Origin of the sequence: Glycomyces lechevalierae, assembly GCF_027622945.1 — a bacterium.
GTDB lineage: Bacteria > Actinomycetota > Actinomycetes > Mycobacteriales > Micromonosporaceae > Glycomyces > Glycomyces rutgersensis.
The window spans coordinates 1-56,023 of the sequence record NZ_JAPZVQ010000021.1; the positions used below are offsets into that span (position 1 = coordinate 1).

At 71.5% G+C, this 56,023-nt stretch carries 51 protein-coding genes (1 of these 51 cut by a window edge); 23 read left to right on the top strand and 28 right to left on the bottom strand.

The window, feature by feature from the left end; genetic code table 11:
* The coding region (locus tag O2L01_RS23225) for a hypothetical protein (RefSeq protein WP_270124428.1) at positions 1-195 on the top strand (195 nt) is incomplete at its 5' end.
* Positions 196-204: 9 nt separating this feature from the next.
* On the opposite strand, the gene O2L01_RS23230 is transcribed toward O2L01_RS23225, so the two are convergent.
* Positions 205-1,179: an SMP-30/gluconolactonase/LRE family protein gene (locus O2L01_RS23230; protein ID WP_270124429.1), complete on the bottom strand. Its 975-nt coding sequence runs from the start codon at positions 1,177-1,179 to the stop codon at positions 205-207.
* 111 nt (positions 1,180-1,290) lie between these two features.
* Between O2L01_RS23230 and O2L01_RS23235 the strand changes: the two genes are divergently transcribed.
* Positions 1,291-2,133 carry a helix-turn-helix transcriptional regulator gene (locus tag O2L01_RS23235; protein ID WP_270124430.1) on the top strand — a complete coding sequence of 281 codons (843 nt, stop codon included), beginning with the start codon at positions 1,291-1,293 and terminating at the stop codon, positions 2,131-2,133.
* Between the two features lie 21 nt (positions 2,134-2,154).
* Here the strand turns inward: O2L01_RS23235 and O2L01_RS23240 are convergent, their stop codons facing one another.
* Positions 2,155-2,535: a MerR family transcriptional regulator gene (locus O2L01_RS23240; protein WP_270124431.1), complete on the bottom strand. Its 381-nt coding sequence runs from the start codon at positions 2,533-2,535 to the stop codon at positions 2,155-2,157.
* A gap of 60 nt (positions 2,536-2,595) precedes the next feature.
* On the opposite strand from O2L01_RS23240, the gene O2L01_RS23245 reads away from it, so the two are divergent.
* Positions 2,596-3,363: an alpha/beta fold hydrolase gene (locus O2L01_RS23245; protein WP_270124432.1), complete on the top strand. Its 768-nt coding sequence runs from the start codon at positions 2,596-2,598 to the stop codon at positions 3,361-3,363.
* 113 nt (positions 3,364-3,476) lie between these two features.
* Here O2L01_RS23245 and O2L01_RS23250 read toward each other — a convergent pair whose 3' ends face one another.
* Positions 3,477-6,203: a helix-turn-helix transcriptional regulator gene (locus O2L01_RS23250; RefSeq protein ID WP_270124433.1), complete on the bottom strand. Its 2,727-nt coding sequence runs from the start codon at positions 6,201-6,203 to the stop codon at positions 3,477-3,479.
* A gap of 82 nt (positions 6,204-6,285) precedes the next feature.
* Positions 6,286-6,888 (bottom strand): NADPH-dependent FMN reductase, encoded by a 603-nt coding sequence (locus O2L01_RS23255; RefSeq protein ID WP_270124434.1) that lies wholly within the window; start codon positions 6,886-6,888, stop codon positions 6,286-6,288.
* A 170-nt stretch (positions 6,889-7,058) separates the two neighbouring features.
* On the opposite strand from O2L01_RS23255, the gene O2L01_RS23260 reads away from it, so the two are divergent.
* A complete protein-coding gene (locus O2L01_RS23260; protein ID WP_270124435.1) occupies positions 7,059-8,462 on the top strand; it encodes an MFS transporter in 1,404 nt (467 codons plus the stop codon).
* A 282-nt stretch (positions 8,463-8,744) separates the two neighbouring features.
* Here O2L01_RS23260 and O2L01_RS23265 read toward each other — a convergent pair whose 3' ends face one another.
* Positions 8,745-11,552 (bottom strand): helix-turn-helix transcriptional regulator, encoded by a 2,808-nt coding sequence (locus tag O2L01_RS23265; RefSeq protein ID WP_270124436.1) that lies wholly within the window; start codon positions 11,550-11,552, stop codon positions 8,745-8,747.
* Positions 11,553-11,753: 201 nt separating this feature from the next.
* On the opposite strand from O2L01_RS23265, the gene O2L01_RS23270 reads away from it, so the two are divergent.
* On the top strand, positions 11,754-12,389 hold the full coding sequence (locus tag O2L01_RS23270) for a hypothetical protein (RefSeq protein WP_270124437.1): 636 nt from the start codon (positions 11,754-11,756) through the stop codon (positions 12,387-12,389).
* Positions 12,390-12,733: 344 nt separating this feature from the next.
* Here O2L01_RS23270 and O2L01_RS23275 read toward each other — a convergent pair whose 3' ends face one another.
* From O2L01_RS23275 to O2L01_RS23295, 5 genes are all read right to left on the bottom strand, one after another.
* Complete coding sequence (locus tag O2L01_RS23275) at positions 12,734-13,651, bottom strand: hydroxymethylglutaryl-CoA lyase (protein WP_270124438.1); 918 nt, start codon at positions 13,649-13,651, stop codon at positions 12,734-12,736.
* A 500-nt stretch (positions 13,652-14,151) separates the two neighbouring features.
* Complete coding sequence (locus O2L01_RS23280; protein WP_270124507.1) at positions 14,152-14,739, bottom strand: TetR/AcrR family transcriptional regulator; 588 nt, start codon at positions 14,737-14,739, stop codon at positions 14,152-14,154.
* A gap of 244 nt (positions 14,740-14,983) precedes the next feature.
* Positions 14,984-15,853, bottom strand: coding sequence for a mechanosensitive ion channel family protein (locus tag O2L01_RS23285; protein ID WP_270124439.1), 870 nt, complete (start codon positions 15,851-15,853; stop codon positions 14,984-14,986).
* Positions 15,854-15,952: 99 nt separating this feature from the next.
* Positions 15,953-16,528, bottom strand: coding sequence for a dCTP deaminase (dcd, locus tag O2L01_RS23290; RefSeq protein ID WP_270124440.1), 576 nt, complete (start codon positions 16,526-16,528; stop codon positions 15,953-15,955).
* A 62-nt stretch (positions 16,529-16,590) separates the two neighbouring features.
* On the bottom strand, positions 16,591-18,753 hold the full coding sequence (locus O2L01_RS23295; RefSeq protein ID WP_270124441.1) for a hypothetical protein: 2,163 nt from the start codon (positions 18,751-18,753) through the stop codon (positions 16,591-16,593).
* A gap of 96 nt (positions 18,754-18,849) precedes the next feature.
* Between O2L01_RS23295 and O2L01_RS23300 the strand changes: the two genes are divergently transcribed.
* Positions 18,850-19,545 (top strand): glycosyltransferase family 2 protein, encoded by a 696-nt coding sequence (locus O2L01_RS23300; RefSeq protein ID WP_270124442.1) that lies wholly within the window; start codon positions 18,850-18,852, stop codon positions 19,543-19,545.
* 105 nt (positions 19,546-19,650) lie between these two features.
* The gene (locus O2L01_RS23305; RefSeq protein ID WP_270124443.1) at positions 19,651-20,826 is read left to right on the top strand and encodes an erythromycin esterase family protein; all 1,176 of its coding nucleotides are present in this window, start codon (positions 19,651-19,653) and stop codon (positions 20,824-20,826) included.
* On the opposite strand, the gene O2L01_RS23310 is transcribed toward O2L01_RS23305, so the two are convergent.
* The 4 genes from O2L01_RS23310 to O2L01_RS23325 all read right to left on the bottom strand — a co-directional run bounded on the left by O2L01_RS23310 (position 20,823) and on the right by O2L01_RS23325 (position 24,439).
* The gene (locus O2L01_RS23310; RefSeq protein ID WP_270124444.1) at positions 20,823-21,422 is read right to left on the bottom strand and encodes a LutC/YkgG family protein; all 600 of its coding nucleotides are present in this window, start codon (positions 21,420-21,422) and stop codon (positions 20,823-20,825) included. The two genes, O2L01_RS23305 and O2L01_RS23310, sit on opposite strands and share 4 nt — an antisense overlap.
* Positions 21,419-22,843, bottom strand: coding sequence for a LutB/LldF family L-lactate oxidation iron-sulfur protein (locus tag O2L01_RS23315; protein WP_270124445.1), 1,425 nt, complete (start codon positions 22,841-22,843; stop codon positions 21,419-21,421). The genes O2L01_RS23310 and O2L01_RS23315 overlap by 4 nt, the downstream gene beginning before the upstream one ends.
* Entirely contained in the window at positions 22,840-23,571 is a 732-nt protein-coding gene (locus O2L01_RS23320) for a (Fe-S)-binding protein (protein ID WP_270124446.1), read from the bottom strand. Before O2L01_RS23320 ends, O2L01_RS23315 begins: the two co-directional genes overlap by 4 nt.
* A gap of 85 nt (positions 23,572-23,656) precedes the next feature.
* A complete protein-coding gene (locus O2L01_RS23325; protein ID WP_270124447.1) occupies positions 23,657-24,439 on the bottom strand; it encodes a GntR family transcriptional regulator in 783 nt (260 codons plus the stop codon).
* Between the two features lie 91 nt (positions 24,440-24,530).
* Here O2L01_RS23325 and O2L01_RS23330 point away from each other — a divergent pair, with 91 nt between their 5' ends.
* The 6 genes from O2L01_RS23330 (at position 24,531) to O2L01_RS23355 (ending at position 29,905) form a co-directional block, all read left to right on the top strand.
* Positions 24,531-25,520: an aldo/keto reductase gene (locus O2L01_RS23330; protein ID WP_270124448.1), complete on the top strand. Its 990-nt coding sequence runs from the start codon at positions 24,531-24,533 to the stop codon at positions 25,518-25,520.
* Positions 25,517-26,365: an amidohydrolase family protein gene (locus O2L01_RS23335; RefSeq protein WP_270124449.1), complete on the top strand. Its 849-nt coding sequence runs from the start codon at positions 25,517-25,519 to the stop codon at positions 26,363-26,365. Before O2L01_RS23330 ends, O2L01_RS23335 begins: the two co-directional genes overlap by 4 nt.
* Positions 26,362-27,192 carry a fumarylacetoacetate hydrolase family protein gene (locus O2L01_RS23340; RefSeq protein WP_270124450.1) on the top strand — a complete coding sequence of 277 codons (831 nt, stop codon included), beginning with the start codon at positions 26,362-26,364 and terminating at the stop codon, positions 27,190-27,192. Before O2L01_RS23335 ends, O2L01_RS23340 begins: the two co-directional genes overlap by 4 nt.
* Positions 27,189-28,478, top strand: coding sequence for an enolase C-terminal domain-like protein (locus tag O2L01_RS23345; protein WP_270124451.1), 1,290 nt, complete (start codon positions 27,189-27,191; stop codon positions 28,476-28,478). The genes O2L01_RS23340 and O2L01_RS23345 overlap by 4 nt, the downstream gene beginning before the upstream one ends.
* The gene (locus O2L01_RS23350) at positions 28,478-29,215 is read left to right on the top strand and encodes an SDR family NAD(P)-dependent oxidoreductase (RefSeq protein WP_270124452.1); all 738 of its coding nucleotides are present in this window, start codon (positions 28,478-28,480) and stop codon (positions 29,213-29,215) included. The genes O2L01_RS23345 and O2L01_RS23350 overlap by 1 nt, the downstream gene beginning before the upstream one ends.
* A gap of 243 nt (positions 29,216-29,458) precedes the next feature.
* Entirely contained in the window at positions 29,459-29,905 is a 447-nt protein-coding gene (locus O2L01_RS23355) for a peptidase inhibitor family I36 protein (protein ID WP_270124453.1), read from the top strand.
* Positions 29,906-30,009: 104 nt separating this feature from the next.
* Here O2L01_RS23355 and O2L01_RS23360 read toward each other — a convergent pair whose 3' ends face one another.
* A complete protein-coding gene (locus O2L01_RS23360; protein WP_270124455.1) occupies positions 30,010-31,002 on the bottom strand; it encodes a GlxA family transcriptional regulator in 993 nt (330 codons plus the stop codon).
* Between the two features lie 141 nt (positions 31,003-31,143).
* Between O2L01_RS23360 and O2L01_RS23365 the strand changes: the two genes are divergently transcribed.
* The gene (locus O2L01_RS23365; RefSeq protein WP_270124456.1) at positions 31,144-31,734 is read left to right on the top strand and encodes an isochorismatase family protein; all 591 of its coding nucleotides are present in this window, start codon (positions 31,144-31,146) and stop codon (positions 31,732-31,734) included.
* A 241-nt stretch (positions 31,735-31,975) separates the two neighbouring features.
* Here the strand turns inward: O2L01_RS23365 and O2L01_RS23370 are convergent, their stop codons facing one another.
* Positions 31,976-32,491 carry a hypothetical protein gene (locus tag O2L01_RS23370; protein ID WP_270124457.1) on the bottom strand — a complete coding sequence of 172 codons (516 nt, stop codon included), beginning with the start codon at positions 32,489-32,491 and terminating at the stop codon, positions 31,976-31,978.
* A gap of 101 nt (positions 32,492-32,592) precedes the next feature.
* Between O2L01_RS23370 and O2L01_RS23375 the strand changes: the two genes are divergently transcribed.
* Both O2L01_RS23375 and O2L01_RS23380 read left to right on the top strand, forming a co-directional pair.
* Entirely contained in the window at positions 32,593-33,054 is a 462-nt protein-coding gene (locus O2L01_RS23375) for a nuclear transport factor 2 family protein (protein WP_270124458.1), read from the top strand.
* Positions 33,055-33,178: 124 nt separating this feature from the next.
* Entirely contained in the window at positions 33,179-33,919 is a 741-nt protein-coding gene (locus O2L01_RS23380) for a maleylpyruvate isomerase N-terminal domain-containing protein (protein WP_270124459.1), read from the top strand.
* Between the two features lie 25 nt (positions 33,920-33,944).
* Here O2L01_RS23380 and O2L01_RS23385 read toward each other — a convergent pair whose 3' ends face one another.
* Positions 33,945-34,310 carry a MerR family transcriptional regulator gene (locus tag O2L01_RS23385; RefSeq protein WP_270124460.1) on the bottom strand — a complete coding sequence of 122 codons (366 nt, stop codon included), beginning with the start codon at positions 34,308-34,310 and terminating at the stop codon, positions 33,945-33,947.
* Positions 34,311-34,366: 56 nt separating this feature from the next.
* Between O2L01_RS23385 and O2L01_RS23390 the strand changes: the two genes are divergently transcribed.
* Together O2L01_RS23390 and O2L01_RS23395 are read left to right on the top strand one after the other, a co-directional pair.
* Positions 34,367-35,539, top strand: a complete 1,173-nt coding sequence (locus O2L01_RS23390) for an alkene reductase (RefSeq protein WP_270124461.1) — start codon at positions 34,367-34,369, stop codon at positions 35,537-35,539.
* 255 nt (positions 35,540-35,794) lie between these two features.
* Complete coding sequence (locus O2L01_RS23395) at positions 35,795-36,826, top strand: phosphatase PAP2 family protein (RefSeq protein WP_270124462.1); 1,032 nt, start codon at positions 35,795-35,797, stop codon at positions 36,824-36,826.
* Here the strand turns inward: O2L01_RS23395 and purM are convergent.
* The 3 genes from purM to O2L01_RS23410 form a co-directional block, all read right to left on the bottom strand.
* Positions 36,792-37,913 (bottom strand): phosphoribosylformylglycinamidine cyclo-ligase, encoded by a 1,122-nt coding sequence (gene purM / locus O2L01_RS23400; RefSeq protein WP_374727666.1) that lies wholly within the window; start codon positions 37,911-37,913, stop codon positions 36,792-36,794. The genes O2L01_RS23395 and purM overlap by 35 nt on opposite strands.
* Positions 37,868-39,385: an amidophosphoribosyltransferase gene (purF, locus tag O2L01_RS23405; protein WP_270124464.1), complete on the bottom strand. Its 1,518-nt coding sequence runs from the start codon at positions 39,383-39,385 to the stop codon at positions 37,868-37,870. The genes purM and purF overlap by 46 nt, the downstream gene beginning before the upstream one ends.
* Positions 39,386-39,706: 321 nt before the next feature.
* Positions 39,707-41,644 carry a carboxypeptidase regulatory-like domain-containing protein gene (locus O2L01_RS23410; protein WP_270124465.1) on the bottom strand — a complete coding sequence of 646 codons (1,938 nt, stop codon included), beginning with the start codon at positions 41,642-41,644 and terminating at the stop codon, positions 39,707-39,709.
* 376 nt (positions 41,645-42,020) lie between these two features.
* Here O2L01_RS23410 and O2L01_RS23415 point away from each other — a divergent pair, with 376 nt between their 5' ends.
* Positions 42,021-42,359 carry a sterol carrier family protein gene (locus tag O2L01_RS23415; RefSeq protein WP_344469300.1) on the top strand — a complete coding sequence of 113 codons (339 nt, stop codon included), beginning with the start codon at positions 42,021-42,023 and terminating at the stop codon, positions 42,357-42,359.
* An 84-nt stretch (positions 42,360-42,443) separates the two neighbouring features.
* Here the strand turns inward: O2L01_RS23415 and purL are convergent, their stop codons facing one another.
* From purL to purB, 4 genes are all read right to left on the bottom strand, one after another.
* The gene (purL, locus tag O2L01_RS23420; RefSeq protein ID WP_270124467.1) at positions 42,444-44,720 is read right to left on the bottom strand and encodes a phosphoribosylformylglycinamidine synthase subunit PurL; all 2,277 of its coding nucleotides are present in this window, start codon (positions 44,718-44,720) and stop codon (positions 42,444-42,446) included.
* Positions 44,717-45,415 carry a phosphoribosylformylglycinamidine synthase subunit PurQ gene (gene purQ, locus O2L01_RS23425; protein ID WP_270124468.1) on the bottom strand — a complete coding sequence of 233 codons (699 nt, stop codon included), beginning with the start codon at positions 45,413-45,415 and terminating at the stop codon, positions 44,717-44,719. The genes purL and purQ overlap by 4 nt, the downstream gene beginning before the upstream one ends.
* Positions 45,412-45,657 (bottom strand): phosphoribosylformylglycinamidine synthase subunit PurS, encoded by a 246-nt coding sequence (gene purS / locus O2L01_RS23430; RefSeq protein WP_205324642.1) that lies wholly within the window; start codon positions 45,655-45,657, stop codon positions 45,412-45,414. Before purS ends, purQ begins: the two co-directional genes overlap by 4 nt.
* 107 nt (positions 45,658-45,764) lie before the next feature.
* Entirely contained in the window at positions 45,765-47,183 is a 1,419-nt protein-coding gene (purB, locus tag O2L01_RS23435; RefSeq protein ID WP_270124470.1) for an adenylosuccinate lyase, read from the bottom strand.
* 427 nt (positions 47,184-47,610) lie between these two features.
* On the opposite strand from purB, the gene purD reads away from it, so the two are divergent.
* Positions 47,611-48,831, top strand: coding sequence for a phosphoribosylamine--glycine ligase (purD, locus tag O2L01_RS23440; RefSeq protein WP_270124471.1), 1,221 nt, complete (start codon positions 47,611-47,613; stop codon positions 48,829-48,831).
* A 268-nt stretch (positions 48,832-49,099) separates the two neighbouring features.
* Positions 49,100-50,038 (top strand): hypothetical protein, encoded by a 939-nt coding sequence (locus O2L01_RS23445; protein ID WP_270124473.1) that lies wholly within the window; start codon positions 49,100-49,102, stop codon positions 50,036-50,038.
* A gap of 11 nt (positions 50,039-50,049) precedes the next feature.
* Here the strand turns inward: O2L01_RS23445 and O2L01_RS23450 are convergent, their stop codons facing one another.
* Complete coding sequence (locus O2L01_RS23450) at positions 50,050-51,270, bottom strand: arginine deiminase (protein ID WP_270124474.1); 1,221 nt, start codon at positions 51,268-51,270, stop codon at positions 50,050-50,052.
* A gap of 91 nt (positions 51,271-51,361) precedes the next feature.
* Between O2L01_RS23450 and O2L01_RS23455 the strand changes: the two genes are divergently transcribed.
* Complete coding sequence (locus tag O2L01_RS23455) at positions 51,362-51,823, top strand: hypothetical protein (RefSeq protein ID WP_270124475.1); 462 nt, start codon at positions 51,362-51,364, stop codon at positions 51,821-51,823.
* A gap of 13 nt (positions 51,824-51,836) precedes the next feature.
* Here the strand turns inward: O2L01_RS23455 and O2L01_RS23460 are convergent, their stop codons facing one another.
* The 3 genes from O2L01_RS23460 to O2L01_RS23470 all read right to left on the bottom strand — a co-directional run bounded on the left by O2L01_RS23460 (position 51,837) and on the right by O2L01_RS23470 (position 55,229).
* On the bottom strand, positions 51,837-52,301 hold the full coding sequence (locus tag O2L01_RS23460) for a MarR family winged helix-turn-helix transcriptional regulator (protein ID WP_270124476.1): 465 nt from the start codon (positions 52,299-52,301) through the stop codon (positions 51,837-51,839).
* On the bottom strand, positions 52,288-53,181 hold the full coding sequence (locus O2L01_RS23465; protein ID WP_270124477.1) for an N-acyl homoserine lactonase family protein: 894 nt from the start codon (positions 53,179-53,181) through the stop codon (positions 52,288-52,290). The genes O2L01_RS23460 and O2L01_RS23465 overlap by 14 nt, the downstream gene beginning before the upstream one ends.
* A gap of 110 nt (positions 53,182-53,291) precedes the next feature.
* Positions 53,292-55,229 carry a hypothetical protein gene (locus O2L01_RS23470; protein WP_270124478.1) on the bottom strand — a complete coding sequence of 646 codons (1,938 nt, stop codon included), beginning with the start codon at positions 55,227-55,229 and terminating at the stop codon, positions 53,292-53,294.
* A 188-nt stretch (positions 55,230-55,417) separates the two neighbouring features.
* Between O2L01_RS23470 and O2L01_RS23475 the strand changes: the two genes are divergently transcribed.
* Positions 55,418-56,023: the 5' portion of a hypothetical protein gene (locus O2L01_RS23475; protein ID WP_270124479.1), read on the top strand. It continues 336 nt past the right edge of the window; only the first 606 of its 942 coding nucleotides appear in the window; it begins with the start codon at positions 55,418-55,420; the stop codon falls past the right edge of the window.

Consider the following 56,023-nt stretch of genomic DNA (forward strand, 5'->3'; position numbering starts at 1 on the left):
GGCGCACGGCAGGTGCTGTCGGTCAAGAGCGGCGGGGATCGGCAGCCGGCCGCCTCCTCGAACGCCCACTCCCCGACCGCGGCGTCCGCGACTCAGGTGAGGAACGCGTCTGAGACGTCGGCGGTCGCGGCGTTCATCGCGGCCGTCTCCGTCGGCAGGCGCGCGCCCGCGCGAGCGGCTTACCGGTTGTCGTAAACCCGTGGGTCAGTAGCGGCGAATGGTGAACTCGTCGCTCGTGCCCGCGCCCGAGAGCAGGGCGGACAGGTTCCCGTAGACCGTGTAGACGGCGCATCCGGCCGCCGCCGCGGTGGTCGCCTGTTCGGGCGCGGCCTGCACGGCGAGTTCGTCGGCTTCGTCCAAGTCGCGGTCGAGTCTGAGGCGGTGGACGGCGTTGGCGCCGTCGCCGCCCAGGGTGTTCGTGACCGCGACCAGGGTGCGGCCGTCCCAGGTGAGGCCGTCGACGCCGGTCAGGTCGGCGTCGGTCGCGACGCGTTCGACCGTGTCGGGGTCGTCGACATCGACGGTCCACAGTGACCCGTCGCCGTAGTTGCCGATGACGAGCTTCCCGCCCCGGTACACGATCCCGTTGGCGCCGAAGCCGCCCGGAGCCGCGAGCGCCGGGTCCTCGACCAGGACTGACGCGTCGCCGTCGGGCTCGACCTCGTAGACCAGCCCGGCGAGGGTGTCGGTGACGTACGCGGTGCCGTCGGGCGCGATCGCGACGTCGTTGGCGGCGTGGGCTTCCGCGTCCGGCGCGAGGGCGTCGAGATCGATGTAGTCAACGCGTTCGCCGGTCGCGAGGTCGTAGACGCCGAGCCCGGCGGTGCGCTGCACCGTCTCCGGGGAGGTGCGCTCGCTCATCCCCAGGTCGCCGTCGGTGACGAGGACCAGGCCGCGACGGCGGTCGACGCCGAGGCCGAAGGTCGAGGTCAGGTCGGGGTCGTCGACGAGGGTGGTGGTCGTGCCGTCGGCGTCGACGACCGAGACGGTGCCGTGCCGGACCGAGGAGACGAGGAACGCGCCCCGGCCCGGGTCGTAGGCGATGCCTTCGGGGTGGAGGCCGGCGGCGCGGGCCTCGATCACGTCGGGGAGGTCGGCGTGGGCGGTCGCGGCGGCGGGCGACGCGAGGATCGCCAGTGCGGCGACGGCGGCGGCCAGGATCGGTTGTTGCGGGCGCACTCTCGGCTCCTTCATGATTGGCGGTGGCTCGGCTTCAAGCCTGGCCGGGCCGGAGGGGCGCGGATCGGTGCTCCTGATGCTGGTACTGCGACTGCTAGGAACGGCGGGGCGATGGACGAGGCGCAACGGACGGCGCTGGCGGATTTCCTGCGCAGCAGGCGGGCGCGGCTGCGGCCGGAGGACGTGGGGCTGGCGCCGGGGGCGCGGCGGCGCACGCCGGGACTGCGGCGCGAGGAGGTCGCCGTGCTGTCCAATGTGGGCACTACGTGGTACACGTGGCTGGAGCAGGGCCGGGACATCAACCCGTCGCCCGAGATCCTTGCGGCCCTGGCGCGGGCGCTGCGCCTGGACGAGCCGGGCACCGACTACCTGTTCCGCCTGGCGGGTCAGGTTCCGCCGCGGATGGCCAGCGAGTGCGGCGTGGTCCCCGAAGGGCTGCTGCGGCTCATGCACGCCCAGCACCCGGCGCCGGCGGTCGTGTTCGACGACGCGCTGGAGATCGTGGCGTTCAACGCCGTCGCGGACGCCCTCTACCAGTACTCGGAGTTCGCCCCGGAGGACCGCAGCGGAGTGTGGATGTTCTTCGCGGCCAAGCGGTTCCGGCACGAGACCGTGGACTGGGAGCGGCACGCGCGGCGGCTGCTCGGGGAGTTGCGGGAGGCGTTCGCGCGCGACCCGAAGCCGCGCATCGGCCGCACGCTGGAGCGGTTGCGCTCGGACTTCCCGGAGGCGGCGGTCTGGCTCGACGAGCACGAGGTCGCGCACCGGGGCGCGGGCGTGGAACTGCATGTGCGCCATCCGGAAGCGGGCGAGCTGCACATGGAGCAGATCGTGCTGCACTCGGCGGAGGCGCCGGGCCTGCAGCTCGTCGTCAAGCTGCCGAAGGCGGGCACGGACACGGCGCAGCGGCTCGAGCGCCTGACGGCGGACCGCGCGCTCGCCTCCGCCACCTGATCCTTTGCGCCCTATTGGAAGCTACGGCTTCGGGCGCGGTCCGACCGGGTCGTAAGGGCGTTCGACGACCTCCTCGGTCTGGTCGGCGAGGAGGCCGCGTTTGCGGTTGAGGTCGGCGATCTGCTCGTCGAGGCGTTCGAGGGCGCCGCGCATGACCTCGTGCGAATGGTCGCAGTGGAGCAGGCCGTCCTCGGTCGCGCAGGGGATGAGGTGCCTGATCTCGCGGGTGGACACGCCCGCTTCGAGCAGCTTGCGGATCTGTTCGACCCGTGTCGGGGCGTCCTCGGGGTAGCAGCGGTAGCCGTGCGAGTCCCGTCCGGGGAGCAGCAGCTCCTGCTCTTCGTAGTAGCGCAGCAGCCGGGTGCTGACCCCGGTGCGGCGCGACAGCTCACCGATCAACATAGTGACCTCCGACACAAGTGTGTGGCCTTCACACTGATGTGAAGTCATAACGTCGCCGCCATGACGAACATTTCCACGCGGCTTCCCGCGCTCACCACCGAAGTCCACGGCACCGGCCCCGGCATCGTCCTCGCGCACGGCGGCGGCGGCCGCATCGAGTCGAACTTCGGCTCGCTCCTCCCGCTGCTCGCCGAGGGCCACACGGTCACCGCGTCCTCGTACCCGGCGGACGACACGGTCCTCGACCTCGACTCGCTCGCCGACGCCCTCGTCGCGGAGGCGGCGACCGAGCGGTTCACGATCATCGGGTTTTCGCTCGGCACGGCCGTCGCGGTCCGCGCCGCCGCCCGCCACCCCGAGCGGGTCCGGGGCCTCGTCCTCGCGGCCGGGATCGCGCGGGCCGACAACCGGACGCGGCTCGCCCTCGACCTGTGGCGCGCGCTGCTCGCCTCGGGCGACCGGGATGCGTTCGCGCGCTTCGTAGTCGGGTCGGCGTTCAGTCCCGAGTTCGTGAACGGCCTGACCGAAGCCGACCTCGCGGCCACTGTGGACATGATCGCGTCGAACATCCCGGGCGGGACGGCCGCGCAGGCGGCCCTGATCGCCACGGTCGACACCACCGCCGACCTGCCCGGCGTCGCCGTCCCGACGCTCGTGGTCGGAGCGAGCGAGGACCTCCTCGTGGACCCGGCCAACCACCGGTTCCTCGCCGAGCGCATCCCCGGCGCCGAGTACGCCGAGGTCAAGGCCGGGCACGTGTTCATGGCCGAGCAGCCGGACGCCTGGCACAGCCTGGTCCTGGACTTCCTCGAACGCCACGGCCTCTGAAGCGGCCCAACAGGAGTGACGGCGCCCGCGGCGACGCGGGCGCCGTCGCGCTACAGGCCCGGCTCCGCTGCCTAAAGACCCAGCTTCGCTGTCTAGAGGCCCAGCTCCGCTGTCTAGAGGCCCAGCTTCGAGAGTTCGTTCCGCGAGGCCACGCCGAGCTTCGGGTACGCCTTGTACAGGTGGTATCCGGCCGTGCGGGGGCTGAGGAACAGCTGCTCGCCGATCTCGCGGTTGCTCAGGCCCGCCGCGGCGAGCCGGACCACTTGCAGCTCTTGCGGAGTGAGCTTGTCCGCGAGGTCCGGGGCGGCCTCGATCGGGCCCGCGTCGCCGGCGGCGCGCAGTTCGCGGCGCACGCGTTCGCTCCACGGCTCGGCCCCGAGCCGCTCGAACACCGCTGCGGCCGAACGCAACCGGGTCTTCGCCTCGTTGACGCGCCGGGCCCGGCGCAGCCACTCCCCCAGGATGAGGTCGGTGCGGGCCGTCTCGAACGGATAGCCTTCGTCCATTCTGTGCATCTCGGCGGCGCGTTCGTAGTGCAGGCCGGCGTCGGCCTCGCCCGCGAGCAGGCCCCGGCAGCGTTCGACCTGCGCCAGCAGGTGCGGCTGCCCGGTCGCCTCCGCCCACAGTGCGAACCAGGCGAAGACGTCCGCGACCCGCTCCGGCTCGCCCGCGCGCACCGCCGCCTCGACGGCGACCGGGACGAGCGTCAACGCGTCGCCCGGCGCGTTCGACTCGAGGTGCGCCAGGAGCCGGTCGAGCGCTTCCTCGTTGCGGCCCAACGAGAAATCGAGCAACGCGAGCGGCGAGTCGATCGCGACCACCGTGTCCCCGGGCGAATCCGCCTCGGCCGCTTCGATGAGCGCGCGCGTGCGCGCCTCCTCACCCCGGTACGCGGCCGTCATCGCGAGCACGTGCGCCCGCGCCTTCACCGGCCCGATGCGGTGCCCCAGCTCGATCGAGAGGTCCATCGCGTGCTCGGCCAGCGCCTCGGCGTCCCGCCACCGGCCGCGCCGGAACTCGGTGACGGCGTGGAGGACCAGGGCCCGCGGGAGCGCCCCGGCGGCGCCGCGTTCGCGGGCGACGCGGATCGTGTGCGAAGCGGTCTGCTCGGCGGCGTCGATGTCGCCGATGAGGAGCTGCCACCAGGCGACCATCGCCCGGTTCTCGGGGGTGACGGACTCGCCGAAGCCGACGTGGATGTCGATGAGCCGCCGCAGGGCCGCAACGGCATCGGCGACGGTGATCGTGCAGGAGCGGTTGAACCCGGCGACGGCGGCGGCGAGGTCCGCGACCCACGCGGAGTGGGCGATGCCGAGGCGCGCGGCGTGGTCGGCGGCGACCTCGGCGCGGGTGAAGTCCCCTGCCTGCCAGGTGAGTTCGACCGCGCGGAACAGCGGGTAGCCGGCCGATTCGGGCTCGGCGGCCGTGTAGTGGTCGGCGGCCTGCATGTACAGCCGGTAGGCCTCGCGGATGTCGTTGTCCCAGGACGCGACGATGGCGACGATGAGGGTGGCGCGGGCGAGCAGCGCCCGGTCGTCCGTGTAGCGCAGGATCTGCCCGTAGAGGGCTTTCGCCTTGGGGCCGTTGCCCGCAGCGAGGGCGGCCTCGGCCGCGCGCAGGAGGCGGCGGGCGCGTTCGCGCGGGTCGGAGGTGAAGGACGCGGCGCGTTCGAGGACGACGTGCTCGACGCCGTGGCCGCCGCAGGCGCCGATGCACTGCGCGGAGGCCTCGAGCGCGGCCGCGACCTCCTCGTCCGGGCCGGTCGCGGCGGCGGAGAGGTGGGAGGCGCGCCGGTAGTCGTCGGGGCCGATGACCTCGGCGAAGACGCGGTGGACCTCGATGCGGCGGAACAGGGGCGCGCCCTGGTAGGCGGCGGTGCGGATGAGCGGGTGGCCGAAGGTGAAGCGGTCGCCCTGGAAGCGCACGAGGTCGTCCGCCTCGGCGGGCGCGAGGTCGGTGAGCTGCGCGCCGAGCTTCCCGGCCACGTCGAGGACGAGCCCGGTGTCGGCCGTGTCGTCCGCGGCGATCACGAGCAGCAGCGTGCGCGTCGGCTCCGGGAGCCGGTCGATGCGGTCGCCGAAGACCTGCTTGAGGCGGCTCGTCGTCGAGCGCCGGCCGGTCCAGTCGGCGGCGAGGCGCACCTCGGATTCGACCAGCGGCAGTTCGAGGAGCGCGAGCGGGTTGCCTTCGGCGGTGCGCAGGAGCAGGCCGCGGTCGGCGTACGGGTGGCCCGCGAGCCGCTCGGCGAGGAGGGACGCGGCGGCCTCGTCGTCCAGCGGACGCAGCCGCATCTCGTCGAGCCCTGGCGTCGGGAAGTCGGGGGCGTAGCCCTCCCGGACGGTGAAGATCATCAGCGCCGCTTCGGCAGCGAGGCGTTTCGCGATGAACAGCAGGACGTCCGCCGAGTCCGGGTCGAGCCAGTGGGCGTCCTCCACGACGCAGAGTACGGCCTGGTGCGCGGCCGCCTCGGTGAGGAGGCTCAAAGCGGCCAGGCCCACCGTGAATCGCAGGTCGCCGGGGGGCGCCTCCTTGTTCGGGGCGGGGTCGAGGCCGAGGATGCGGGAGAGGACGCACGCGTGGTGCTCGGGGATCGACTCGAGATGCCCGGCGAGCGGCAGCAGCAGCGCCTGGAGGCCCGCGAACGACCAGGCGTGCTCGGACTCGACGCCCGTGCAGCGCAGGACCGTCACGTCACCGGCCCGGTCGGCGAGGGCCGCGACCAGGCTCGACTTGCCGATGCCGGCCTCGCCGCGCACCACCAGCGCCGAGCCGCGGCCCTCGCGGGCGGCGGCGAGGCGGTCGGCGAGGGCGGCGGTCTCGGTGTCGCGTCCGTACAGCACGCGTCAACGGTACCGCCGCCCGCGGCGCCCACACAGGTCCGCGGACCGGTCCTAAGACGTATTGCCTAGACCCGCCGGGGCTTTAGAAAGGGCTGGGCATCGGGGTCGCGTTGCGGGCGTTCGTGAGCGCCCGGCCCCACCAGTGGAGCTCGTCCAGGAGGGTCTTCGCGGCCGGCTCGGACTCGTCGAACTTCGTGAACTCGCCGCGCTCGTCGAAGTGCTGGTAGAAGCGCGGGAACGCGATCGAGTTGCGGATCGTCATGGTGCGCAGCTCGGGGAAGATCTGCCGCAGGTGCTGGGCGGCGTTCTGGCCGCCGGTGATCTTGCCGCCGTAGGTGATCATCGCGACCGGCTTCGCCGCCCACTCGTTCATGTAGTAGTCCACCGCGTGCTTCAGGGACGCGGGGATCGACATGTTGTACTCGCCCGAGACGACCACGAACGCGTCCGCGCGGTGCAGCCGCTCCGCGAGCGCCGCCACCGGCGCGGACTGCTCGGCGTCGGTGTTCCACATGTCGTTCTCGGACAGGTGCTGCGGCAGGTCCGCGTCCAGCAGGTCGATCAGGTCGACGTCGAAGCCGCCGTGCCGCTCCGCCACGCCCGCGATCCACTTCGCGGGGGCCGGGGCCCACCGGCCCTCGCGGGTCGACCCGATGATCACGCCGAGATTCAGCTTGTCGCTCATGGTGGTTCCGTTCCTTCATCGCTCGATGCTTGCGGGAACGAAGCTACGGACGGATCGACCAGGGGCACATCCGTCGACCGACTGGCGCGCGACCAGTCGCATCGTGCGATTGGCTTCAACGGTCGCTTGACAGATGCGCCACCAGGGGGAACGGCCTTACGGTTGCCGCCATGAGCACCACCGAAGCGGAGCCCGGAGCCCGCCCCGAGACCCCCGCCGCCGCACCGGCGGCCACCACCCGCTGGGCGGCGATCATCGCCGTCGGCTTCTCCCAGCTCGTCGTCGCCGGCGCGATGTCGAGCATCGCGGTCGCCCTGCCGCTCATCCGCACCGACTTCCACGTCACTGAGGCCGCCACCGCCTGGGTCCTCCTCGCCTACGCCCTCCCCGTGGGCGCCGTCGCGATCGCCGCCGGACGCCTCGCCGACCGCGCCGACCTCCGCGCTGTCGCCGTGTTCGCCATGAGCGCCTTGACGATCGCGTCCGTCGCGGCCGCCCTCGCCCCCACCTTCTGGCTCCTCCTCACCGCCCGCGCGGTCGGCGGCCTGCTCGGCGGGCTCCTGTTCGGCATGACCGGGAAGATCGTCGTCTCCTCCTCCGCCCCCGAGCACCGCGGCCGCGCCATGTCCGTGATCGCCCTGCTCATGACCGTCGGGGGCATGGGCATGGTCGGCGCCGGCGGCTTCGTCGTCGCGGCCTTCGACTGGCGCGGCCTGTTCTGGGTGTTCGCCGCGATGGGCGTCGCGGCCGTCGCCGCCGTCGCGATCTCGGTGCCCAGCAACGGGACCGGCCTGCCCCGGCCCGACCGGGCGCTCTTGGTCGACACGGCCACTTCGGGCGGCGCGATCGCCGCGTTCCTGCTGGCCTTCGAATACGTCGACACGGCCCCTTGGATCGCCTTGGGCGCGTTGGCCGTCAGCGTCGTCCTGGGGACGGTGTGGGTGCGGCAGCCCTCGTCGGCGCCGACGGTGGCGCTGGTGCGCTCGCCCGCGCTGGCCGGGGCGCTGCTGAGCCTCACGCTGCTGTCGACGGTCACGGGGCTGTTGAACTTCAGCCTCCCGTTCCTGCTCACGGACGTGCAGGGGGCGCGTCCGGAGCTCGTGTCGACGGTGATGCTCACGTTCATCGGCGGTGTCGCGCTGATGACCCCGGTCGCGGGCTGGCTGGCGGACCGGTTCGGGCCGGGGCGGGTGTCGCTGGCGGCGGCGGGCCTGGTCGTGGTGGCCGTGGTGCCGCTGCTGTTCGTGGACGCGGGCACGGGCCTGGTCGATTTGGGCGCGCGGATCGGGTTGCTGGGCTTGGCGTTCGGGGTGTTCACGAGTCCGATGAACACGCTGCTGCTGGCTTCGGCGCCGGCCGAGCAGGCGGGCACGGCGGGCGCGTTCATCGCGACGACGCGGACGATCGGGTCCTCGCTCGGGCCGGTCCTCGCGGCCCTGGCCTGGGGTTTGGGCGCTACTGCCGTGGACGGCTACCGGCTCTCGGCGTGGACCGTGGCGGCCGTGCTGGTCGTGGGCGCGGCGCTGCAGGTGACGACGAAGCCGTGGCGGACCCCGGTCCCGTCGGCGGCGTGACGCCTGAGGTGTGCGCCTCCTTCTCGTTCGCTACCGCTTTCGAGTGCGGCGTAACGCCTGGAGCGCGCGTCTCCTTCTCGTTCGCTACTGCTTTCGAGTGAAGATCGACGCCCGGGCCCGGATCGGGCCCGGGTCTTGTCGTACCCCCGCGGAACGATCGAACGGCGCGACAGTCTCTTCCCCTCCAGTGGTGGGTGGGGGCTGTGGACGGCAGATCGGCGGGACTCCAGGTCGGCGGGAGGGCAACTCGATCGAGCGGAATGCAGGGCGGGTCGGGCCCGCCTACAGGTCCAGCTTCGCGAGCTCCGTCCGCGACGAGACGCCGAGCTTCGGGTAGGCGTTGTACAGGTGGTATCCGACCGTGCGCGGGCTGACGAACAGCTGCTCGCCGATCTGGCGGTTGGTGAGCCCGTCGGCGGCGAGGCGCACGACCTGCAGCTCCTGCGGGGTCAGCAGTTCGGCGAGGTCGGGCTTGGACTCGACGGCCGTCGAGTCGCCGGCGGCGCGCAGTTCCCCTTGGGCGCGTTGGGTCCACGGCACGGTGCCGAGCCGCTCGAACACCTCGGTGGCCTCGCGCAGGTGCGCCCGCGCCTCGTTGATGCGCCGCACCCGCCGCAGCCATTCGCCGTACAGCAGCTCGGTGCGGGCCCGCTCGAACGGGTCGATGTCGTCGGCGCGGTGCAGCTCCACGGCCCGCGCGAAGTGCGTCCCGGCCTCGGCCTCGGTCGCGAACAGCGCCCGGCAGCGCTCGACGAGCGCCTCCCAGTAGGAGCGGCCGGTCGCGTCGGCCCAGTCGGCGAACCAGTCGAACGCCTCCTTGACCTCGGCGAGCCGCCCGGACCGGAACGCGGCCTCCACGAGCGTCGGCACCTGCATGAGCACCTCCATGGGCGTCACGCCCTCGGCGATGCGCAGCAGCCGCTCGAACGCGGCCTCGTAGCGGCCGAGCCCGAGTTCCAAGAGCCCCAACGCGGTGTCGGCCGGGATCACGGAATCCTCAGGGGCGTCCTGGATCGCGGCGGCCACGAGCTCGCGGCAGCGGCGCTCCTCGCCGCGGATCGCGGCGATCGGCAGCAGCACCCAGATGCGGCCCTGCATGAGCGCCCGGCGGTCGTTCTGCTCGTGCGCCAGCTCGATCGCGCTGGACGCGGACGCCTGCGCGTCCGCATACCGTCCATAGTGGAACTGCGTCTGGGCCTGCACGAGGAGCGCCTGCACGAGCGGGCTCAGGGCGCCGCGCTCACGGCAGGCCCGCACCTGCTCGGCCGCCGCCTGGTGCGCGGCGGGCACGTCTCCGGCGAGGAACCGCCAGCGCGCGGCCAGGACCTGGTCGAATGCCTGGAAGTCCTCATGGAGCGGCTGGTAGTAGTCGTAGAGGGAGCGCAGCGCGTCGACCGCTTCGCCGGCGGTGTCGTCGGGCTGGCGGTTGAGGCCGGCGGCGGCGCGGGCGAGGCGGCGCACCCAGGCGTTGTTGGAGCCGCCGTACTTGGAGGCGAGCCCGGACGCGTACTTCACTTTCGCGAAGTCCCCTGTCTCCCATGCGTTCCAGACGCCGCGCAGGAGGGGGTAGCCGGTGTTCTCGTGGCCGGTGGCGGCGTAGTGCTCAGCGGAGTCCATCCACACGTCGAAGCCCTTGGAGTTGCCCGCCCAGGAGAGGATCGTGGCGCGGATGAGGGCGGTGCGGGCGAGGAGCACGTGGTCGTCGGTGAGGCGCTCGGCGGCTTCGGCGAGTTCGACGGCCTTGCCGGTCATGCCTGCGGCGTAAGCGCATTGGGCGGCCTCGGTGAGGCGGCGGGCGCGGCGGCACGGGTCGGGGGTGAAGCTCGCGGCGCGTTCGAGGGCGGCCATCTCGGCGACGCAGCCGCCGCGTTCGGCCTCATAGGACGCGATCGCCTCGAGGGCGGCGGCGGCCTTCTCGTCGAGTCCCGTTGTGGCGGCGGCGAGGTGGCGGGCGGCGCGGATGTCGCCGTCGCCGAACGCCTCGGAGAGCGCCCGGTGGGCTTCGATGCGGCGGGCTCGCGGCGCCGAGTGGTAGGCGGTGGAACGGATCAGGGGGTGGACGAACTCGATGCGGCCGCGGTGGTACCGCAGCAGGTCGTCCACTTCGGCCGGTTCGAGGTCGGCGAGGCTCGCGTCGAGTTTCGCGGCGGCCTCGGCGATCACGGCGGTCTCGCCGGTCTCCTCGGCGGCCGCGAGCAGCATGATCGTGCGGGTGCTCTCGGGGAGGGCGATGATGCGCTCGGTGAACGCCTGCTTGATGCGCGAGGTCGTGGAGTAGCGGCTGTTGGAGGTGTCGGCGCGCAGCAGCGACTCCTCGTTGTCGGCGGCGGGGAGCTCCAAGAGCGCCAAGGGGTTCCCTTCGGCCATGCGGAGGATCCAGTCGCGGCCGGTGAACGGGATCTCGTCGGCGCGCATGTCGAGGATCGCCTGGGAGGCGTCGAGGTCGAGCGGGCCGAGGGTGAGCTCGGGGATGCCGGGGGCGGGGAAGTCGGGGGCGAAGCCGTCGCGCACGACGAGGACCATCGTGATCGACTCGGTCGAGAGTCGCCTGGCGGCGAACAGGAGTGCGTTCGTGGAGTCGCGGTCGAGCCAGTGGGCGTCGTCGATGACGACGTACACGGGCTGCTTCGCGGAGGCGTCCACGAGGAGGTTCAGGAGCGCGAGGCCGACCTGGAGGGAGTGGGCGCGGCCGGTGCCGTCGCCCATGCCGAGGGCGGTGCGCAGGGCTTCGGCCTGGGCCGCGGGGAGGCGGTCGATGCGGTCGAGCAGCGGGTGGAGCAGCATCTGCAGTCCCGCGTACGACCAGGTGTGCTCGGCTTCGACGCCGAGGGTGCGCAGGACGGTGAAGCCTTCGGCGCGGGGGATGACGGCGTCGACGATCGCGGATTTGCCGATCCCCGGTTCGCCGCGGACGACGAGCGCGCCGCCGTGGCCGACGCGGGCGCCGTCGAGGAGGGCCTGGATCGAGTCGAGTTCGGCGTCGCGGCCGTACAGGACCGGGCGGTCGGCGTGGTCCGCCTCGTCCAGGAGCGCGGGGGCTCCCGGGAGGGCGTCCTGGCGCGCGCGCGTGGTCGGGGCGATCGGTTTCACGGCGGCTCCATCCTCAGGACGACCGGGGACCCCTCCAGGGTAGCCACGGGCCACGACAGTTCGCATCTGTCATTCGACTGGGGTCGACTGGGGCGGCCGCCACCTGGTAGAACGCGCGCGCCGACCGGGTTCGGTTCCCGGTAGCCGGGGCCAGTCGTCCGACCGGGGCGCATCGCCGGAACCGGCCGTAGCGTCATCGGCATGACCGCAGTGATTCCGACCCGGACGCCAAGGGGCGCAACGCCGAAGCAGGGCACCCTCCGCTGGGCGCCGGCGCTTTGGGCGGCCTACGCGCAGGCCGTGGCCTTCGCCGCCGCCGCTGTGACGGCCTTCCTGGTCACCGACATCGCCGCCGAGTTCCAGGCCTCGCCGGGGACGCGGCTGTGGCCGCTCGGCGCCTTCGCCCTCGGCCTCGTCGTCGCGGCGAACACGACCCGCCGCACCGGCGCCCTCGGCCGCGCCCGCTACACCGGCGCGATCGCCTTGGGCGCGTTGGCACTCGGTGCCACCGCCCTGGCCCTTGCACCTGCTTTCGGCTTCGCGATCGGCGCGGCCGGCGCGTTCGGCGTCGCCGTCGGCACCGCGATCGCCCTCTCGGGCCGGGTCCTGACGGCGGCCGAGATCGGCGACGGCTCGGCCTCGGTCGCGCTCTCGGCGGCGGCCCTCCTGACCGGCATCGCGGCGGGGGTGGGCGCCCTCTTCGCGGCGCCGCTCTACGGCTGGCGCGGGGTGCTCGGCCTCGTCGTGGTCGCGGCGGTGCTGGCGGCGTGGAAGTTCGCGGAATATGTCCCGGATGATGACGCCGCGTTAAGAGAATGTGACGTGAGATTCGTCTGAGTTTCCCTTATGCACATGGGAACTCTGAGGTTTCGATGTCACGATGAGTCCGTCCGGGTATTCGGAGGTTTTACCCGGCACGCGGGCACCGGCCGTCCTGTGGCGGTGTCCGAACACAGAAGGCCCCGGGGAGGTTCGAGACCCCGGGGCCTTCGCCATGTCCCCGGACTCTTCGCCTGTGCTGTGCCGCAGGATCCTGAGCATTCACAGCCCTCAGCCCCGCGGCCCAAGACCGCCCGCGATGGCTTCAGAACGCCACCTCCGACGCACCGAACCGCAGCTCTCGGCCCTGCCATTGCCCGCGCCCACTTCCTGAAGGCGACTTCAGGCGGCTTTAGCCTGGCTTAAGGTTTCGGCGTCAGACTCGTCCTAGGTCCGGCACGAAGGACGCCGGACTCGAGCGGACGGCCCACGATCTCTTGGGCGAGTTCGGCAGTGCGGATGAGGGCATCCAGATCCACACCGGTCTCCACACCCATGTCGTGGAGCATGTGGACCACTTCCTCGGTCGCCACATTGCCGGAAGCGCCCGGAGCGAACGGGCAGCCGCCGATCCCGCCGACGCTGGCGTCGAACTCCACGACGCCGCGGTCGAGAGCAGTGAGGAGGTTTGCCAGGGCGGTCCCCCGGGTGTCGTGGAAGTGCATGAGCATCGGCAGCGAAGTGCCGACACCACCTTGAACTGCGTCGAGCAGTTCCGTGACGCGGCGAGGGGTCCCCATACCGGTGGTGTCGCCGAACGCGACTCGACCGGCCCCCGCGGCCTCGGCCGCCTCGACGATCCGGGCGACCTTCGCGGGAGCGATGTCGCCTTCAAAGGGGCAGCCGAAGCTCGTGGCGATGATGACCTCGATCGAGGCCAGGTGCTCGCGCGCCAGGCTGCAGATGTCGGGCAGCTCGGCGAGCGACTCGGCCACGCTGCGCCCGATGTTGGCGCGGTTGTGGGTCTCCGAGGCCGAGACGACGACTTCGACGGCGGAGAACCCGGCGTCGAGGGCCCGCTCGACGCCGCGGCGATTCGGGGCGAGGGCGCTGTAGCGGATGCCGGAGTGCTTCTCGACGGCCGCCCACACCTCGGCGGCGTCGGCCATCTGCGGCACGGCCTTCGGACTGACGAAGCTGACCGCCTCGATCCGGGACAGGCCGGTGCGCGACAGCGCGTCGATGAGCCGGATCTTGTCCGCGGTCGGCACAGGAGGCTCGTTCTGCAGGCCGTCGCGAGGGGCGACCTCACGCAGTGAGACCCGATCGGGCTGGTGCATTGCTCACGCCTCCCCGTGGCCGCGACCTGTTGCGGCCCACCAGCCCATGCTAACCCCCGATCCCGAAATACGGGACGGACGCCAACATGAAAGGAGGTCCCGACCCGACCGCCGAGCGACAAAGCCCGGCAATCAGACCAAGCGCCGCAACACACGCAGCCGATCTCCAACACGGCCGCGAGCCAGCGAGCGCACACGCGAACAACGGTGGTGGTGAGCGGGCGGGTGGGGTGGGGGGCGGGGGGGGAGGGGCCCCAAGGCCCGCGCGCGGACGGCCGGGATCAAGCCAGTGTGGTGGGGCCAGGGTGGAGGGGCCCGCAGGCGGCTGGCCGGATCGAGCCAGTGCGGCAGGGCCAGGCGGGAGGGCCCCCGCAGGCGGCTGGCCGGATCGAGCCAGTGCGGCAGGGCCAGGCGGGAGGGCCCCCGCAGGCGGCTGGCCGGATCGAGCAGCGAAGGCTGGCTCTGCGCGAGCACCCGTGGGCAACCGCCCAACAAGGCGGCTAGCCGGGGTCGAGGGCCCGCAGCGCTGCCGCTCGCAGCAAGGCGGCGGTCTCGTCGGCGCTGACCTCGTCACCCAGGGAGAGGTACGGCGTCGAGTTCATGAGGCCGAAGGCGCCGTGCGCGAGGACGCGCGCCTGCTCGGGTTGGAGGCCGGGCCGGAGGCGGCACAGGACGCCCACCCACTCCTCGACGTACACGCGCTGGAGCTTGCGCACCTGCCGGCGCGGCTCCTCGGGCAGCCGGTCGAGCTCGTGCAAGTGCAGGATGACGATCTCCGGCGAGTCGATCACGACCTCGAGATGGAAGTCGACCAGCGCCTCGAGCGCGGCCTGCGGGTCCTCCGAGTGCAGCGACGCCCAATGCCGCCCGCCCGCGAGCAGCCGCTCCGAGACGGGGATGAGCGCGTCCGCGAGCATCTGCTCCTTGCCGCCCTTGAAGTGGTGGTAGAGCGCCGGCCCGGTGATGGAGGCGGCCGCGCCGATGTCGTCCATCGATACGCCGTGGTATCCGTGCTTGGCGAGCAGCTTGACGGCCACATCGAGGATCTCGCGGCGGCGCTTGGAACCGCCCCTGTTATCGCCATTCATGTCCACCTCGATGAGGCTACTCGCGCGTACTCGCCCGAGCAGGGAGCAAAAGCCCACTTTCGGGCTGGGCGCAAGGTGTGAATCGCGTCCGGACGCGGGTCGGCCGCACCCCGTTCCCGGAGTGCGGCCGACGTGTCGAGCAGTGGCAGACCTGTGTGCGAGGCCCCGCTGACGCGGTGCTTCGCCTTGCCGCCGTTGGAGAACCGCTACGAGAGACCAGACACATCGCCTCCCGGGGCGGCCCCTACGGCTCGTTCGGCGGCATCGGACGCTCGGTCTCGATCCCGGACCCGGCGCTCGTCCCGTGCGGCCGCGCGCCTTCGGCCATCGCGCCGCCTCTGGCGCCCGCCTCGCCCATCGTGCCCGCCGCCGGGGCCTGGGTGTCGGCGGCCTTGCCGTACCGGCCGGAGCTGTACGTCTGCGACATCGACGCGGTCGCGTCGCCGCCCATGTCGGTCTTCATCTTCGTGGCCTCGTTCTCGACGGTGCCGAGCATCCGCTCCCAGCGCTGGCGCATCGGCCCGACGAGGCCGCCGCCCACGCCGACGATCGTCACGCCGGCGATGATCGCGAGCACGGTCCACATGATCGGCGTGGTCACCGTCGTGGCGATGCCGACCTGGCCGAACGCGGCCACCGCGCCGAAGAACACGATCGCGACCTGGCAGATGCGCGCCACGGTGTTGCCGTAGCTCGCTCTGCTGAGCGTGCCGCTGACCAGCCCGTACACGGCGTTGGCGATCGCGAAGGCGACCACGACGATGATGAGCGCGATGAACAGCTGCGGCAGCCATGCCACGATCTGGTTGAGCAGGGTCGAGACCGGGTTGTTCCCGAACGCCCCGAACGCGAGCTGCAGGGTGAACAGCAGCAGCGCGTAGTACACGAGTCTGCCGAGCAGGTCGCTCAGCTCGAATCTGCCGGTGTAGCGGCGCAGCCCGGATCGCTCGCCGGCCCTGTCGAGGCCGACCTTGTTGAGCAGCTTGCCGACGAGTTTGCCGATCCACTTGGCGACGATCCAGCCGATGACGAGGATGGCCAGGAACGCCAGTGCGCGCGGCAGAAACTCGACGACGTTGTCCACCATGTTCTGGAAGCTCTGCGAGATGTCCATCCCCGCAGGTTAAGCCGGTGAACATCCCGATTCTGGCGGTTTGCGCGAGAAACACCGGACACCGGTGTAACTCGAAACGCCCATTGCGGACATCGTGCCCTACGTGGGCCAAGTGCGCCAGTGCATCCAGGATTTCGACGGGGTCGGCCCGCGCTGGTCCTGGTAGCGGGAGAAGTTCGCGCCGGCGCCGTACGGGTGCTCGGCGGGGCTGGTGAGCCGGAAGACGCAGAGCTGCCCGATCTTCATGCCCGGCCAGAGGGTGATGGGCAGGTTCGCGACGTTGGAGAGCTCGAGGGTGACGTGCCCGGAGAAGCCCGGGTCGATGAACCCGGCGGTGGAGTGGGTGAGCAGGCCGAGGCGGCCGAGGCTGGACTTGCCTTCGAGGCGCGCGGCGAGGTCGGCGGGGAGGGTGATGACCTCGAGCGTGGAGGCGAGCACGAACTCGCCGGGGTGGAGCACGAACGGCTCGTCGTCGGCGACCTCGACGGCGGAGGTGAGGTCGTCCTGCTGCTTCGAGGGGTCGATGTGGGTGTACTTCTGGTTGTTGAAGACCCTGAAGCGGCGGTCGAGGCGCACGTCGATGCTGGAGGGCTGCACGAGTTCGTCTTCGAACGGCTGGATGCCGAGGCGGTCGTTCTTGACGGCATCGAGGATGTCGCGGTCGCTAAGCAGCATGCGCTCAGGTTAGTGCCCGGCCCGAAGACGCAGCTCAACGGGCTCGGTAAGGCGTGCGCGGCTCACGATCCGGCGGGCGGGAGGGCGTAGCCGACGGTGCCGAGGTCGACGAACTCCCAGCCGTCCGGGGCGAGGGCGGCGCATTCGTCGAGGTCTTCGGCGCAGACGATGGCGTCCATGCTCGCGGGGTCGGGCGGGGTCTCGCCGGGGACGACGGATTGGAGCGCGAAGATCTCGGTGTCGGCCGGGAGCAGGATCCACCACGGGTATTCCCAGGAGTCGTTGCCCTGCACGAGGCCGACGCGTTCGGGGTCGACGGCCGCGACGGCGGCGGCCGCCTCTTCGTACTGGGGGAGCCATTCGCGGCGGCGCATGAAGCGTTCTTCGAGGTCGCTGAGGCTGAAGACCGACCAGGTCCCGGCGAGGCGGCGCGGGTAGCCGTAGGCGACGGTGAGGACGCCGGCGAGCGAGGCGGCGACGGCGACGGTGGTGACGAGGGCGATCGCGGCGCGGCGGCGGCCCCGGTCGCGGGCCGTGGCGGCGAAGCCCTTCACGAGCCCGGCCGCGAGCAGGCCTGCGGCGGGCGCGCCGAGGACGACGAGGAACATGACGAGCCGGTTGACCCAGGGCTGCCAGGAGACGGTGCAGACGACGCCGATGAAGGCGACGGCGACCGCGGCGGCGTAGGCGCGGCGCAGGCCGGGGCCTTTGGCGGTGAACCAGACGAGTCCGGCGAGGGCGGCGAGGCCGGTGATCGGGAACGCGGCGCGGTCCTCGTCGGGGTACCAGGCGCGCACGGGGAACTCGGTGGAGCCGAAGGTGATCCGGGGGTCGTTGGGGTCGACGCCCATGAGGTTCGCGAGGCCGTTGACGGCCGCCGCGAACCCGTCCGAGAGCGGGAACAGGGGCGTGTCGAGGTTGGTCTGGGCGATGCGCAGGCCGTTGATGAGGAGCAGGCGCGCGTCGGCGGTCTGGACGCCGATGGATTCGCGCAGGATCTCGGGGCCGAGCGGGTGCCCGAAGGCCTGGTGCATGCGCAGGAGGAAGGGCCCCGCGAGGATCAGGGCGAGGGCGAGGACGGCGAGGGACGCGGCCACGGTGGCGGCGCGGGCGGTCGCGGCGCGTGAGGCGTCGGCGCGGGAGCACCGCTGGGGGCTGCGTCCGCACAGGCAGGGGCGGCGGCGGTGGCCGTCGCGCACGAGTCGGCCGATGCCCCAGACGAGGAGGAGCGGGGCGGCGGCGAGGAGCCCGGTGCTCTTGGTGACGGCGATGAGCCCCAGGGCGAGGCCGAGGTAGACGGCGTCGGTGCGGGGCGCGGTGACGCGCAGGAGCGCGCCGGTGTCCCCGGGCCGGGTGAATTCGTCGAGCGCGATCGTGGCGAGGCAGGCGACCCAGGCGGCGGCGACGAGGTCGACCTGGGTGCTGGAGGCCTGGAGCAGCACTTCGGGGGTGGTGGCGAGGAGGAACACGGTGGCGAGCTGGGCGACGGGGCCGCCGCCGAGCTGCGCGGCGATGCGGGAGGCGGCGAGGGCCGCGCCGACTGCGGCGAGGAGCTGGAGGAGGTTGTAGGCGCCGTCCCCGCCGGCGAGGAGCCGCAGGTGGGTGAGGAGGTATTCGGAGCCGGGCCCGATGTCGACCTGCCGGTGGATGTCCGTGGGGTAGACGGCGACGCTGGCGTTCTGGACCCAGTGCTCGATGCGCGGCAGGTGGTAGGTCTGGGAATCGAAGTTGTTGGGGGACGAGGCGATCGCGAGCACGGCGACGCTGATGGCGAGGATCGCGATGACGCAGCCGAGCGCCCACTGCCAGGCGGGGGCGGCCGCGGCGGCGGACTTGGTGCGCCGCCACGTGCGGCGGGTGGCGCCGCGGCGGGACCGGAGCTCTTCGCGGAGCGCGTCGAGGGGCTGGCCGCGGCCGAGGAGCCGCGCGAACGGCCCGGTGCCGTCGTCGGGGGTCATGTCCCGTACGCAGCGCACGAGCACGGCCGCGATGACGGCGGCGGTGGCGGCGAGCCAGGCGACGAGGACCGTAGCGGTGGTGAGCGCCGTGAAGGCGGAGGCGGCCTCGACGACCGCGATCGCGTACGCCCCCAACAGGATCGCCGCCCGCACGACGGCGAGCCGGGCGGGCGCGAGGACGGCCCCGTCGCCGGGGCGGAGGGCGTAGGCGAGCGCCGGGAGCAGGATGAGGAGCCACAGGACGAGCAGCACCCGTCCATTCAACACGACCAGGATTCAACACGACCCGTCCGGCCGATGCCGTCCTGGCATGAGCGCGTTATGGTTGTGCAATCTTGTTCGATCCGCGGGGATGGAGCAGCAATGCTGTTGTCGATTCTCGTTCCGGTCTTCAATGAGGAACGCCTCGCTGCCGGAACGTTGAAAGAGCTGCTCGCAGTGGAGTTCCCCTGCGAGACCGAGATCGTTGCCGTCGACGACGGCTCCCGCGATCGCTCCTGGGAGGTCCTCCAGACCTTTGAGGACAATCCGCGCGTGCGGTTGATCCGCCACGAGCGCAATAAAGGCAAGGGCGCGGCGATCCGCACCGCCGTGAAGGCCGCGCAGGGCGACTACGTCGTCGTGTTCGACGCGGACGGCGAGTACGACGCCGGCGACCTCCCCCGGCTCTTCGCGCCGGTCCTCGACGGCAAGGCCGAGGTCGTGTACGGGTCGCGCTCGTTCGGCTCGCACTCGGCGTACTCGTTCTGGTACGTCATGGGCAACAAGGGCATCACCCTCGCCGCGAACATCCTCTTCAACTCCTACATCTCGGACCTGGAGACCTGCTACAAGCTCCTGCCGCGCCAGATGTACATGGACCTGAACATCCGCTCGGGCGGCTTCGGCATGGAGGCCGAGCTGACCGCGAAGCTCCTCAAGCGCGGCATCCGCCCCTACGAGGTGCCGATCTCCTACACGGCCCGCAGCCGCGAGGAGGGCAAGAAGATCACCTGGACCGACGGCGTGCAGGCCCTCTGGCTCCTCGGCCGCGAACGCGTGCGCCGCAACCGCCGCTGACCCTTCGCCGACCGGTCGGCCGACGGATGCGGCTACCGTCGATGCCTTCGTAGCGTCGTCCGGGACAGGCCGCCGCACCGGCGGCCCCGACCGAGGGGACACGCCATGGGCGAGCAAGTGCGGCAATGGATCAAGGCCAACGCCCGGCCGGTCGACGACCTGGAAGCCCTGCGCGGCGTCGTGGGCGACGCCGAGGTCGTCGCGTTCGGCGAGACCACCCGCGCGGCGACCGAGATCGACCGGTACCGGTTGCGGGCCTTGCAGTTCCTGGTCGAAGAGCTCGGTTTCAGGGCCCTCGCCATCAATGACGACGCGATCGTCGCCGAACGCCTCGACGATTTCGTCCGCGGCGCGGACGACGACCCGGTCGTGGCGCTCGGCGCGGCCTGGCCGCCTTGGCGCACCGAGGAGACCATCGCAGGACTGCAGTGGATGCGCGCCTACAACCGCGAGCACCCTGCCGATCCCGTGCGGCTCTTCGGCACCAATCCCGCAGGTGCCCAGGCCTACCACTACGACGCCGTCACCGACTACGTGCGCCGCACCGCCCCCGGCCGCCTCGACGAGCTCAAAGCGCACCTCGCTCCCCCGCGCAGCGCCCACAAGATCGACGAGCACGTGCAGCGCTTCCGCGGCGTCCACCCCGGCCGGCCCTTCGCCGCATCCGCCCGCGACGCCTACGCGCTCGTCGCGTCCCTCCCCGAGGATCCCGAACGCGACCACGTCCTGCGCTACGCCCGCATCATCGTGGACCACCACTCCCACACGGTCGCAGCGGGAATCGACTTCGGCGCGGCCATGGCGACGTCCGCCGCCGAGATCCTTCGGGACTACGAGCGCACCGGCGCCAAGACCGTGTTCTGGGACGGCATCGCGATCACCGCGAACGCGGACGCGATGTCGGTCAAGATCGGCGGCGGCCAGTCGTTCCGGTCCGTCGGCGGCCACCTGCGCGGGCACTTCGGCGACAAGTACCGCTCGGTGATGATCGGCTTCGGCGAGGGCGAGATCCACGCCGGCGTCAGGGTGCCGGCCCCGCCCGCGGACTACGTCGAGGCCGACCTGCCGGACGGCGAGCCGTTCCTCCTCGACCTGCGCGCGGAGGCCCCGGACGAGGTCGCGGAGTGGCTGCGGGACAGCAGGAAGGTGCGGGTGATCCCGGGCGTCTACGACCCCGCCGAGGACGAGCAGCACCACGTGGTCTCGCCGTCCTTCAGCGCCTGGTTCGACGCGGTCGCGTACTTCCCGCGGATCACCCCGACCACGCTCCTGCGGCGCTAGAGCAGCACCACGTCGAGGCGGCGCGGGCCGTGCACGCCTTCCACGCGCTGCAGCTCGATGTCGCTCGTCGCCGACGGCCCGGAGATCCAGGTCTGCGGGGCCGTGCGGTCGAGCATCGGCAGCGCCTCGGCGAGGTGCCCCACGATCTGCTCGGGCCGGACCACCACCACATGGTGGTCCGGCACCAGCGTGATCGCCCTCCTGCCTTGGGCCGCACCGGTGTCGAGCATGATCGTGCCCGAGACGGCGACGGCGGCGGCGCAGCCGGTGAGGACCGCGTCCATGCGGTCGAGGTCCGCAGTGGACAGACCGGTGTCGGGCGCGAACTCCGCCGCGCCGAGCCGCCACTCCGCGGGGAGGTCGGCGGGGACCACGACGCGCTTCGCCTCACCGAGCGCTGCGGCGATCGAGTTCAGCCCATAGTGGACGTTCGCCTTGTAGTCGACGAGCCGGTCGACGAGCATCGCCGTGATGTCGACATCAGGATCCAGCGACCGCCGGTATTCGCGCGGCGGCTCGGGGGCCTCGCCCGCGCCGTCGAGAGCACGGCGCATCCGCGCCAGGATCTCCTCGCGGGCACGCTGCTGGGCGCTCATCGCTGCCGCTCCTTCCACCAGTCCCGGAAGTCCTCCTTCGGCGGCAACGGGAGGTCCCGGCTCACCGTCCACCGCGATCCGGGCCACGGCAGTCTGCGCAGGAATCCCTTGCGGCGCCACGGCATCGACCCGAACCGGGCGGCCCGCAGCGCGGCCCGCCACAGGGCCGGGCGGGCCATCACGGCTCTCGCAGCGCCCATCGCGGCCTGCTCCCCCGCCTGGTGCGGGCCCCGCTGGCGCAGGTGCACGAGCACTTCGGGGATGTCGATCTTGACCGGGCAGACCTCGTAGCAGGCGCCGCACAGGCTCGAGGCGTACGGCAGGTCGTCGTGCCTGCCGGGCTCGAGCTGCGGCGCGAGGATCGCGCCGATCGGGCCCGGGTAGACGTGGCCGTACGCGTGGCCGCCGGTGCGCTCGTAGACCGGGCACACGTTGAGGCAGGCCGAGCAGCGGATGCACGAGAGCGCCTGGCGGCCCACCTCGTCGGCGAGGACCCCGGTGCGGCCGTTGTCGAGGAGGATGACATGCACATCCTTCGGCCCGTCGCCCTCGCGGGCGCCCGTCCACACCGAGGTGTACGGGTTCATCCGCTCCCCTGTGGACGAACGCGGCAGCAGCTGCATGAAGACTTCGAGATCGGCGAAGCTCGGCAGCAGCTTCTCGATGCCCACGATGCTGATCAGCGTCTCCGGCATCGTGAGGCACATGCGGCCGTTGCCCTCCGACTCGACCACGACGAGCGAACCCGTCTCGGCCACGGCGAAGTTCGCGCCCGATACCGCCACCTTCGCCGAGAGGAACCGCCGCCGCAGGTGCAGCCGCGCGGCCTCGGCCAGCGCGGCCGGCTCGTCGGTGAGACCAGTGGGCGCATCGCCCATCTTCTGATCGAAGATGTCGCGGATCTGGGTGCGGTTGTAGTGGATCGCGGGCACGAGGATGTGGCTGGGCTTGTCCTCGGCGAGCTGGACGATGAGCTCGGCCAGGTCGGTCTCGTAGGCCTTGAGGCCGACCGCTTCGAAGTGCTCGTTGAGCTCGATCTCCTGGGTCGCCATGGACTTGACCTTGACGACCTCCTCGGCCCCGGCGTCGCGCACGATCCGGGCGGCGATCTCGTTGGCCTCCTTGGCGTCCCTGGCCCAGTGGACCTGTGCGCCGGCGGCGATCGCGTTGCGTTCGAACTCGATCGCGAGTTCGGGGAGGCGGTGCTGCACGTCGGCCTTGATCGCGGCGGCGGCGTCGCGCAGGGCCTCCCAGTCGTCGAGTTCCCCGGCGACGTTGGCGCGCTTGGCGCGGATGGTGCCGGTGGCGTGGGCGAGGTTCTTGCGGAGCTGGGGCATGCCGAGGGCGACCTTGGCGGCCTTGGGGAACGGCGCGTCGGCGGGGATGAGCGAGGCGGCCGGGACGATCTCGTGGGTGCTCATGCGGCGCTCGCGAGGATTTCGGCGTAGTGGATGGGGCGCGGTCCGCGCCGTCCGGCGACGCTTGCGGAGCCGGCCGTGCGCTCGAGCCTGCTGATGCCGCCGCCGATGTGGGTGAGGCACGAGTTGTCGGCGGCGGCGAGGTATTCGGCGCCGGTGCTCGAGGCGTGGCGGCACTTGTCGGCGAGCATCGCGGAGGAGACCTCGCTGTTCTTGAGGGCGAAGGTGCCGCCGAAGCCGCAGCACTGGTCGGCGGCGGGGAGGTCGACGAGGTCGATGTCCTGGACGGCGCGGAGGAGGCGGAGCGGCTTGTCCCCCAGGCCGAGTGCGCGGGTGCCGTGGCAGGTGGGGTGGTAGGTGACGGTGTGGGGGAAGCGGGCGCCCACGTCTTCGACCCCGGCGACGTCGATGAGGAACTCGGAGAGTTCGTGCACGCGGCGGCCGATGTCGGAGCCGGTCAGGTGCGGGTACTGGTCGCGGGTCATGGCGGCGCAGGAGCCGGAGGGGGTGACGATCGCGTCGTAGTCGCCGAAGACGGCTTCGAAGGAGCTCGCGAGCGTCTCGGCGTCCTTCTTGTAGCCGGAGTTCGCGTGCATCTGGCCGCAGCAGGTCTGGGCGGCGGGGAAGTCGACGTCGTAGCCGAGTCGTTCGAGGATGCGGACGACGGCTTTCGGCGTCTCGGGGAAGAGCGCGTCGTTGACGCAGGTGATGAACAGGGCTACGCGGGGCATGGCGTTCGCACCTCTGCTTCCTGGGTCGCGGCGTGCGAGGTCGGGCGGGCGGGTGCGGCGGCGCGGTGGCCGCGGCCTGCTTCGTTCATCGGTTCGCCTTGGCGCGCTTGGGCTTCGGGGTCGGTTCGGTGGTGCGGGCCGCTTCGAACGCGGCGCGGTGCCGGATCCGGGAGCGTTCGAGGTGGCGGCGCATCGCCTCCTCGGCGGCAAGCGGTTGCTGGCCAATGATAGCGTCCGCGACCGCGAGGTGCTCCACCTCGGTCTCCCCGATCGAGTCGGGCTCGATGTAGGCGCGGTGCAGGTGCAGGTGGGCGTCGAGGCGGCGGATCGCCTTCGCGAGCTGCGCGCTGCCGCTCAGGGCGGCGACCGTGTTGTGGAAGCGGGCGTCGGCCTCGGTGAACTCGAGCTTGTCCGAGCCCGCGTCGGGCGTCCGTGCGGCGGCCAGCAGCGCGTTCGCCTCAGCTGCAGGGAGACCGGAGGCGTCGACCTGGGCGAGGCCGTCGCCTGGAGGGATTGAACGGAGCAGTGCGGGTTCGCGGATCTCCGGCGTCCCTCGCTCGGCCGCCCGCCTGGCGGCCCGGGGCTCGAGCATCATGCGGATCTCGAAGAGGTCGTCGAATTCGGCGGCGGAGAGCAGCGGCTCGACGGTGTACCCGCTCAGCGGCCGCCGGGCGAGCAGGCCCTCGGACTCCAAGCGCGCCAGCGCTTCGCGGATCGGCGTCTGCGAGAACGCGAGCTGCTTGGCGAGCCCGTCGATGCTCAGCTTGGCCCCCGGCGCCAGCTCGGAGCGCATGATCCGGGACTTCAGCTCCGTGTAGGCCTCGTCCGCGAGCGTACGCTTCTCGGGGGTCGCTGATGTAGCCGTCATGCGCACAATCCTATAGGATAATGTCGCGACGGCATGGCTCAGCTCGGCAAGGGCCGCCGCAACGCCCCTTTTGCTCCCATTGGAGGCCACCGTGGTCGGAGACCGGCACGCACTCCCCGCCCGCACGCTCGGCGACACGGACGTGTCCGTGACCGCCGTCGGACTCGGCTGCGCGCCGCTCGCAGGGCTCTTCACGCCCGTCGACCCGGCCGTCGCCGCCGCCACCGTCGACGCCGCCTGGAACGGGGGCGTGCGGCACTTCGACACCGCCCCGCACTACGGCGCCGGGCTCTCCGAGGAGCGACTCGGGAGCGCTCTCGCGGGCCGCCCGCGCGACGCGTTCACCGTGTCCACCAAGATGGGCCGCGTCCTCGTCGACCACGAAGGGCCCTGGGACATCTGGGGCGAGCCCAACGGCAAGGCCTCGTCCTTCGACTTCTCCTACCGCGGCACGCACGACGCCCACCTCGGCAGCCTCGAGCGCCTCGGCACCGACCGCGTCGAGATCGGCCTCATCCACGACCCGGACGACCACCGGGACGAGGCCCTCGCCGGGACGCACAAGGCCCTCACCGAACTCAAGGCCGCGGGGCGCATCGGCGCCGTCGGGATCGGCATGAACTCCACCGAGGCCGCCGCCGATCTGCTCTCGCGGGCCGATTTCGACGTGGCGCTCATCGCCGGGCGCTACACCCTGCTCGACCAGTCCGCCCTGGACCGGCTCTACCCCCTCTGCGTCTCGCGCGGCGTCTCAGTGATCGCCGCGGGCGTCTTCAACTCCGGGATCCTCGCGGACCCGAAGCCGGGAGCGCGGTTCAATTATGCGGAGGCGGACCGACGACTCGTGGAGCGTGCGCAGGCGATCGCCGCGATCTGCGACCGGTACGACACCCCGCTGCGCGCGGCCGCGCTGCAGTTCCCGGCCGCCCACCCCGCCGTCGCGTCGATCCTCGTCGGCGCGCGCAACCCCGAAGAGGTCGACGACGCCCTCGCGATGTACGCCCACCCCATTCCCGGCGCGCTGTGGCGAGACCTCAAGCGGGCCGGGCTGCTGGCCGAGGAGGCACCCGTACCGTCATGAGCGCTCCCGTGATCGACGCGCACCACCATCTGTGGACCGCCGACTACCCCTGGCTCGCGAGCGAACCGGAGCTCGCGCCGATCCGCCGCGACTACGGCGTCAACGACCTCCGCGCCAACCTGAAGGACGCCGGGGTCGACCGCACGATCCTGGTCGAAGCGGACTGGGGCCACCCGTCCGAGACCGTCGAGTTCCTGCACCTCGCCGGGGCCGTGGACGAGATCGCCGGGGTCGTCGGCTTCATCGACCTCCTCGACCCGCACCTCGCGAACACCTTGTCGCGCTATGCGAACCACCCCCGCGCCCGCTTCCTCGTGGGCCTGCGCGACCAGGTCCAGGGCCGCCCCGACCCGGACTTCCTGGCCCGGCCCGAAGTGATCACCGCACTCAGGGCCGTCGCGGGCACCGTGCCCACCTTCGACCTGGTCGTGCGTGTGGACCAGCTCCCGGCCGCCGCGAAGGCCGCCGCCGCCGTCCCCGAGCTCGGGTTCGTGCTCGACCACCTCGGCAAGCCCCAGGTGCGCGACGGCGACGCCGGCCTCAAGGCCTGGCGGGAGGCCGTCACTCCGCTCGCCAAGCAGCCCAACGTGACCGCGAAGCTCTCCGGGCTCGTCACCGAGGCCGACTGGCGGCACTGGACCCCGAACGACCTGCGGCCGTTCGTCCAGACCGCCCTCGAACTCTTCGGACCCGACCGCCTCATGTTCGGCTCCGACTGGCCCGTCTGCGAACTGGCCGCCACGTACACCCGCGTCAAGGACGCCCTCACCGAAGTCCTCGGGCGCACCGACCCGGACGTCTTCGGCGGCACCGCCGCCCGGACCTACCAGCTAGGAGAGTCATGAAGTACCTGCGCATCGGACAGCCCGGCCTCGAGACCCCCGTGGCCCTCGCGGACGGCAAGTACTACGACCTCTCCGGGCCGATCGGGGACATCGACGGCGAGTTCTTGGAGCGCGGGGGCATCGCGACCACCGCGGGCTTCCCCGAGATCGACATCGCGGGGCAGCGCATCGCGCCGCCGATCGCCAAGCCCGCCGCGATCGTGTGCATCGGCATGAACTACGCCGCGCACTGCGCCGAGTCCGGCGCCGAGCCGCCCGCCGAGCCGGTGGTGTTCTACAAGCACCCCAACACGATCGTGGGCCCGCAGGACGAGGTCCAGATCCCCCGGAAGTCCACCCGCACGGACTGGGAGGTCGAGCTGGGCGTGGTCCTCGGCAAGCGCGCGTCCTATCTGGAGTCCGAGGAGGCGGCGCTCGACTGCATCGCCGGGTTCGTCGTCGCGAACGACCTCTCCGAGCGCGAGTTCCAGATCGAGCGCTCGGGCGGCCAGTTCTCGAAGGGCAAGGCCTGCCCCACGTTCACCCCGCTCGGCCCGTACCTCGTCACCCCTGACGAGATCGACGACGTGCAGGCACTGCGCATGTGGTCCAAGGTGAACGGCGAGATCCGCCAGGACTCGAACTCGAAGGACATGATCTTCTCGGTGGCCCGCATCATCCACCACATGTCCCAGTTCATGGCCTTCGACGCGGGCGACCTGCTGCTCACCGGCACCCCCGAGGGCGTCGCGCTCTCCGGCCGCTTCCCGTACCTCAAGGCCGGCGACGTCGTCTCCGTGGGCATCGAAGGCCTGGGCCACACCGAGAACCCCACGGTGCAGGCGTGACGATCACGGCCGTGGACGTCATCGACGTCCGCTTCCCGACCTCGCGCAGCCTCGACGGCTCGGACGCGATGAACCCCGATCCCGACTACTCGGCCGCCTACGTCGTGCTCCACGCCGACGACGGCCGCGAGGGCCACGGGTTCACGTTCACGATCGGGCGCGGCAACGACATCTGCTGCGCCGCGATCGAAACGCTCAGCGAGTACGTGATCGGCGCCGATGTGGACGGTCCGGCCGCGCTCGGCGACCTGTACAGGCGGCTCACGCACGACTCGCAGATCCGCTGGCTCGGCCCCGAGAAGGGCGTCATGCACCTCGCGGCCGCCGCCCTGGTCAACGCCGCGTGGGACCTCGCCGCGCGCCGCGCCGGGCTGCCGCTGTGGAAGTACCTCTCCGGGCTCACCCCCGAGGAGATCGTCGCGTGCGTCGACTGGCGGTACCTCACGGACGCCCTCACTCCCGAAGCGGCCCTTGCCATCCTGCGCGAGGCCGAGGAGGGCAAGGCCGAGCGGATCGCCGAGATCGAGCGGGACGGCTACCCGGCCTACACCACCTCCCCCGGCTGGCTCGGCTACGACGACGAGAAGGTCGTGCGCCTCGCCCGCGAGGCCGTCGCCGAGGGGTACACGCAGATCAAACTCAAAGTGGGCGCGGACCTGGAGGACGACCGCCGCCGCTTCGCCGCCGCGCGCTCGGCCGTCGGCCCCGGCATCCGGATCGCGGTCGACGCGAACCAGCGCTGGGACGTCGACCAGGCCGTGGAGTGGACGAAGGCCCTCGCCGAGTTCGACCCGTGGTGGATCGAGGAGCCCACGAGCCCGGACGACGTGCTCGGGCACGCCGCCATCCGCAAGCGCCTGGCCCCCATCAAGGTCGCGACCGGCGAGCACGTCCACAACCGGGTCATGTTCAAGCAGCTGCTCCAGGCCGGCGCGATCGACTTCCTCCAGTTGGACGCCGCGCGCGTCGCCGGCGTGAACGAGAACCTGGCGATCCTGCTGCTGGCCAAGCACTTCGGCGTCCCGGTCTGTCCGCACGCGGGCGGAGTGGGCCTGTGCGAACTCGTCTGCCATCTGTCCATGTTCGACTACACCTCGGTCAGCGCGACCATGGACGACCGCGTGATCGAGTACGTCGACCACCTGCACGAGCACTTCACCGCGCCCACGGTGATCGAGAACGGCCGCTACCGGGCCCCGACCGAACCGGGCTTCTCCGCAGAGATGAAGCGGGACAGCCTGATCCGGTTCTCCTACCCGCATGGTCCTGAATGGAGGAGCAACTGATGACCGGCTTCGAAGGCCTGACCGTCGTGATCTCCGGAGGCGCCTCCGGCATCGGCGCCGCGACCGCTGACGCGTTCGCCGCCCGCGGCGCGAACGTGGCGGTGCTCGACCTCAACGCGAACGAGCGGCACTGGTCCCACAAGTGCGACGTGGCCGACGACAACCAGGTGCGCCTGGCCGTCGCCGCCGCCAAGGAGCACTTCGGGGGCATCGACATCGTGGTGAACAACGCCGGGATCGGCGCGGTCGGCACCGTCGAGGAGAACTCCGACAAGCAGTGGTTCCGCGTCCTCGACGTGAACCTCCTCGGCATGGTCCGCCTCTCCCGCGCGTGCCTGCCGCACCTGCGCGAGTCCGCGGCCCCGGCGATCGTGAACACCACCTCGATCGCCGCCCTCACGGGCCTGGTCAACCGCGCCCTCTACTCGGCGTCGAAGGGCGCGGTCCACTCGCTCACCCTCGCGATGGCCGCCGACCATGTGGCCGAAGGGATCCGCGTCAACTGCGTCAGCCCCGGCACGGCCGACACGCCGTGGGTGCAGCGCCTGCTCGACCAGGCCGAGGACCCGGCCGCCGAGCGCGCCCGGCTCGAGCAGCGCCAGCCGACCGGCCGCCTCGTGAGCCCCGAGGAGGTCGCGGCCGCGGTCGTCTACCTCGCCGACCCCCACAACAAATCGCTCACCGGCACGAGCCTCGCGGTCGACGGCGGCCTCGCCGGACTCCGCATCGTTCGTTAGAGCATTATTCGCTAAGATTCCATTAGGGAACATTCGAGTTCTCTTGCAGCACAAGGGCGCAGCGGATTCACTTCCGCTGCGCCCAGTTGCTTTTCCGCCCGGATAGAGCGTTGATTCACAGCAGACATCCTGCGCCCCATCAGGACGCGTTATTGGAGCGCGCGGAAGACCGCAAACCAGCGGTATTCGTGCCGGAAACCGATAATGCGGCGTAACGAGCGCCGCCGGGCGAAAGGGATATCCATGAGCAGCGAGAACACGACCACGATGAAGCGCCGCCTGGCATCCGGCGCGGCCATGGCCGGCGTCGCCGTGATCGCGGGTCTGGGCCTGACCGCCGGGTCGGCGCAGGCCGAGTCCACCACCGAGGCCGAGACCAGGGCCGGCGGCTGCGCCGACAACTACGTCTGCATGTGGGAGGACTCCAACTACAGCGGCGACAAGTGGGTCAACTGGCGCGTCGGCTCGGTCGGGACCGTCTACGAGGTCGACGGCTGGGACGGCGACAACGAGATCTCCTCGATCTCGAACGAGTCGGGCCGCACCCTGAAGCTCTACGCGGACGACGGCGCCACCGGCGCCTGGATCTGCTTCGGTCCCGAGACCGACGTCCGGAACCTGAGCGACCTCGGCGGCGGCCGCAGCTTCAACGACCAGATCGAGAGCTTCAAGGTCGTCTCCGCCTGCTAACCGCCTGAACCGTGCCGCGGCGGCAAGGCGCCGCCGCCGCGACACCTCGGACCGCAATGCGAGAGGCCGCCTCGGGAGGGTGTTCCCGGGGCGGCCTTCACCGTTCAGGCAGTCGTGAGGCGGAAGCGGTCGCGGTAGGCCGTCGGCGTCGTGTCGAGGACGCGGCGGAAGGCCCGGACCAGGGTGTCCGTGGTCCCGAACCCGCAGGTGGTGGCGACCCGGTCGAGGGTGTCGTCGGTGGTCTCCAGACGGTTGCGCGCCGCCTCGACCCGCGCGGACTCGATGTAGGCGCGCGGGGTCATCCCCAACTCGGACTTGAAGATCCGGGTGAGCTGGCGCTCGCTCACGTGCGCTTCGGCGGCCAGGCCCGCCACGGTCAGCGGCTCGGCCAGATGCCGGGTGATGAAGTGGCGCAGCAGGTCCACGCGCCGCGTCGTCGACACCGGCGCGAGGGAGACGCTGAACTGGCTCTGCCCGCTCGGCCGCTTCAGGAACATGACGAGTTGCCGGGCGACCTTGAGCGCCAGCTCCTCGCCGAAGTCGTCCGCGACCAGCGCCAGCGAGAGGTCGAGGCAGGCGGTGAGCCCGGCGCCGGTCCAGATGTCGCCGTCGCGGATGAAGATCGGGTCGGCGTCGACCTCCACCTCCGGGTGCTCGGCCGCGAGCTGGGCCGCGGTCGACCAGTGGGTGGTGGCGCGGCGGCCTTCGAGCAGGCCCGCGGCGGCCAGCACATGGGCGCCGACGCAGACGGACGCGACCCGGCGCGTGCGCCCGGCGAGGCGCCGGACCCATTCGACCACAACGGGATCGGCGAGGGCGCGCACCCGCTTCGCGCCGTCGACCTCCACCGAGCCGGGCACGATGAGCGTGTCGATCGAGCGCCGCGCGACCTCCTCGAAGGTGGCGTCGGGCAGCACGCGGACCCCGGCCGAGGTCCGCACCGGGTCCATCGTCGCGGAGGCGAGCACGACCTCGTAGCCGGTGTCGGCCTCGAGTTCACGGCGCAGCAGCGCGAACACCTCCGGCGGGCCGGTGACGTCGAGCAGGTCGATGCGGTCGAAGAGCACGACGACCACGAGTCGCTTGGCGGGGCTCACGGCTCCTCCGTTCCGGGCGTCGGCAACTGATGTCGGTTTCTGCACCTTACCCGTCATTGCCGACATCGGCGAATCGCCGTAGCGTTGGCACCGGCCCCTTCGAGCGGCCTGAAACCCACGTTCACCAGGAGGAACACCGCCATGCCCTCACCCACGCTCCGCACCCTCGCCGGCGCCGACGAGACCCCCGCCGCGCTCGCCGACGCGACGCTGATCCTCGTCGACTACCAGAACACCTACACGCGCGGCGTCATGGAGCTGACCGGCTGGCGCCCCGCGCTCGACAACGCCGCCGCCCTCCTCGCGGCCGCCCGCGAGGCCGGGACGACCGTGATCCACGTGCAGCACGACGGCGGCGAGGGCTCCCACTACGACATCCGCACCGACCTCGGCGCGATCCACCCCGCGGTCGCACCCGTCGACGGCGAGGCCGTCGTGGTCAAGGGCGCCCCGAACTCCTTCGTGGGCACCGAACTCGGCGAGCTGGTCGACGCGGCCGGGCACACCGACGTGATCGTCATCGGGTTCATGACCCACATGTGCGTCACCTTCACCGCCGAGGGCGCGGCCCTGCGCGGCAACCGCCCGACCGTCGTCGCCGACGCCTGCGCCACCCGCCCCCTCGCCACGGCCGTCGCCGAAGTGACCCCCGAGCAGCTGCACGCCAGCGCCCTCGCCACGATCGCCGACGCCTACGGCGTGGTCGTCCCCACCGCCGCCCACCTCAAGTAGCGACTCGTCGATGCGGCGCACCTCGTTGCGCCGCATCGATACCGCCTTCGCGCCGCCAGCCGGTGTCGGTGCCGGCCTCGGACACCCGCCCGCGCAGCGGTCGCCGTGCCCGCCGACCACCTCGAGCGGAACGCAGCGGACTCGGCCGCGCCGATGGTGGACACGGCCGGGTTCGAGCGGCAGTCAGCCAGCGCCCAGGCGCTGCTGCGGGCCCTGACTACTGCGCCATCTGGCGGGACGCTCAGCCGCCCGCGCCCGCGCCCGGGGCCGAAGGCCTTGGGGCGGTGTCCTTCTCGCCGATCGCGGCCGCGACTTCCTTGATCGCGCTTCGGATCAGGTCGCCGTACGGCCCCTCGGGCAGGGCCGGGGCGGCCTGGTCGGCCGCGTCGATGTGGGCTCGGGCGGCCTCAAAGGAGCCGAGGCGGCGGTAGTCGTCGGCGAGGTTGAGGTGCAGGGACGGGTAGAAACCGGCGATCGCGAGCCCGGCGTGATGGGCTTGCACGCGTTCGTCGGTCGCGGCGTCGGCGGCGTCGAGGGCCCGCACGTCCCAGGCGAGCGCCTGCGCGGCGTCCTCGTAGAGGTCGGCCGTCGAGTGCGCGAGCGTGCACCGGTGCAGAGGATCGCCAGTGACGCCGATCCGCGTCCACAGGTCGAGCATCGCCTCGCGGGCGGCGGCGGTGTCGCCGTTCTGGCCTCGCATCACGGCCTGGCCGATGGCGTCCATGATCGGGTCGGGAGCGGCGGGAGTTTCGGTCACGGGCCCATGGTCCGTGACGGGTACGACATTGCTCCCCGACCTGTCATATCGCGTGGCGCTATTCGGTCCTGTGTGCAGCAACCGATAGGAAGGATCCCGCCATGACCGACTTCCAGGCCATCGCCGACCGCGTCGAGATCGAGGCGCTGCGGGCCGAGTTCTCCGACGCGACCATGATGCGCGACTACGACCGGCTCGCCTCGCTCTTCACCGAGGACGGCGCGCTCCGCATGCCGAACATCCCCGTCGAACTCGTGGGCCGCGGGCAGATGCTCGCGTGGGGCCGGCTCGCACCCACCAAGTGGCGCTATTTCATCCAGACCTCGCATCCGGGCGTGATCGTGCTCGAAGGCGACACCGCTACCGGGCGCACCTACATCCAGGAGCTCATCGAGCTCAATGACGAGAGCGGCCACCAGAACATCGCGATCTACCACGACCGCTATGCGCGGACCGCGGACGGCTGGAAATTCTCCGAGCGGGTCTACGAGGTCCGCTACCGCGACGACGCCCCGCTCGACGGCGAGGGAGCCATCGTTTCCGTTCCGGCGCAAGGTGTCTGAGTCCGGATCGCGGCGGCCGTGACCTGCGGTCGCGCGTCGCGGAGACCGATCGGAGGTGGTAGCGGCCTGAACGCGGGGGACCTGGAGGGAGCGCCGGGTCACAGTCGCGGATAGGCTGGGAAGCATGGATGCTGCGTCGTTTCTCCGCCATTTCCGGCGCGAACTCGACGCGTTCGGCGCCTGCCTGGCCGGCGGTGACCTGGACGCGCCGATCGAGCACGGGGACGAGGTCCGGACCCTCGCCGAACTCGCCGCGCACGTGGGCACCGCGAACCTGTTCGCCGCCGCGGCCGTGACCGACTGGGACGGCCGGCCCGAGCCGCCCGACGGGACCCCGCCGAAGGTCCCCGAGGACCGGTACGAGCTGACGCGCTGGGTCGACGGCACCGGCGAGGTGCTGCTCATGGCGCTGGACATCGACCCCGAGGCGCCTGCGTGGGGCTACTACACGCCGCCGACCGCGGGCTACTGGCAGCGCTCGCGCTCGGTCGCGATGATGCTGCACCGGTGGGACGCGGAGCGGGCCATCGAGGGGACGGGCACCGGCGAAGCAGGCAGAGCCGAGGCGGGCCCGCTCGACCCCGAGCTGGCGTGCGAGGGGATCTCCGAGGTCTTCGACGTGCTGGCGCCCCGGCAGATCGGGCGCGGGAAGGCCTGGCCGCCGGACGTGTGCATCCGCTTGGAGGCCACGGACACCGACGACTGGTGGGTCTTCGGCCCCGGCGAGCCGGTCGCCGACATCCGGGGCACCGCAGGCGATCTCCTGCTCCTCCTGCGCGGCAGGCGAACCCCTGCCGACGACGTCTTCCACTGGACCGGCGATCGCAACGCCGCCCTCGCAGTCCTCAAGGGCCCCTTGACGTAAGAACGGGGGGCGAGGGCTTCGCGGCTCAGACCCCGCTCGGGGTCGCGGCCGCGATGACCTCGTCGAGGATGTCGCGGGTCCGGAGCATGTCGGCGATGGCGCGGTCGATGCGTTCGCGTTCGGCCATGAGCTCCATCGCGAGTGTGGCCGTGGCCGACTCGTTGGGGCCGCCGTCGTGGTCGTGCATGCAGGGCAGGATCGAGTCGATGGTGCGGCTGTTCAGCCCCGCCGCGTACAGCACCTGGATCCGGATCACCCGGTCGACCGCCCGCTCGGGGTACTCGCGGTGCCCGCCCGGGGTACGTTCGGAGGCGAGCAGGCCCTGCTCCTCGTAGTAGCGCAGCGACCTGACGCTGACGCCCGTCCGGCGGGCGAGTTCCCCGATTCGCATGGCGTGCCTCACAATCCCTTGAATCTGACATTGGTGTCAGGTTCTACGGTACCGGCATGACGTACGAAACCGCATCCTCCGCAACCGCTCCTTCCGAGACCGCCCCCGAATCCGCGGTCCAGCGCCTCTTCGAGCCCGCCCGCATCGGCGCGCTCGACCTGCCGAACCGGCTGGTCATGCCGCCGATGAGCCGCAACCGCGCGGCCGCCGGCGGCGTCCCCACGCCGCTCATGGCCGAGTACTACGCGCAGCGCGCCTCCGCCGGCCTCATCGTCGCCGAAGCCAGCTCCCCCAGCCAGGTCGGCTACACCTACCCCGACATCCCCGGCATCTTCACTGAGTCTCAAGTGGACGGTTGGCGGCAGGTCACCGACGCCGTGCACGCCGCCGGCGGCCGCGTCTTCCTCCAGATCGAGCACGGCGGCCGCATCGGCCACCCCGACACCAGCGGCCTGATCCCCTTGGCGCCCTCCCCGATCGCGCTGCCCGGGTACATCCACACTCCGAAGGGCCACGGCGAACCCGTCGTCCCCCGCACCATGACCACCGAGGACATCCGCGACACCGTCGCCGACTTCGCCGCCGCCGCCCGCAACGCGATCCGCGCCGGCGCCGACGGCGTCGAAGTCCACGCCGCCAACGGCTACCTGCTCAACCAGTTCCTCGCCACCAGCACCAACCACCGCACCGACGAGTACGGCGGCTCGATCGAAGGCCGCATCAAGTTCGTGGTCGAGGTCGTCGCGGCCGTCACGGCCGCGATCGGCGCCGAACGCACCGGCCTGCGCCTCTCGCCCGGCAACCCCCACAACGGGATCGAGATGGACGACGCCGACGAGCTGTTCCCCGCCCTGCTCGACGCCCTCGCCCCGCTCGGCCTCGCGTACCTCCACCTCGCGTACGCCAGCCCCACACCGCTGTTCGCGGAGCTGCGCCGACGCTGGCAGGGCGTGCTCATCGCCAACCCCTCGAATCCCGAGGCGCCCGAAGCGGATCCGATCCCCGCGGACGGGGGGCTGGCCGCGGCGGCGCGGATCCTGGAGGCGGGCGCGGACCTCGTCGCGATCGGCCGCCCGTTCATCGCCAACCCGGACCTGCCCGAGCGGCTGCGGGGCCGCGCGCCCCTCAATCCACTCCGTACCGACCTGCCGCTGTACGGCGGCGGCGCGGCAGCCTACACGGACTACCCTGTGATGAACGCCTCCGACACGCACCCGGTTTCGGCTTGAGCCGCAGGCGATGCCGGTCACGGCCACGGTCACAGGGGCGTCTCGGTGGAACGTGACCGGTATCGCGGAGTATCGGTGCAGCTCAATCAGGCTGCGTCCCAAACCACACCATATATACCGACCTGATAACAAATTCGGTCCAGTTCGGGTGTGGCGGCATCAAAATTCACTTTCGCAGGCGAACATCCATCTATGCCTTCTGAATCGAACCGGTCGACGACCGCGCGCAGGAGCGCGGGGATCACGGACCGAGGTGTGACTGTCCGTGACGATGCGTTCGTCGGACAGATCATCACGCCGCTGCGCCGCTACATCCCCGTGGGCTGGTTCGACTGGGAACCGTACGGGAAGCGCCCCAAGAGCTGGTGGCCCGACCTCTTCATGTTCCTGGGCTTCCTCGCGCTCGCGTTCTTCGTGAGCTACCCGTCGTGGCTCGTGCACCTCGACCTCGAGGTGCGCCTGTGGGCCGTGGACGCCAACGACCTCGAATGGCTGACCGCGGTCGCCAGGGGCGGGGCCGAGTTCGGCCAGGCGCGCACGGTGGCCACGGTGACGCTGCTCATCGCGATCTGGTGCGCGCTGCGGTCCCGGTCGATCCGGCCGCTGCTGATGTACGTCATCTCGTTCATCACCCTGGCGAGCATCCTCGGCCTCAAGCACCTGCTGGGCCGGCCGCTCTCGCAGCACCCGTTCAAACTGCTGGAGGTCTCGCCCGAGGGGCCGATGCTCTTCACCTACCACGCGGAGGGCGGCGGCGCCATCGTCGACGCGACGGCGTTCCCCTCCGGGCACGCCGTGAACTCGATCCTGCTGTTCGGCCTCATCGTGATGCTCATCGGCCACGTCATCCCCGCGTGGGCGCGCTGGGCGCTGCTCATCGCCCCGCCGGTCATCGTCTTCACCTCGCAGGTGTACCTCGGCCAGCACTGGCTCTCGGACGAGCCGGCCGGGTTCCTGCTGGGCCTCATCATCATCCGCAGCGCCAAGCGCGTGCCGTGGCACACGATCCCGCTCGGCCCGCTCAAGGTCTTCGACCCGGCGACGCGCCGCACCATCCTGATCTCGGTGCTGCTCATCCTCGGCGTCATGCTCACGCCGACCCTGCACCTGATCCCGGCGCTGATCTCCGCCGCGGTCCTGCCGACCCTCGGCCTGATCTGGCTGTGGCTCAGCACGAAGGCGAAGCAGCACCGGGAGGCGCTCGAAGCGGCCGAGGCGGAAGGGCCGGGTCCCGAAGGGGACCCGGAGATCCCTAGCCAGCCGTCAGATAGTCACCCGAAAGCTTGACGCCGGCGTCGCCCTCGGCCACCTCGCCGATGGTCCAGGCCTCGACGTGGCGGGCGGTGAGCACCGCCAGCGAGCGGTCCACCTGGTCGGGGGCGACGATGGCGACCATGCCGATGCCCATGTTGAAGGTCCGCTCCATCTCCTCGGCGCCGATGCCGCCGATGCGCTGGACGACGTCGAACACGGGGTTCGGGGCCCAGGTGCCGCGGTCGACCTCGATCTGGAGGCCCTCGGGGACGGACCGCACGAGGTTCCCGGCGATGCCGCCGCCGGTGATGTGCGCGAAGGCGTGCACGTCGCACTCCTTGGCGAGCTCGAGGCAGTCCTTGGCGTAGATGTGGGTCGGGGTCAGCAGCTCCTCGCCGAGGGTCCGCTGGTTGCCGAACTCGGGCACCACGGTGCCCAGGTCCATCTTGCCGACGCCGAACAGGGCCTCGCGCACGAGCGAGAAGCCGTTGGAGTGGACGCCGGAGGCGCGCATGGCGATCGCGACGTCGCCGGGCTTGACGCGCTCGGGGCCGAGCAGCTGGTCGGCCTCGACGACGCCCACGCCGGTGGCGGAGATGTCGTAGTCGTCGGGCTTCATGACGCCCGGGTGCTCGGCGATCTCGCCGCCGATGAGCGCGCAGCCGGCGTACCGGCAGCCGTCCGCGATGCCCGCGCCGATGTCGGCGATCTTCTCCGGCACGACCTGGCCGGTGGCGATGTAGTCAAGGAGGAACAGCGGCTCGGCGCCGCACACGACGAGGTCGTCGACGACCATCGCGACGAGGTCGATGCCGACCGTGTCGTGGATGTCCATCTTCTGGGCGATGACGAGCTTGGTGCCCACGCCGTCGGTCGAGGAGGCCAGCAGCGGCTTCTTGTACTTCTCGGTGTCGAGCGCGAACAGCCCCGCGAACCCGCCGATGCCGCCGACCACCTCGGGCCGGACGGTCTTCTTGATCAAGGGCTTGAGGGCGTCGACCGCCCGGTCGCCGGCGTCGATGTCGACGCCCGCGGACTGGTAGGAGATGGTCCTCGGAGTGGTGGTGCCGCTGCTCACGCTGTGGTCCCTTCCCGCACTTGCGTGCTCGCTTCGGTCGATCGCTGGGTGCCGGGCTTCGCTGCCTGCGGCGCTTCCATGAGGTGCTTGCCGATGAGGTCGGAAGCGGGCAGTTCGATGGGGTACTGGCCGTCGAAGCAGGCCATGCAGAGCCGGGACGCGGGCTGCTCGGTGGCGCGGACCAGGCCGTCCATCGAGACGTAGCCGAGCGAGTCGGCGCCGATCTGGGCGCGGATGCCGTCGGTGTCGAGCGATCCGGCGATGAGCTCGGCGCGGGTGGCGAAGTCGATGCCGTAGAAGCACGGCCACTTGACCGGCGGCGCGGAGATGCGGATGTGGACCTCGACCGCGCCGGCCTCGCGGAGCATCCGGACGAGGGCGCGCTGGGTGTTGCCGCGCACGATCGTGTCGTCGACGATGACCAGGCGCTTGCCCTTGATCTGGTCCACAAGCGGGTTGAGCTTCAGGCGGATGCCCAACTGCCGCAAGGACTGCGAGGGCTGGATGAAGGTGCGGCCCACGTACTGGTTCTTGGTGAAGCCCTGGCCGTAGGGGATCCCGGACTCCTCCGCGAACCCGATCGCGGCCGGGATGCCGGACTCGGGGACGCCGATCACGAGGTCCGCCTCGGCCGGGTACTCGCGGGCGAGGGTGCGGCCGACCTCGACGCGGGTGGCGTAGACGTTGCGCCCGGCCAGCTTCGTGTCGGGGCGGGCGAGGTAGACGTACTCGAAGAGGCAGCCCTTGGGCTCGGGGTTCGCGAACCGGGTGGAGCGCAGGCCGTGCTCGTCGATGGTGAGCAGCTCGCCGGGCTCGACCTCGCGCACGAAGTGTGCGCCGATCGTGTCGAGCGCGGCGGTCTCGGAGGCGACGGCCCAGCCGGAGGCGAGGCGGCCGAGGACGAGCGGGTGCACGCCCTGCGGGTCGCGGGCGGCGTACAGCGTGTTCTCGTCCATGAAGACCAGGCAGAACGCGCCGCGGAGCTGCGGGAGCACGCGCTCGGCGGCCGCGGCGACGGACTCGTCCGGGTGCGCGGCCAGCAGGGCGGTGATCAGGTGGGTGTCGGAGGTGGTGGTGCCCATGTCGATGCCCAGCCGGTCGACCTCTTTGAGGAGGTCGGCGGTGTTCACCAGGTTGCCGTTGTGCGCCAAGGCGATCGCGGTGCCCGTGGAGGTGGACCGGATGGTCGGCTGGGAGTTCTCCCAGGTGGGGGCGCCGGTGGTGGAGTAGCGGGCGTGGCCGATGGCCAGGTGCCCCTGCAGGGGGGCGAGCGTGGACTCGTCGAAGACCTGGGCGACGAGCCCGAGGTCCTTGTAGACGACGGTGCGCGCGCCGTCGGAGACGGCGATGCCCGCGGCCTCCTGGCCGCGGTGCTGGAGCGCGTAGAGCCCGAAGTACGTGAGTTTCGAGACCTCTTCCCCGGGGGCCCAGATGCCGACGACGCCGCAGGCGTCGCGGGGGCCGGGATTGTCGGGATCGAGTTCCGTGGTGAGTCGACCGTCACCTCGGGCCACTGCAACTCCTCAGTTTGCTGGGCTGATTCGATGGCTCACGAGTTGCGCCAGTGCATGCACCGAGATGCCTGCAACTTCGCCATCTGGCGGAACCGCCAGTCACAGTCTATCGGACCTGCGGGAAGTCGCCACCGTCCAACAACGGGCGATGTGGGCCGGACCCCTCGTTGAAGAGGTGAAACTCGCCGCATACCGGCTGAGGGAGGCCTGTTTCACCCGGCCGTGAACGTGGTCACCAAAGGCGCCGGCGGCCCCCTCCGGAACGCGGAACGCCGTGCCGGGCGGGGCCCGGCACGGCGCTTTCGTCTGTCGGACTGGCGGTTACCAGGATCGGGGACGGTCGTCCCACTCGCCCCAGTTGCGGCGGTCGGTCCGCTTCGAGTCCGGGTCTTCGCCCTCGCGGTTCGGCTCGCTGCCGTACGGCGCGGGCGGCTGCTGCGGCTGGTCGCCGTACTGCGGCATCGCGCGGGTGGCCCCGAAGTCGCCGGTGGGCGGCGGGGGCTGCTCCTGCGGCGCGTACGGGTCGCGGCGCATCGACTGGCTCGAGTACGGGTCGCCGCTGTTCGGCGGCGCGCTCCGGGGGGCGCTCGGCGGGGCGCTCGGCGAGCCGTGTGCGCCGTAGCCCTGCTGGCCGCCCTGCGGCGCACTGTAGTTCTGCGAGCCGGGGCCGTACTGGGGCGCGCTGGGCGAACCCTGCGGGCCGTAGCTCTGGTCGCGCGGGGCGCTCGGCGCGCTGTAGCCCTGCTCCTGGGCCGCGTTGCCCGGGTGCGGGTCGAACATCGACCCGGTCGCGGGCGGCGGCGTCGGGGCCGGGTGCGGGCGCGTGGAACCCAAGTCGCCGTAGGGACTCGGCGAGCCCGCCGGGGACGGCCCCGGGTGCGGCCGGGTCGCGGCGGGGTCGGCATAGGGGTTCACAGGCGCTGCGGGGTTCGGCGGGGCCGAAGGGCTCGGGTGCGGGCGCGTGGCGTCGCCGTACGGGCTCGGCGGCGCGGCCGGCGGCGGCGAGCCGAGGTTTGCCTGCGGCATGATCTGCGTGGCGTCGGAGGCGCCGGGCCCGCCGGGCTGCTTGACGACCGGGAGGATCGTGGTGCCGTCGGGGCCGACCTGGCCGCCGGGCATCCCGGGCGCGGCGCCGAAGCCGCCCTGCGGCATGACCTGCGTCGAGTCCGACCCGCCGTAGGCGGGCCCGAACTGGGTCGGCGCGGCCGGGGCCCCGCCGACGAGGCCGCCGGGGTGGATCATCGTCGGCGCGTCGGCTTCGGGGCCGGGGGCGGCCTGGTAGACGCCGGGCGTCCCGACCTGGGCCGCGGTCGGCGTGTGGTCGGGCGGGGTGTCGGAGGCGAAGGTCTCGCCGTCGTCGTCCTTGTCGTCCTTGCCGCCGCGCAGCAGGAAGAAGATGCCGACGATGCCGCCGATGACCAGGAGCGCGCCGATGATGATGAGGAAGATGAGCGTGCCGGACATGCCGCCGCCGCTCTCCTTCGCGGCCGGGCTCGACTCGGCCTCGCTCGTGGCCGCGTCGGAGGTCGCCGCGTCGGTCGACGGCTCGGCGGCCTGGACCTTCGCGAGCGTGACGTTCAGCGTGTACGTCTGGCTGCCTTCGTTGACGGTGAGCTCTTCGTCCTTGTCCTCGAAGCCCTCGGCCGTGATGTGCAGCGTCATGTCGCCGGGGGCGATCGGCTTCGAGGCGTCGCCGGTGAACTCGTACTTGCCGCTGTCGTCGGTGGTGGCCTCGTGCTCGCCGCCCTCGCCGTCGGTCAGCTCGAGCTTGGCGCCCGGCACGGGTTCGGCGTTCGAGGTGACCTCGCCGCTGATCGTGGAGACCGTGGAGACGGTGGCGGTGCCGACGACGCTGAGGCCGCTGGACTGGCTCTGGCCCTCGAAGTCGACCGTGAAGCTCCCGTCCGCGGTCTCGCCGCTCGGCAGCTCGGACTCGGTGACGGTGGAGACGCTGAAGGAGATGGTCCGCTGCCCGCCGGGCTCGACCTGCGCGCACTTGACCTTGTCCGCGTCCTCGCGGGTGCAGAGGCCGGCGCCGCCGTCGTTGTCGATCGCGGAGATGTAGTCGTTGAGCCCGTCGACCTTCGCCTTGATCGAGATGTCCTTGGGCTGCACGGGGTTGTTGTTCATGACCGTGAACGAGATGACCGAGGCCTGCCCGCCCACGCTCACCGGGTTCGGGTTGAATCCCCCGTTGAACCAGCCGCCGACGTCCTGCGCGGCGGCCGCCTGCGGGAACGCGAGGAGACCGAGGAGCACACCGCCCGCCGCGGCGAGGCCGGCCAGGCGAGTGCGCAGGCCACCCCGTCTTCCGCGCCGGGACCGCGGGACGTTAGTCTGGGTCCCGCTCGGTTCGGCCGCTCCGGTCATCTACATCCCCTCCTGGGCATGTGCCATCCAGCGCCACTCGCGGCGATCTGCCACGGGCGGGCACGACGAACCCACGGAAGCGGGTCGTCGTCGCCACTATGCCTGGTCTCATTTCGGTCACGGGACCGGGGTGCAGGCACTGCGGCGTTCATGCGGCGCCCGGTCGCCCGAGCGCGTTCGCTTGAGCACGCCCGTTCGGCGACGTGCCGTAACGGGCAGTCTAACGTGGTTCGGAGGTCTCCTCGTGGACGCTGTGGTCGATGCCATGGCCGCGATCGACAACGGTGAAGCGCCCGATCGGGAGACGCTGAAAGGCGCCGTCCGGGAGCTGCTGCAGGCGCTCGCGGCGAAAGCCCCAGGTCATACCGTGGAAGTGCGCGTCCCGCCGTACGGCGCGGTGCAGTGCGTCGAGGGCCCGCGGCACCGGCGCGGCACGCCGCCGAACGTCGTCGAATGTCAACCGCTCGTGTTCGTGCTCCTCGCGACCGGCCGCAAGGGCTGGCGGGAGGCGCTCGCCGCCGGCGAGGTCTCGGCCTCGGGTCAGCGCGCCGACCTGAGCGACCTGCTGCCGCTCGCGGCGGCCACGGGGGAACCGCTCGGCTGAGCCATTGCGTGAGGCCTTCTCCTTATTACTTATGCGCGACCGCCCCGGGGCCGAAGCCCCGGGGCGGTCCACGTTCTTCCGGCGCTACTCGCCGAGCTGGGCGCCGATGCGGCCCTTCCAGGACGCTTCGAGTTCGGCGCGGCCGATGTCGAAGTGGTCCCGCAGGTGCAGGCCGTCGGTGTTCGCGTCGGTCACGCCGAGCGGCGTGATCGGCAGGGCGCGCTGCTCGCAGGCGGTGCGCACGGCCAGTTCCTGGCCGCGCGGGATGACCACGAGCACCCGTCCGGAGGATTCCGAGAACAGGTACGTGAACGGGTCAGCGCCTTCGGGCAGGAGGATCTGCGCGCCGAGCCCGGAGTGGCAGATGGCCTCCACGAGCGTCTGCGCGAGCCCGCCCTCGGAGAGGTCGTGCGCGGCGGCGAGCTGCTCGGTCTCGGCCAGGCGGGACATGAGCTCGGCGAGCTTCATCTCGTGGTCGAGGTCGACGATCGGCGGGACGCCGCCGAGGTGGCCGTGCTTGACGGAGGCCCATTCGGAGCCGGAGAGCTCTTCGCGGGTCTCGCCGATGAGCGCGATGGTGTCGCCGGTCTTGCCGAGCCCCAGGGGGATGCGGCGGCGGACGTCGCCGATCACGCCGAGCACGCCGATGACGGGCGTCGGGTGGATGGCGTCGCGGCCGGTCTGGTTGTAGAACGAGACGTTGCCGCCGGTGACGGGGATGTCGAGCTTCTGGCAGCCGTCGGCGATGCCGGTGACGGCCCGCTCGAACTGCCACATGACGTGCGGGTCCTCGGGCGAGCCGAAGTTGAGGCAGTCGCTGATGGCGATCGGGGTGGCGCCGGTGACGGCGACGTTCCGGTAGGCCTCGGCGAGCGAGAGCTGCGCGCCCACGTACGGGTCGAGCCGCGCGAAGCGGCCGTTGCCGTCGAGGGAGATCGCGATGCCGACGCCGGTGGTCTCGTCCAGGCGGACGACGCCGGCGTCGTGCGGCGTGCCGAGGACGGTGTTGCCGAACACCGAGGAGTCGTACTGCTCGGTGATCCAGGACTTGTCGCACAGGTTCGGGCTGGCGGCCATGTCGAGGACGGTCTGGCGGATCTCCTCATCGCTTGTGGGCCGCGGCAGGGTCTCGGCGCGGTCGACGGCGATGAGCTGCAGGTCGTTCGGTTCGGCGATGGGCCGGTGGTAGACCGGGCCCTCGTCGGCGAGCGACTTCGGCGGGACGTCCACGACGGTCTGGCCGTGGAAGTCGATCACGAGGCGGCCGGTGTCGGTGACGGTGCCGATCTCGGTGGCGAGCAGGCCCCAGCGGCGCGAGCGCGCGAGGACTTCCTCGGCCTTGGCGGGGTCGACGATGAGGAGCATCCGCTCCTGCGACTCCGAGGCGAGGATGTCCTGCGGCTCCATGCCCTTGGCGCGCAGCGGGACCAGTTCGAGGTCGACGTGCATGCCGCCGTCGCCGGCGGCCGCGGTCTCGCTGAGCGCGCAGGTGAGGCCGGCGCCGCCGAGGTCCTGGACGCCGACGACGAGGCCGGCGTCGAAGAGCTCGAGGCAGACCTCGATGAGCAGCTTCTCGGTGAACGGGTCGCCGACCTGCACGCTCGGGCGCGCGTCGTCCTCGCCCGATTCGGAGAAGGTGGCGGAGGCGAGCACGGAGACGCCGCCGATGCCGTCGCGGCCGGTCTTGGCGCCCAGCAGGATCACGGTGTTGCCGACGCCGCTGGCCTGCATGGACTGGAGGCGCGAGCGGGGCATGACGCCGACGCTGAGGGCGTTGACGAGCGGGTTGCCCTGGTAGCACGGGTCGAAGTAGGTCTCGCCGCCGATGTTGGGCAGGCCCACGCAGTTGCCGTAGTGGCCGACGCCGTCGACCACGCCCGGGAGGACCCGGGCGGTGTCGGGGTGGTCGATGGCGCCGAAGCGGAGGGAGTCCATGACCGCGATCGGGCGGGCGCCCATGGCGATGATGTCGCGGATGATGCCGCCGACGCCGGTGGCCGCGCCCTGCTTGGGCTCCACATAGGACGGGTGGTTGTGGGATTCGACCTTGAAGGTGACGGCGATGTTCTCGTCGATGGCGATCACACCGGCGTTCTCCCCGATCCCGGCCAGCAGGCGCGGGGTCTTCGGGTTCTTCTCGCCGAACTGGCGCAGGTGCACCTTGCTGGACTTGTACGAGCAGTGCTCGGACCACATGATCGAGTACATGGCGAGCTCGGACTGGGTGGGACGGCGGCCCAGGATCTCGCGGATCCGCTGGTACTCGTCCTCTTTCAGGCCCAGTTCGGCCCACGGCTGCTTCTCGTCCGGGGTCGCGTCGGCGACGCCGACCGTGTCGACCGCGACGTTGAGATGGCTCATCGGCTGACTCCACTGGTGTCGGCGGCCCCGGTGAGGTGGGCCAGGACGGAGGCGACGACGCCGAGCCCGTCGTCCGACGGGCCGGTCAGCTCGTCGACGGCGTGCTCGGGGTGGGGCATGAGGCCCACGACGTTCCCGGCCTCGTTGGTCACCCCGGCGATGTCGCGCATCGAGCCGTTCGGGTTGTCGAGGTACCGGAAGACCACGCGGCCGTCCGCCTCGAGCTCGTCGAGGACGGCCTCGTCGGCGACGTACCGGCCCTCGCCGTGCTTGGCGGGGAAGACCACTTCGGCGCCCGGCTGGTAGAGCCGGGTCCACGCGGTCCGCGAGGTCTCGACGCGCAGGCGCGCGGGACGGTTGCGGTAGCGCAGGTGGGCGTTGCGCACCAGCGCGCCGGGCAGCAGGTGCGATTCGCACAGCACCTGGAAGCCGTTGCACACCCCGAGGACGGGCATCCCCTGGGCGGCGGCGGCCTTCACGGTGTCCATCACCTGCGAGAAGCGGGCGATGGCTCCGCAGCGCAGCGAGTCCCCGTAGGAGAACCCGCCGGGCAGGAACACGGCGTCGACGCCCGCGAGGGCGGCGTCGTCGTGCCACAGCGCGACCGGCTCGCCGCCGGCCAGGCGCACCGCGCGGGCGGCGTCCCGGTCGTCGAGCGAGCCGGGGAAGGTCACGACCCCGATCCGCGCGCTCATGCGCCCTCGATGGACAGCGAGAAGCTCTCGATGACCGGGTTGGCCAGGAGCTGGTCGGCGATCACGCGCGACTGCTCCTCGACGTTCTGGGCGTTCTCGTCGAACTCGATCTCGACGCGCTTGCCGATCCGCACCGACGACACGTCGTTGACGCCGAGGCGGGGCAGCGCCCCGAGGACGGCCTCGCCCTGGGGGTCGAGGATTTCGGACTTCAGCATCACGTCGACCACTACACGGGCCACGGGCGCACTCCTGTCGGTCACATGGACGGGACAACAGGGCAAGCATATTCACCGGCCCTGACCAGGGCCAGTGCCGAGCTACGAGGACGGTGCCAGGTCACAGCGAGTCATAGGATGTTTCCCGGCCGGTAGGACGCGGCCTCGGGGTGCGATTTCGCCGCCAAAGCCACTCTTTCGGCGACGCGGTCCACCTGATCGCCTGCGGCGCCGATGAATTCACCCGGATTCGCGACGAGCGCGTCGAGGCCGGCCCGGTCGAGGGGCAGGCGCGGGTCGGCGGCGAGGCGGTCGAAGAGGTCGTTCTCGCGCTGGCCGCTCTCGCGCATGGCGCGGGCGACGGCGACGGCGTGCTCTTTGATGGCCTCGTGCGCGTCCTCGCGGCCCCCGCCCTGCTTGACGGCCGCCATGAGGACCTTTGTGGAGGTCAGGAAGGGGAGGTAGCGGTCGAGTTCGGCGCCGATGACGGCCGGGTAGGCCCCGAAGTTGTCGAGAATGGTGAGGAAGGTCTCATACAGGCCGTCGACGGCGTAGAAGAGGTCGGGGAGGGCGACGCGGCGGACCACCGAGCAGGAGACGTCCCCTTCGTTCCACTGGTCGCCGGCGAGCTCGCCGAGCATCGCCGCGTAGCCGCGCACGACGACGGCGAGGCCGTTGACGCGCTCGGAAGAGCGGGTGTTCATCTTGTGCGGCATGGCGGACGAGCCGACCTGGCCGGGCATGAAGCCCTCGGTGGCGAGCTCGGCGCCGGCCATGAGGCGGATCGTGATCGCGGCCGAGGAGGGCCCGGCGACGGCCTGGACGAGCGCGGAGCCGACCTCGTAGTCGAGCGAGCGCGGGTAGACCTGGCCGACCGAGTCCATGACGCGGTCGAAGCCGAGATGGTTCGCGACGCGGGTCTCGAGCTCGGCGAGTTTCGCGGTGTCGCCGTCGAAGAGGTCGAGCATGTCCTGCGCGGTGCCGACGGGGCCCTTGATGCCGCGCAGGGGGTAGCGCTTGAGGAGGTCCTCGATGCGGTCGAGGGCGGCGAGGAGCTCCTCGGCCCAGGTCGCGAACCGCTTCCCGAGGGTGGTGGCCTGGGCGGGCACGTTGTGGCTGCGTCCGGCCATGACGAGGTCGCGGTGCTGGGCGGCGCGGGCGGCGAGGCGCACGAGGGCGGCGACGAGGCGGTCGCGGACCAGTTCGAGGGACTGGCGGACCTGCATCTGCTCGACGTTCTCGGTGAGGTCGCGGCTGGTCATGCCCTTGTGGATGTGCTGGTGGCCGGCGAGATCGGAGAACTCCTCGATGCGGGCCTTCACGTCGTGCTTGGTGACGCGCTCGCGCTCGGCGATGGAGGCGAGGTCGACCTGGTCGAGCACGCGCTCGTAGTCGGCGATGACACCGTCGGGGACGGTGACGCCCAGGTCGTGCTGGGCCTTGAGGACGGCGAGCCAGAGGCGCCGCTCGGCCTTGATCTTGCCGACGGGGTCCCAGATGTCGCGCATCGAGGCGGAGGCATAACGCTCGGCGAGCACATTCGCAGTCACGCGGCAATGATGACACCCCGCGCGCACGGACCGGCATGGTCGGTCGCCGACGGTGACCCGCCCGGCGGCGGCTGCGGGCATACCCGCCCTAGTAAGGGTGGGTCACTGTCAGACCATCCCTAGCCCCCACCCACCCGGGGGACCGAACGTAGCTCCCACCGTCCCCGCCGGGTACGACGAAAACCCGGTCCCGGAGCGCCGATGTCACCCGAAAGAGGACACGGCCGCGAACCACGCCGGGTGCGCGGTCCCGAACGCGCCAGCCGTGCGACCGCCGGGGCCGCGCCCGGCATGCGGTCCCGAACCCGCCACCCGCGCCGAAACCGCCCGCCGAGACCCCCTGAAGTCGCGGGCGCGCAGTCCCGAGTTGCGGGAACCACTCGGCGTGGCGGTTAACCTGCACGTATCCGCCACGTAAACTGACCTTGTGCGAGTACTCCTGATCGGCTCCGGCGGCCGCGAGCACGCCCTCGCGGCGTCGCTGGCCGAGGACGAATCCGTCACCAAGCTCATCTGCGCCCCGGGCAACCCCGGCATGGCCGCCCTGGGCGACTGCGTGCCGGTGAACCAGACCGACCCGGCCGCCGTGGCCTCCCTGGCGGTGACCTCCGCGGCCGACCTCGTCATCGTCGGCCCCGAGGCCCCGCTCGTCGCGGGCGTCGCGGACGCGGTGCGCGCCAAGGGCATCCCGGTCTACGGCCCCAGCGGCGAAGCCGCCCTCATCGAGGGTTCGAAGGCCTTCGCGAAGGAGGTCATGGCCGCCGCGGGCGTCCCGACCGCCGCCGCGCGCGTCTGCAAGACCCGCGAAGAGGCCGAGGCCGCGCTCGACGAGTTCGGCGCGCCCTACGTCGTCAAGGACGACGGCCTCGCCGCCGGCAAGGGCGTCGTCGTCACCGACGACCGCGCCCAGGCCCTCGCGCACGCGCTCGAATGCGAGCGCGTCGTCATCGAGGAGTACCTCGACGGCCCCGAGGTCTCCCTCTTCGTCGTGAGCGACGGCACGCACGCGAAGGCGCTGCTGCCCGCCCAGGACTTCAAGCGCATCGGCGACGGCGGCACCGGCCCCAACACCGGCGGCATGGGCGCGTACACGCCGCTGCCGTGGGCCCCGGACGACCTCGTCGCCGAGATCATGGAGCGCGTCGCCGAGCCGACCCTCGCCGAGCTCGCCGGGCGCGGCATCCCGTTCGTCGGCACCCTCTACTGCGGCCTGGCCCTGACCTCGAAGGGCCTCAAAGTCGTCGAGTTCAACGCCCGCTTCGGCGACCCGGAGATCCAGGCGGTGCTCGCCCTCCTGGCGTCCCCGCTCGGCAAGCTGCTGCACGCGGCCGCGACCGGCAAGCTCGAGGACTTCGGCAACCTGTGGTGGCGCGAAGGCGCGGCCGTGTGCGTCGTCGTCTCCAACGAGGGCTACCCGGGGACCACGGTCACCGGCCGCCCGCTCTACGGCGCCGACGAGGCCGGGGTCTTCCACGCCGGCACCGCGCTCGACGCCTCCGGCCAGCTCATCGCCACCGGCGGCCGCGTCCTCAACTGCGTCGGCACCGGCGCCTCGGTCGCCCAGGCCCGCCAGGAGGCCTACTCGCTCGCCGAGGGCGTCAAGCTCGAAGGCGGCTACTACCGCAAGGACATCGCGGCCAACATCTAGGACCGCACCGCTGACACGAGGGCCGCGCCCGATCGGGCGCGGCCTTCGCGTCGTCTCCGGGCGATGCCATGCGATACCGGACATTCCCGGCTCGCGCAACTGATTCCGGGAGCCGACGGATGCACTGGGACGGCCGAGGCCGAACGAGGCTCGGACCAGGGGCGCGATACCCGATAGTGAGCGCTATCGGGCGGCGGCCTTCCTAGACTCTCCTTGACGGCCAGTCTGTTTGCCTCGCTGGATCGATTGCGAGCGAAAGGTGGCGATCATGCGTCGCACCGATCATGCCCAGCCGGATCCCAAGGACCACAAGCCTTTCAGCACCGCGATGCCTCCGGGGCGCTTGCGGCGCTTGATGTTGGCGGCCGGAGTCGCCGTCCTCTTCCTCACCGCGGCAGCCAACGGCTGCGAAGACGGCTCCGAGCCCGGCACGGGAACCGGAACCGAGGAGGCCAGCGGCGGCGCCCCGTACAGCGCCCCGAACTCGTCACCGCAGGAAGCGAGTCGCACGCCCGCAGAAACGAGCGAGCCGCCTGAAACCAGCGAGGTCGAGACGAGCGAGGCCGAGACCAGCGAGCCCGAAACAAGCGAGGCCGAGACCAGCGAGTCTCCCGAGCCCAGCGAAACCAACGAGGAACCGTCCGAGGAGACCGATACGGAGGACTTCTTCTCCCAGTTCTCGTCCTTCGAGCCCGTGACCCAATCGGGAACCGGAGACAGCGTGATCGATCTGCCCGCACCGCAGGGCATCATCACCGCGAGCCACAACGGCTCGTCGAACTTCGCCCTCAGCGTCCTCGACTCGGGCAACGCGATGTCCGAGCTGCCCATCAACGTCATCGGCTCATATGAGGGCACCACGGCCTACGGCATGGACGAGCTCAGCGAGGACGCGGCGGCGCTGGAGATCGTCGCCGACGGCGACTGGGAGATCACCGTCGCCCCGGTGACCGACGCCCCCGAGTTCTCGGATTCCCAAGCCGCTCAGGGCGACGGGGTGTACCTGTACACCGGCGGGCCCGCCACCTGGGCGCTGTCGCACGACGGCGAGTCGAACTTCGCCATCGTCTACGTGAGCGATTCGCTCTTCGGCTCGGAGTTGCTGGTCAACGAGATCGGACCCTACGAAGGCACCGTCGCCGTCACGTCGGGCCCGGGCGTGGTGATCGTCATCGCCGACGGCGAATGGAGTCTGTCCCCGTCCTGAGCCGAGCCGGTTCAGCCTCCCAGCGGGCTCCGGGCGGACGGACACGACATGCACCGCGGGCCGCCTCGGCCGCTGCCGAGTTCGGAACCGGGGATCGTGAGGACCTTGATGCCCGCGCGCTCGAGGCGCGCGTTCGTGACCGTGTTGCGCTCGTACGCGACCGCCAAACCGGGCGCGAGGGCCAGGGTGTTGTTGCCGTCGTCCCACTGCTCGCGTTCGGCCGTCACCACGTCGCGCGCGCCGGTGTGGATGATCTCGATCCGATCCACGCCGATCGCCTCGGCCGCCGCGTCCAGGAACCGCCGCGGCCCTTCGATGTCGAGCGTCGCGCCGCCGTCGGCGCTGGTGAGTGTGTACGCCTCCAGGCGCTCTTCGGCCGGCGCGTACATGACCATGCGGTCGCGGTCGACCATCGTGCACACCGTGTCCAGGTGCATCGTCGCCCGCCGCTGCGCGATCGGGACGACCAGCACCGTGTGGATCCGGCCCCGCCCGAACGCCTTGCGCGCCAAGCGCTCCGCGCCCGCGGGAGTGGTGCGCTCGCCGACGCCCACGGCCAGCACGCCCGGCGCCAGCGCCAGCACGTCCCCGCCCTCCAGGTGCTCCAGCGAGGGGTCGTACAGCTTCGGCACGGCCGCGAACCGCGGGTGGTGGTGGTAGATCAGGCCCGTCAGCGTCGTCTCGCGCCGCCGCGCTGGCATCGCCAGGCTGGTCACGGCCACCGCGTCGCCGATCCACACCGCGGAGTCGCGGGTGAACATCATGTTCGGCAGCGGGTCGATCACGAACTCGGTGGGGCGCATCATCTTGTGCCGCAGCGAAGACGAGGAGCCGAACTCCTCTTTCGTCAAGCCCTCCACCAGGACCGCCGCGAGGCGCTCCGGTTCCAGGTCCGCGAGATACGCCGCGAGCTCGCGTCCGAGGGTCTGCCCCAGGCGCGGATCGGCCGTCACCGAGACGCTCACCGCCTCGCGCGCCTCCGGCAGCTCCAGGCACTCCGCGAGCAGCGCGCCCACGTACAGGACCTCGACGCCGTGCTCGAGGAGCGTGCCCGCGAACCGGTCGTGCTCGGCCTGAGCCCGCTCCACCCAAGGGATCCCGTCGAACAGCAGCGCCCCGTTGTTGCGCGGGGTCAAGCGGCGCAGCTCACCCCCGGGGCGGTGGAGCACGACGCTGCGCAGGCGCCCCACCTCGGAATCGACACCGAAAGCAGGCGCGTCATCAGCACTCATGATCTGAGGGTAGACGCGCGGGGGACGAAGATCAACTTATCTCTGTTAACGTGGACAGACTGAGCGTTACGACTACCCCCGGGACGCCCAATTGACGCAACTCGAACTCGTCATCCCGCTTCGGGCCTCCGCGCCCGGACCCGATGGCAGGAGGCTGGATCCGGCGCTGGCCCCCTGGCGCACCGCCGTCACCGCCAGCGCCGACGCCTGCCTGCTGCTCGCGGCCGACACGCGGATCGTGGCCGTCTCCCGCGCCGCCCGGCGCGTGCTCGGTTTCGGTCCGGCGGTGGAGATCGACATGCCGCGGTTCCTGGACGCGGGCATCCGCTTCCTCGACTTCACGGCCGGCGCGCACCCGCTCGTCGACTCCGAGCTCGCCCGGCTCGCGCCCGTCCAGACGCTGCAGACCGACGCGCTCGAACGCAGTCTCATGCGAATCGAGCACCGCGGCGTGCACCGCACGTTCGACGTGACGTCCTCGCCGCTCCACTCGCCGCCGCGCCTCGACGCGGTCGGCTCGCTGACGTTCATGACCCCGATGGGACCCGCGTGAGCGTCGTCCGCGTTCAGTCGTGACGGCGGGCTTCGCGGCGCGCGAGCGCCTGCCCTGAGGGGAAGGCGTTCGCGAACTGGCGCAACAGGTCCAGGGTCTCGTCGAGCGGTCCGCCCGCGGTGAGTTCGTCGATCGTGTCGTGCAGGCGCTCCTCGATCTCCTTGACGCGGGCGGCGGTGTCGCGGCCGGTCTCGGTGAGGGTCAAGGTGATCCATCTGCGGTCGTCCGGGTCGGCTTCGCGGTGGACGAGGCCGGCGGCGACGAGGCGGTCGACGAGGCGTGAGGGGCTGCCGCCGGTCTCGCAGACCAGGAGTTCGCCGAGGCCTTGGAGGGTGAGCGGGGCGTGGTCGGCGAGGACCCGCACGACTTCACCCTGGGAGGGGGTGAGGCCGAGCGGGCGCAGTTCGGCCGCGAGCAGCCGGTTGCCTTCGCGTTGGATCGCGAGGACGAGGTAGCGGAATGCTTCAGCTCGGCGCATGGGACCCATTGTGAGCGGTGAGCGCGCTCTCCAGGAGGGCGGCCGCGTTCGGGTCGTGCGCGGCGAGCACGGTGAGACCGGGGTGGTGTGCGCGCAGGGCGTTGACGTCGGCGACGGCTCGGGCCATCCGGCGCTTGTCGCCGGCGCCGGGGAGTTTCCCGGCGGCGAGGAGGTCGGCGTCGTAGGTGAGGTCGCCGACCATGAGGAGCGGCGCTCTTCCGGGGCGGCGCACGAGCATCGAGAGTGAGCCGGGGGTGTGGCCGGGGGTGGGCAGGAGGGTGAGGGCGCCGTCGCCGAAGAGGTCGAGGCCGGTGGTGAACGGGGCGAGTTCGGGCTCGGCGAGAGGTTCGTAATCGACGGGTCGCCAGTTGAGGCCGGGCAGGTCGATGTGGGAGCGGAGGAGGCCGCGCGCTTCGGGGAGGGGTTTGGCGAGCGAGTCCCATTCGGGGCGGCTGAGGAGGAGTTCGGTGCTGCGGCCGAGCTCGCGGAGGCCGCCGATGTGGTCTTGGTGGAGGTGGGAGATGACGGCCTTGTCGACGTCGGCGGCGCGGTAGCCGAGCTGGGCGAGTCGGGCGGTGAGGGTGTCGTCGGCGCCGATGTCGAACTTGGCGAGGCGGGAGTAGATGAGTCCGAGGGGTCCGGAGGGGAAGTAGGCGGGGTCGGTGACGGAGGCGCGGTCCTGTCCGGTGTCGAAGAGGACGAGCCCGTCGCGGTGCTCGACGACGTAGACGTTGATGGGCCGGGGCGCGGTCCACCGGGTGGAGGTGAGCAGCCAGAAGTAGGTGTTCTTCCAGGTGGGGCCCACGTGTTCGGGGCGGATCGCGACGGATCCGGTGCTGATGGCGGCGACGCGGGCGATGGGGTCGGGCTGCGTTTCCATGGAGACTCCTCGAATAAATGTCGTGTAATTAGATTACACGACATCTCATTGTCGCGACTGAAGCATGAGACAGGTCACCATCGAAATCGCCGACCCGCGGTCGGCGCCGGTCAGTCGGCGTTGAGGTCGTAGACCACGGCCGTGTCCGTGCGCTCCACCTCGACCCCGTACGGGTCCAGCTCGGTGTCCATGCCCGCCCAGTCGCTCCCCGGCAGCGAACCCGGGAGGACCACCACGGTCTCGATCCCGGCCTCGCGCAGGGACGTGATCGCGTCCTCGCCCGGGAAGCCCATCGACATCGACCGGATCCCCGCCTGCTCGTCGGGCGTGAACGCCGCGACGCCGTTCGCGACCTCCGGGAAGCCGTCGAGGCTCCAGTACTGGACCTTCGTGTCGTTCCCGCCCGCGGGCAGGAACAGCACCGGGCCCTCCAGTTCGGACATGTCGACCGGGGCCTCCGGCACCTCCGCGTACGGCGCGACGGTCAGCCCCTCCCAAAGGACCAGGCCGATCGGCAGGAACAGCAGCGCGTGCACCCGCTTGGGCGCCTTCACCTTCAGGCGCTTGTCCACACGGGCGCGGTGCGAGAGGTCGTCCGCCTCGTCGGCGATCCGCGTCAGCGTCCCCGCCGCGAGCACCGCCAGGATCAACGTCAGGTAGATCGCCAGGCGGCCCGGCGTGCGGATCGCGTCCCAGCCCGGCGCGTACTCGTACAGCAGCGCCCACGCCCACGAGCCGTCGTCGAGGAAGTTGGGGCCCATGGCGATCGCGAACACGACGGCGCCGCCGAGCGCGAGCCAGACCCGCTGCCACCCCGTCCAGCACGACCACACCAGGCCCGCCAGCGCCAGCGCCGCCAGCGTGAAGCCGACCAGCAGTGCCTGCTCGGGAGCCCACGTCAACTCCGCGCGCGCCGCCTCGTGCGCCGCGCCCCACACGCGCGACTCCTGCGGCGCGATGATGAAGCTCTGCCAAGTCGGGCTGAACCAGCTGATGTACTCGGCGTCGCGCACCGCCTCGGGGTAGGCGCTCGCGACCACGGCATGCTTGTCCGCGATCCACAGCACCCCGAGGCTGAACACGGAGCCGCCGATGCCGTTGGCGGCCAAGGTCTGCCAGCGCAGGCGCGGCCGCTTGGCCAGCCAGTGGAGCCCGACGACGACGCCGATGCCGAGCAGCAGGTACACGAACGGGATGCCGAGGCCGGCGCCGATCGCGAACTGCCACAGGGCGGTGAGCCAGCCGGCGAGGATCCAGCCGGGGCGCTGGCGCTCCGGTTTGAACCCGCCGCGCAGGGAGTAGCCGTGGCCGCGGGCGAGCATCGCGAGGGCGAGCGCGATGCCGCCGCTGGAGAGCACCTGCAGGTGCCCGGCCTGGCCGAGTTTCCAAGGGGCGTAAGCGAAGGCGGCGGCGCCGACGGCCGAGCCGGCTACGCGGGCGCCGAGCTGGCGCAGGAGGGCGTACGCGCCGAGGAAGGCGAGGGCGAACGTGGCGATGTAGAGCACGTTGTAGACGACGAGCGCGCTGGTGGGGCTGGTGATGAGGAGCGCGGCCGGCGCGTAGCCCATGAGGGTGTCGGTGAAGAGGTACGCGTCGTCGAGGGGCCAGAAGCTGTTGGTGTCCCAGATCCCGGCGGGGTTCTCGCGGAGGGCGTGGCCGACCCAGCCGAGGATGTAGGTGAGGAGGAGCGGGTCGCCGGTGTCGTGGGGGATGCGGTCGTCGAGATGCTTGGCGAGGGGCCAGGTCATGGCGAGGGCGAGGAGGACGCTGGTGAGCCCGGCGATGGTCCATTCGCTGCGGGCGGCGCGGCGCAGGGCGCGGCCGAGGGCGCGCAGGCGGCCCGGCTTGACGGTCTCGGGCGGGTCCTCGCCGCCGGCGAAGCGCTGCCAGCGTTCGTGGTCGCGGATGCTGCTGTCGCCGGTGCCGGTCCGGGGGACCTCGTCCGCGGGGCGCGCGGGCGGGGTGGCCTCGGGCTCGCGCTCGGCGGGCTCGGTGTCGGGCTTGGTCGTCGCCATGGGGTTCTCGCGGTCCTCGCTCGGTGCTGTCACGGACATCCTACGGACGGGCGCGCCGCCCGGTACGGGCGCATGAGGACGGATCGCGGGCGCGGCGGCGGATTCGGGGCGGGCGGGGCCGTCACCTTTCCCGGGGCCGCTCGTTGAACGGTGTTGAGACCTGATTCGCGCTGAGGATCCGGTCGTCATCCGGTCGAAGACGCAGTTGGAGAGACGCAAGCATGGGAATTCACACCACGAAGCCCGGTAAGCAGTCCCGGGCCCAGACGCGTCCTCCGCTGCCGTACCCGGTGAACGACGGCCGGCTCGCGCCCGCGATCCAGGAGGCCATGGACCGGCGCGCGCACCGGCGGAAGTCGCGCCTGGCCGCCATCTCGGCGGCCTCGATGCTCGCGGTCGGCGGCGCTGCCGGGGTGAGCATCGCGACGGCGGACGAGCCGGAGTCGGGGAGCGACAGCGAGGTCGTGTTCAGCGGCGACTGCGGCACGCTCGGCCTGGTCTCGGCGTCCTCGGCCCCTGACGCCGCGGAGCTGACGGTCGAGCAGGGCTCGCAGGTGCGGTACAGCAACGACCTGGGCACCGACGCGAAACTGTATGTGGGCGACGAGGTCTACGAGATCAGCCCGGACTCGAGCCAGGTGTTCGAGATGAACCGCTCGGCCGAGGTCGCGATGGTCCCGAACTGCCACGGGCTGTTCGCCGAGTACGAGTCGGCGCAGGTGCACGTGGTCGAGGCCCAGTCCGATGAGCAGGAGAACGAGGACGAGTCCGCCGGGGACGTGCAGCTGCCCGCGACCGGCGGCGACGACGAGGACGAAGCGCCCCAG

What these genes read in the sequence shown, in the direction of transcription:
- O2L01_RS23235 (WP_270124430.1), top strand. Translation starts at nt 1,291, where the DNA reads ATGGACGAGGCGCAACGGACGGCGCTGGCGGATTTCCTGCGCAGCAGG.
- O2L01_RS23240 (WP_270124431.1), bottom strand. Translation starts at nt 2,535, where the DNA reads ATGTTGATCGGTGAGCTGTCGCGCCGCACCGGGGTCAGCACCCGGCTG.
- O2L01_RS23245 (WP_270124432.1), top strand. Translation starts at nt 2,596, where the DNA reads ATGACGAACATTTCCACGCGGCTTCCCGCGCTCACCACCGAAGTCCAC.
- O2L01_RS23255 (WP_270124434.1), bottom strand. Translation starts at nt 6,888, where the DNA reads ATGAGCGACAAGCTGAATCTCGGCGTGATCATCGGGTCGACCCGCGAG.
- O2L01_RS23260 (WP_270124435.1), top strand. Translation starts at nt 7,059, where the DNA reads ATGAGCACCACCGAAGCGGAGCCCGGAGCCCGCCCCGAGACCCCCGCC.
- O2L01_RS23270 (WP_270124437.1), top strand. Translation starts at nt 11,754, where the DNA reads ATGACCGCAGTGATTCCGACCCGGACGCCAAGGGGCGCAACGCCGAAG.
- O2L01_RS23275 (WP_270124438.1), bottom strand. Translation starts at nt 13,651, where the DNA reads ATGCACCAGCCCGATCGGGTCTCACTGCGTGAGGTCGCCCCTCGCGAC.
- O2L01_RS23280 (WP_270124507.1), bottom strand. Translation starts at nt 14,739, where the DNA reads ATGAATGGCGATAACAGGGGCGGTTCCAAGCGCCGCCGCGAGATCCTC.
- O2L01_RS23285 (WP_270124439.1), bottom strand. Translation starts at nt 15,853, where the DNA reads ATGGACATCTCGCAGAGCTTCCAGAACATGGTGGACAACGTCGTCGAG.
- dcd (WP_270124440.1), bottom strand. Translation starts at nt 16,528, where the DNA reads ATGCTGCTTAGCGACCGCGACATCCTCGATGCCGTCAAGAACGACCGC.
- O2L01_RS23300 (WP_270124442.1), top strand. Translation starts at nt 18,850, where the DNA reads ATGCTGTTGTCGATTCTCGTTCCGGTCTTCAATGAGGAACGCCTCGCT.
- O2L01_RS23305 (WP_270124443.1), top strand. Translation starts at nt 19,651, where the DNA reads ATGGGCGAGCAAGTGCGGCAATGGATCAAGGCCAACGCCCGGCCGGTC.
- O2L01_RS23310 (WP_270124444.1), bottom strand. Translation starts at nt 21,422, where the DNA reads ATGAGCGCCCAGCAGCGTGCCCGCGAGGAGATCCTGGCGCGGATGCGC.
- O2L01_RS23315 (WP_270124445.1), bottom strand. Translation starts at nt 22,843, where the DNA reads ATGAGCACCCACGAGATCGTCCCGGCCGCCTCGCTCATCCCCGCCGAC.
- O2L01_RS23320 (WP_270124446.1), bottom strand. Translation starts at nt 23,571, where the DNA reads ATGCCCCGCGTAGCCCTGTTCATCACCTGCGTCAACGACGCGCTCTTC.
- O2L01_RS23325 (WP_270124447.1), bottom strand. Translation starts at nt 24,439, where the DNA reads ATGACGGCTACATCAGCGACCCCCGAGAAGCGTACGCTCGCGGACGAG.
- O2L01_RS23335 (WP_270124449.1), top strand. Translation starts at nt 25,517, where the DNA reads ATGAGCGCTCCCGTGATCGACGCGCACCACCATCTGTGGACCGCCGAC.
- O2L01_RS23340 (WP_270124450.1), top strand. Translation starts at nt 26,362, where the DNA reads ATGAAGTACCTGCGCATCGGACAGCCCGGCCTCGAGACCCCCGTGGCC.
- O2L01_RS23350 (WP_270124452.1), top strand. Translation starts at nt 28,478, where the DNA reads ATGACCGGCTTCGAAGGCCTGACCGTCGTGATCTCCGGAGGCGCCTCC.
- O2L01_RS23355 (WP_270124453.1), top strand. Translation starts at nt 29,459, where the DNA reads ATGAGCAGCGAGAACACGACCACGATGAAGCGCCGCCTGGCATCCGGC.
- O2L01_RS23365 (WP_270124456.1), top strand. Translation starts at nt 31,144, where the DNA reads ATGCCCTCACCCACGCTCCGCACCCTCGCCGGCGCCGACGAGACCCCC.
- O2L01_RS23375 (WP_270124458.1), top strand. Translation starts at nt 32,593, where the DNA reads ATGACCGACTTCCAGGCCATCGCCGACCGCGTCGAGATCGAGGCGCTG.
- O2L01_RS23380 (WP_270124459.1), top strand. Translation starts at nt 33,179, where the DNA reads ATGGATGCTGCGTCGTTTCTCCGCCATTTCCGGCGCGAACTCGACGCG.
- O2L01_RS23385 (WP_270124460.1), bottom strand. Translation starts at nt 34,310, where the DNA reads ATGCGAATCGGGGAACTCGCCCGCCGGACGGGCGTCAGCGTCAGGTCG.
- O2L01_RS23390 (WP_270124461.1), top strand. Translation starts at nt 34,367, where the DNA reads ATGACGTACGAAACCGCATCCTCCGCAACCGCTCCTTCCGAGACCGCC.
- O2L01_RS23415 (WP_344469300.1), top strand. Translation starts at nt 42,021, where the DNA reads ATGGCCGCGATCGACAACGGTGAAGCGCCCGATCGGGAGACGCTGAAA.
- purL (WP_270124467.1), bottom strand. Translation starts at nt 44,720, where the DNA reads ATGAGCCATCTCAACGTCGCGGTCGACACGGTCGGCGTCGCCGACGCG.
- purQ (WP_270124468.1), bottom strand. Translation starts at nt 45,415, where the DNA reads ATGAGCGCGCGGATCGGGGTCGTGACCTTCCCCGGCTCGCTCGACGAC.
- O2L01_RS23445 (WP_270124473.1), top strand. Translation starts at nt 49,100, where the DNA reads ATGCGTCGCACCGATCATGCCCAGCCGGATCCCAAGGACCACAAGCCT.
- O2L01_RS23450 (WP_270124474.1), bottom strand. Translation starts at nt 51,270, where the DNA reads ATGAGTGCTGATGACGCGCCTGCTTTCGGTGTCGATTCCGAGGTGGGG.
- O2L01_RS23460 (WP_270124476.1), bottom strand. Translation starts at nt 52,301, where the DNA reads ATGCGCCGAGCTGAAGCATTCCGCTACCTCGTCCTCGCGATCCAACGC.
- O2L01_RS23465 (WP_270124477.1), bottom strand. Translation starts at nt 53,181, where the DNA reads ATGGAAACGCAGCCCGACCCCATCGCCCGCGTCGCCGCCATCAGCACC.